The sequence below is a fragment of the Oxalicibacterium faecigallinarum genome (assembly GCF_014635705.1).
In the GTDB taxonomy this organism is placed as follows: domain Bacteria; phylum Pseudomonadota; class Gammaproteobacteria; order Burkholderiales; family Burkholderiaceae_D; genus Oxalicibacterium; species Oxalicibacterium faecigallinarum.
The window spans coordinates 55,494-112,244 of record NZ_BMDI01000002.1 but is presented as its reverse complement, the minus strand read 5'-3'; the positions used below and the strand labels follow the sequence as shown (position 1 = coordinate 112,244).

58 protein-coding genes, 1 tRNA gene and 1 pseudogene (1 of these 60 cut by a window edge) are annotated in these 56,751 nt (G+C 55.3%); 6 read left to right on the top strand and 54 right to left on the bottom strand.

Going from position 1 to position 56,751, the window contains the following annotated elements; genetic code table 11:
- A protein-coding gene (locus IEV29_RS10520; protein ID WP_188381261.1) for a cation:proton antiporter crosses the window boundary here: on the bottom strand, positions 1-517 show its beginning. 692 nt of this gene lie to the left of the window's left edge; 517 of the gene's 1,209 nt are visible here — the first part of the coding sequence; it begins with the start codon at positions 515-517; its stop codon lies off the left edge, out of view.
- Between the two features lie 206 nt (positions 518-723).
- Between IEV29_RS10520 and IEV29_RS10515 the strand changes: the two genes are divergently transcribed.
- Positions 724-897: a DUF3606 domain-containing protein gene (locus IEV29_RS10515; protein WP_188381260.1), complete on the top strand. Its 174-nt coding sequence runs from the start codon at positions 724-726 to the stop codon at positions 895-897.
- A gap of 99 nt (positions 898-996) precedes the next feature.
- Here IEV29_RS10515 and IEV29_RS10510 read toward each other — a convergent pair whose 3' ends face one another.
- The 12 genes from IEV29_RS10510 to petA form a co-directional block, all read right to left on the bottom strand.
- Positions 997-2,193 carry a porin gene (locus tag IEV29_RS10510; protein ID WP_229726349.1) on the bottom strand — a complete coding sequence of 399 codons (1,197 nt, stop codon included), beginning with the start codon at positions 2,191-2,193 and terminating at the stop codon, positions 997-999.
- A 134-nt stretch (positions 2,194-2,327) separates the two neighbouring features.
- A complete protein-coding gene (locus IEV29_RS10505) occupies positions 2,328-3,077 on the bottom strand; it encodes a YoaK family protein (RefSeq protein ID WP_188381259.1) in 750 nt (249 codons plus the stop codon).
- 2 nt (positions 3,078-3,079) lie between these two features.
- Positions 3,080-5,491, bottom strand: coding sequence for an acetamidase/formamidase family protein (locus tag IEV29_RS10500; protein ID WP_188381258.1), 2,412 nt, complete (start codon positions 5,489-5,491; stop codon positions 3,080-3,082).
- Between the two features lie 185 nt (positions 5,492-5,676).
- Entirely contained in the window at positions 5,677-5,871 is a 195-nt protein-coding gene (locus IEV29_RS10495; RefSeq protein WP_188381257.1) for a XapX domain-containing protein, read from the bottom strand.
- A 36-nt stretch (positions 5,872-5,907) separates the two neighbouring features.
- Complete coding sequence (locus IEV29_RS10490; protein WP_188381256.1) at positions 5,908-6,117, bottom strand: XapX domain-containing protein; 210 nt, start codon at positions 6,115-6,117, stop codon at positions 5,908-5,910.
- A gap of 132 nt (positions 6,118-6,249) precedes the next feature.
- Positions 6,250-7,680 carry an acetamidase/formamidase family protein gene (locus IEV29_RS10485; protein ID WP_188381255.1) on the bottom strand — a complete coding sequence of 477 codons (1,431 nt, stop codon included), beginning with the start codon at positions 7,678-7,680 and terminating at the stop codon, positions 6,250-6,252.
- Between the two features lie 192 nt (positions 7,681-7,872).
- Positions 7,873-7,948 (bottom strand) — tRNA-Thr (locus IEV29_RS10480).
- Positions 7,949-7,975: 27 nt separating this feature from the next.
- Positions 7,976-8,476 carry a ClpXP protease specificity-enhancing factor gene (locus tag IEV29_RS10475; protein ID WP_188381254.1) on the bottom strand — a complete coding sequence of 167 codons (501 nt, stop codon included), beginning with the start codon at positions 8,474-8,476 and terminating at the stop codon, positions 7,976-7,978.
- Between the two features lie 92 nt (positions 8,477-8,568).
- Positions 8,569-9,180 carry a glutathione S-transferase N-terminal domain-containing protein gene (locus tag IEV29_RS10470; RefSeq protein ID WP_188381253.1) on the bottom strand — a complete coding sequence of 204 codons (612 nt, stop codon included), beginning with the start codon at positions 9,178-9,180 and terminating at the stop codon, positions 8,569-8,571.
- Positions 9,181-9,264: 84 nt separating this feature from the next.
- Complete coding sequence (locus IEV29_RS10465) at positions 9,265-10,029, bottom strand: cytochrome c1 (RefSeq protein ID WP_188381252.1); 765 nt, start codon at positions 10,027-10,029, stop codon at positions 9,265-9,267.
- A 20-nt stretch (positions 10,030-10,049) separates the two neighbouring features.
- The gene (locus tag IEV29_RS10460; protein ID WP_188381811.1) at positions 10,050-11,456 is read right to left on the bottom strand and encodes a cytochrome b; all 1,407 of its coding nucleotides are present in this window, start codon (positions 11,454-11,456) and stop codon (positions 10,050-10,052) included.
- Positions 11,456-12,064 (bottom strand): ubiquinol-cytochrome c reductase iron-sulfur subunit, encoded by a 609-nt coding sequence (gene petA, locus IEV29_RS10455; RefSeq protein ID WP_188381251.1) that lies wholly within the window; start codon positions 12,062-12,064, stop codon positions 11,456-11,458. The genes IEV29_RS10460 and petA overlap by 1 nt, the downstream gene beginning before the upstream one ends.
- A 286-nt stretch (positions 12,065-12,350) precedes the next feature.
- Here petA and mscL point away from each other — a divergent pair, with 286 nt between their 5' ends.
- Positions 12,351-12,770 carry a large conductance mechanosensitive channel protein MscL gene (mscL, locus tag IEV29_RS10450; protein WP_308632723.1) on the top strand — a complete coding sequence of 140 codons (420 nt, stop codon included), beginning with the start codon at positions 12,351-12,353 and terminating at the stop codon, positions 12,768-12,770.
- Positions 12,771-12,806: 36 nt separating this feature from the next.
- Here the strand turns inward: mscL and IEV29_RS10445 are convergent, their stop codons facing one another.
- Both IEV29_RS10445 and IEV29_RS10440 read right to left on the bottom strand, forming a co-directional pair.
- Complete coding sequence (locus IEV29_RS10445) at positions 12,807-13,508, bottom strand: response regulator (protein ID WP_188381250.1); 702 nt, start codon at positions 13,506-13,508, stop codon at positions 12,807-12,809.
- Between the two features lie 139 nt (positions 13,509-13,647).
- Complete coding sequence (locus tag IEV29_RS10440) at positions 13,648-14,412, bottom strand: Nif3-like dinuclear metal center hexameric protein (protein WP_188381809.1); 765 nt, start codon at positions 14,410-14,412, stop codon at positions 13,648-13,650.
- Between the two features lie 28 nt (positions 14,413-14,440).
- On the opposite strand from IEV29_RS10440, the gene IEV29_RS10435 reads away from it, so the two are divergent.
- Together IEV29_RS10435 and IEV29_RS10430 are read left to right on the top strand one after the other, a co-directional pair.
- The gene (locus IEV29_RS10435; RefSeq protein ID WP_188381249.1) at positions 14,441-15,619 is read left to right on the top strand and encodes a Do family serine endopeptidase; all 1,179 of its coding nucleotides are present in this window, start codon (positions 14,441-14,443) and stop codon (positions 15,617-15,619) included.
- A gap of 14 nt (positions 15,620-15,633) precedes the next feature.
- Complete coding sequence (locus IEV29_RS10430; protein ID WP_188381248.1) at positions 15,634-16,299, top strand: DUF2461 domain-containing protein; 666 nt, start codon at positions 15,634-15,636, stop codon at positions 16,297-16,299.
- 6 nt (positions 16,300-16,305) lie between these two features.
- On the opposite strand, the gene tatC is transcribed toward IEV29_RS10430, so the two are convergent.
- From tatC to IEV29_RS10290, 28 genes are all read right to left on the bottom strand, one after another.
- Positions 16,306-17,055, bottom strand: a complete 750-nt coding sequence (tatC, locus tag IEV29_RS10425) for a twin-arginine translocase subunit TatC (protein WP_188381247.1) — start codon at positions 17,053-17,055, stop codon at positions 16,306-16,308.
- Between the two features lie 65 nt (positions 17,056-17,120).
- The gene (tatB, locus tag IEV29_RS10420; protein WP_188381246.1) at positions 17,121-17,624 is read right to left on the bottom strand and encodes a Sec-independent protein translocase protein TatB; all 504 of its coding nucleotides are present in this window, start codon (positions 17,622-17,624) and stop codon (positions 17,121-17,123) included.
- A gap of 52 nt (positions 17,625-17,676) precedes the next feature.
- Positions 17,677-17,901: a Sec-independent protein translocase subunit TatA gene (tatA, locus tag IEV29_RS10415; RefSeq protein WP_188381245.1), complete on the bottom strand. Its 225-nt coding sequence runs from the start codon at positions 17,899-17,901 to the stop codon at positions 17,677-17,679.
- A gap of 42 nt (positions 17,902-17,943) precedes the next feature.
- Positions 17,944-18,312 (bottom strand): histidine triad nucleotide-binding protein, encoded by a 369-nt coding sequence (locus IEV29_RS10410; RefSeq protein ID WP_188381244.1) that lies wholly within the window; start codon positions 18,310-18,312, stop codon positions 17,944-17,946.
- Positions 18,313-18,359: 47 nt separating this feature from the next.
- Positions 18,360-18,698: a phosphoribosyl-ATP diphosphatase gene (locus IEV29_RS10405; protein ID WP_188381243.1), complete on the bottom strand. Its 339-nt coding sequence runs from the start codon at positions 18,696-18,698 to the stop codon at positions 18,360-18,362.
- Positions 18,691-19,119 (bottom strand): phosphoribosyl-AMP cyclohydrolase, encoded by a 429-nt coding sequence (hisI, locus tag IEV29_RS10400; protein ID WP_188381242.1) that lies wholly within the window; start codon positions 19,117-19,119, stop codon positions 18,691-18,693. The genes IEV29_RS10405 and hisI overlap by 8 nt, the downstream gene beginning before the upstream one ends.
- A complete protein-coding gene (gene hisF / locus IEV29_RS10395) occupies positions 19,116-19,880 on the bottom strand; it encodes an imidazole glycerol phosphate synthase subunit HisF (protein WP_188381241.1) in 765 nt (254 codons plus the stop codon). The genes hisI and hisF overlap by 4 nt, the downstream gene beginning before the upstream one ends.
- Positions 19,877-20,662 carry a 1-(5-phosphoribosyl)-5-[(5-phosphoribosylamino)methylideneamino]imidazole-4-carboxamide isomerase gene (gene hisA / locus IEV29_RS10390; protein ID WP_188381240.1) on the bottom strand — a complete coding sequence of 262 codons (786 nt, stop codon included), beginning with the start codon at positions 20,660-20,662 and terminating at the stop codon, positions 19,877-19,879. Before hisA ends, hisF begins: the two co-directional genes overlap by 4 nt.
- Positions 20,663-20,717: 55 nt before the next feature.
- Positions 20,718-21,356 (bottom strand): imidazole glycerol phosphate synthase subunit HisH, encoded by a 639-nt coding sequence (gene hisH / locus IEV29_RS10385; RefSeq protein ID WP_188381239.1) that lies wholly within the window; start codon positions 21,354-21,356, stop codon positions 20,718-20,720.
- Positions 21,357-21,400: 44 nt separating this feature from the next.
- A complete protein-coding gene (hisB, locus tag IEV29_RS10380; RefSeq protein ID WP_188381238.1) occupies positions 21,401-21,997 on the bottom strand; it encodes an imidazoleglycerol-phosphate dehydratase HisB in 597 nt (198 codons plus the stop codon).
- A 255-nt stretch (positions 21,998-22,252) separates the two neighbouring features.
- Positions 22,253-23,047 (bottom strand): DNA-methyltransferase, encoded by a 795-nt coding sequence (locus IEV29_RS10375; RefSeq protein ID WP_188381237.1) that lies wholly within the window; start codon positions 23,045-23,047, stop codon positions 22,253-22,255.
- 19 nt (positions 23,048-23,066) lie between these two features.
- Positions 23,067-24,380, bottom strand: a complete 1,314-nt coding sequence (hisD, locus tag IEV29_RS10370; protein ID WP_188381236.1) for a histidinol dehydrogenase — start codon at positions 24,378-24,380, stop codon at positions 23,067-23,069.
- Positions 24,381-24,448: 68 nt separating this feature from the next.
- Positions 24,449-25,111 carry an ATP phosphoribosyltransferase gene (hisG, locus tag IEV29_RS10365; protein ID WP_188381235.1) on the bottom strand — a complete coding sequence of 221 codons (663 nt, stop codon included), beginning with the start codon at positions 25,109-25,111 and terminating at the stop codon, positions 24,449-24,451.
- Complete coding sequence (gene murA / locus IEV29_RS10360) at positions 25,108-26,361, bottom strand: UDP-N-acetylglucosamine 1-carboxyvinyltransferase (RefSeq protein ID WP_188381234.1); 1,254 nt, start codon at positions 26,359-26,361, stop codon at positions 25,108-25,110. Before murA ends, hisG begins: the two co-directional genes overlap by 4 nt.
- A gap of 54 nt (positions 26,362-26,415) precedes the next feature.
- Positions 26,416-26,652, bottom strand: coding sequence for a BolA family protein (locus IEV29_RS10355; protein ID WP_188381233.1), 237 nt, complete (start codon positions 26,650-26,652; stop codon positions 26,416-26,418).
- Between the two features lie 49 nt (positions 26,653-26,701).
- Positions 26,702-27,457: an ABC transporter permease gene (locus tag IEV29_RS10350; protein WP_188381232.1), complete on the bottom strand. Its 756-nt coding sequence runs from the start codon at positions 27,455-27,457 to the stop codon at positions 26,702-26,704.
- On the bottom strand, positions 27,454-28,365 hold the full coding sequence (locus IEV29_RS10345) for an ABC transporter ATP-binding protein (RefSeq protein ID WP_188381231.1): 912 nt from the start codon (positions 28,363-28,365) through the stop codon (positions 27,454-27,456). The genes IEV29_RS10350 and IEV29_RS10345 overlap by 4 nt, the downstream gene beginning before the upstream one ends.
- 150 nt (positions 28,366-28,515) lie before the next feature.
- Positions 28,516-28,803, bottom strand: coding sequence for an STAS domain-containing protein (locus IEV29_RS10340; protein WP_188381230.1), 288 nt, complete (start codon positions 28,801-28,803; stop codon positions 28,516-28,518).
- 4 nt (positions 28,804-28,807) lie between these two features.
- Complete coding sequence (locus IEV29_RS10335; RefSeq protein WP_188381229.1) at positions 28,808-29,482, bottom strand: MlaC/ttg2D family ABC transporter substrate-binding protein; 675 nt, start codon at positions 29,480-29,482, stop codon at positions 28,808-28,810.
- Positions 29,483-29,675: 193 nt separating this feature from the next.
- Positions 29,676-30,398 carry an MlaA family lipoprotein gene (locus IEV29_RS10330; protein WP_188381228.1) on the bottom strand — a complete coding sequence of 241 codons (723 nt, stop codon included), beginning with the start codon at positions 30,396-30,398 and terminating at the stop codon, positions 29,676-29,678.
- Complete coding sequence (mlaD, locus tag IEV29_RS10325) at positions 30,395-30,868, bottom strand: outer membrane lipid asymmetry maintenance protein MlaD (protein WP_188381227.1); 474 nt, start codon at positions 30,866-30,868, stop codon at positions 30,395-30,397. The genes IEV29_RS10330 and mlaD overlap by 4 nt, the downstream gene beginning before the upstream one ends.
- A 105-nt stretch (positions 30,869-30,973) precedes the next feature.
- The gene (mlaE, locus tag IEV29_RS10320) at positions 30,974-31,753 is read right to left on the bottom strand and encodes a lipid asymmetry maintenance ABC transporter permease subunit MlaE (protein ID WP_188381226.1); all 780 of its coding nucleotides are present in this window, start codon (positions 31,751-31,753) and stop codon (positions 30,974-30,976) included.
- Entirely contained in the window at positions 31,750-32,553 is an 804-nt protein-coding gene (locus IEV29_RS10315) for an ABC transporter ATP-binding protein (RefSeq protein ID WP_188381225.1), read from the bottom strand. The genes mlaE and IEV29_RS10315 overlap by 4 nt, the downstream gene beginning before the upstream one ends.
- A 147-nt stretch (positions 32,554-32,700) precedes the next feature.
- Positions 32,701-34,164 carry a glutamate synthase subunit beta gene (locus IEV29_RS10310; protein WP_188381224.1) on the bottom strand — a complete coding sequence of 488 codons (1,464 nt, stop codon included), beginning with the start codon at positions 34,162-34,164 and terminating at the stop codon, positions 32,701-32,703.
- A gap of 86 nt (positions 34,165-34,250) precedes the next feature.
- Positions 34,251-38,939 (bottom strand): glutamate synthase-related protein, encoded by a 4,689-nt coding sequence (locus IEV29_RS10305; RefSeq protein WP_188381223.1) that lies wholly within the window; start codon positions 38,937-38,939, stop codon positions 34,251-34,253.
- A 182-nt stretch (positions 38,940-39,121) separates the two neighbouring features.
- Entirely contained in the window at positions 39,122-39,826 is a 705-nt protein-coding gene (locus IEV29_RS10300) for a transposase (protein WP_188381222.1), read from the bottom strand.
- Between the two features lie 77 nt (positions 39,827-39,903).
- Complete coding sequence (locus IEV29_RS10295) at positions 39,904-41,397, bottom strand: HDOD domain-containing protein (RefSeq protein ID WP_188381221.1); 1,494 nt, start codon at positions 41,395-41,397, stop codon at positions 39,904-39,906.
- A gap of 21 nt (positions 41,398-41,418) precedes the next feature.
- Positions 41,419-43,107, bottom strand: coding sequence for a putative bifunctional diguanylate cyclase/phosphodiesterase (locus IEV29_RS10290; RefSeq protein WP_229726347.1), 1,689 nt, complete (start codon positions 43,105-43,107; stop codon positions 41,419-41,421).
- Between the two features lie 493 nt (positions 43,108-43,600).
- Between IEV29_RS10290 and IEV29_RS10285 the strand changes: the two genes are divergently transcribed.
- On the top strand, positions 43,601-44,857 hold the full coding sequence (locus IEV29_RS10285; protein ID WP_188381220.1) for a putative Na+/H+ antiporter: 1,257 nt from the start codon (positions 43,601-43,603) through the stop codon (positions 44,855-44,857).
- A gap of 4 nt (positions 44,858-44,861) precedes the next feature.
- Here the strand turns inward: IEV29_RS10285 and prpE are convergent, their stop codons facing one another.
- The 8 genes from prpE to IEV29_RS10245 form a co-directional block, all read right to left on the bottom strand.
- Complete coding sequence (gene prpE / locus IEV29_RS10280; RefSeq protein ID WP_188381219.1) at positions 44,862-46,721, bottom strand: propionate--CoA ligase; 1,860 nt, start codon at positions 46,719-46,721, stop codon at positions 44,862-44,864.
- Positions 46,722-46,775: 54 nt separating this feature from the next.
- Positions 46,776-48,050, bottom strand: coding sequence for an MSMEG_0569 family flavin-dependent oxidoreductase (locus IEV29_RS10275; RefSeq protein WP_188381218.1), 1,275 nt, complete (start codon positions 48,048-48,050; stop codon positions 46,776-46,778).
- Positions 48,051-48,066: 16 nt separating this feature from the next.
- Positions 48,067-48,354 (bottom strand): MSMEG_0570 family nitrogen starvation response protein, encoded by a 288-nt coding sequence (locus IEV29_RS10270; RefSeq protein ID WP_188381217.1) that lies wholly within the window; start codon positions 48,352-48,354, stop codon positions 48,067-48,069.
- 74 nt (positions 48,355-48,428) lie between these two features.
- On the bottom strand, positions 48,429-49,445 hold the full coding sequence (locus IEV29_RS10265; RefSeq protein ID WP_188381216.1) for a sll0787 family AIR synthase-like protein: 1,017 nt from the start codon (positions 49,443-49,445) through the stop codon (positions 48,429-48,431).
- Complete coding sequence (locus IEV29_RS10260) at positions 49,442-49,987, bottom strand: MSMEG_0567/Sll0786 family nitrogen starvation N-acetyltransferase (protein ID WP_188381807.1); 546 nt, start codon at positions 49,985-49,987, stop codon at positions 49,442-49,444. Before IEV29_RS10260 ends, IEV29_RS10265 begins: the two co-directional genes overlap by 4 nt.
- A 44-nt stretch (positions 49,988-50,031) precedes the next feature.
- Positions 50,032-51,111: an MSMEG_0568 family radical SAM protein gene (locus IEV29_RS10255; RefSeq protein WP_373868140.1), complete on the bottom strand. Its 1,080-nt coding sequence runs from the start codon at positions 51,109-51,111 to the stop codon at positions 50,032-50,034.
- A gap of 34 nt (positions 51,112-51,145) precedes the next feature.
- Positions 51,146-52,204, bottom strand: a complete 1,059-nt coding sequence (locus IEV29_RS10250; protein WP_188381214.1) for a Nit6803 family nitrilase — start codon at positions 52,202-52,204, stop codon at positions 51,146-51,148.
- A gap of 41 nt (positions 52,205-52,245) precedes the next feature.
- Positions 52,246-52,728, bottom strand: a complete 483-nt coding sequence (locus IEV29_RS10245; protein WP_188381213.1) for an MSMEG_0572/Sll0783 family nitrogen starvation response protein — start codon at positions 52,726-52,728, stop codon at positions 52,246-52,248.
- Positions 52,729-53,185: 457 nt separating this feature from the next.
- On the opposite strand from IEV29_RS10245, the gene IEV29_RS10240 reads away from it, so the two are divergent.
- On the top strand, positions 53,186-54,580 hold the full coding sequence (locus IEV29_RS10240) for an aminotransferase-like domain-containing protein (protein WP_188381212.1): 1,395 nt from the start codon (positions 53,186-53,188) through the stop codon (positions 54,578-54,580).
- 53 nt (positions 54,581-54,633) lie between these two features.
- Here the strand turns inward: IEV29_RS10240 and IEV29_RS10235 are convergent.
- From IEV29_RS10235 to IEV29_RS10225, 3 genes and pseudogenes are all read right to left on the bottom strand, one after another.
- Positions 54,634-54,823: pseudogene (locus tag IEV29_RS10235) on the bottom strand (4Fe-4S dicluster domain-containing protein); the annotation flags it as partial.
- Between the two features lie 225 nt (positions 54,824-55,048).
- Positions 55,049-55,528: a single-stranded DNA-binding protein gene (ssb, locus tag IEV29_RS10230; RefSeq protein ID WP_188381211.1), complete on the bottom strand. Its 480-nt coding sequence runs from the start codon at positions 55,526-55,528 to the stop codon at positions 55,049-55,051.
- 13 nt (positions 55,529-55,541) lie between these two features.
- On the bottom strand, positions 55,542-56,735 hold the full coding sequence (locus tag IEV29_RS10225) for an MFS transporter (protein WP_188381806.1): 1,194 nt from the start codon (positions 56,733-56,735) through the stop codon (positions 55,542-55,544).
- Positions 56,736-56,751 lie beyond the last annotated feature (16 nt).

Sequence of the window (56,751 nt, the reverse complement as noted above, 5' to 3'; positions counted from 1 at the left end):
GGCCGATCGGCTGGCGCAGGATTTCCATCTTTTCCATGAACAGGATCAGGATCGGCAAGGCTGTCACCGCGCATGCCATGCCAACGCCGAGGACAAATTGCCATTCCTCCGCACCTTGCGCGATCCAGCCCGGAAAGATCAGCATGCCGAGTGCTGCAACACAACCGAAGATCAACGGCGTACCGAGCGCCAGCCCAGCCGTGATACTGCTTTCACGTCGATGCTCCCAGGCTTTCTTGAGATCCAGCTCGATACCGGCAATCATCACAAACAGCATGACTGCCCACCATGCGATTGCATTGAGAGACTGGATGACCGCTGGCGTGAAAACGAATTCGTAATACGCCGGATACGCCGCACCCAGCACACCCGGGCCGAGCAGAATACCGGCGATGATCTGCACCACCACCAGTGGTGCGTAATAGTCCGTTTTGAAGAAACGCCAGATCAGGTAAGGCACGCTGAAAATAATCAGCATGGCAATCAGGAACAGCTCGGTCGTCGTAATGGCGTGCATCTGAATCGTCCGCGGAAGGGTTAGTGAAAACTTGCCGGTAAAACAACCGAGCGAGTGTGGCACAACTTGCCGGGAAAGCAAATGACGTCCAACCGCAAATTGGGCAATCCGCAAATGGATCGGAAATTTACCGGCAGTTTGTTGGGTTTCGCACAGAGAGACCGCGCCATGCAAGGTAAGGTAGGCAAAAATTCAAGGAGAACGCCATGTTGCACGACGACTTCCACTTCGAGCCTGCTGAAGCGACCAAAGTCAGCAACAATGACTGGGACAGCCAGTATCTGGCAACCAAGTTTGGCTGCTCGCCCGACCATTTGCTCCGTGCCATGCGCGCCACCGGCGCCTCAGCCGAAGAAGTAAAACAGTATCTGCGTAGCTGAGCACACAATGCACTGACCACAGAAATGAAAAAAGCCCGACATGATCGGGCTTTTTGTTTTTTCAAAGAAATATAAGGTTCCGGATAATGCAATCTTCCATCAAAACCGCTGCCGGATGCCAAGTGCCACGCTTGTTCCGGGCGATTGCTCTGTGATCCTGTCATGACTGAGGACCGCATACACATCCGTGCGTTTGGACAAAAAGTAATCGTAGCCAAGCGATGCCGTATGACGGGTAATGGCTGATCTGATATCCGGATCAGCCAGCACAGAACTGAAATCCCCTTCCGCCTTGACGTTTGTGGTGGCCCAGGAAAACAAGACCGATCCCCTTCCAGCAGGTGCACTGACGCCTAGCTGGAGCGTATTCGATCCCAGATCGAACTGCCTGTCATCCCTAGCCCGTGCAAGACTCGACTGAGAGCGACTGACTGATCCAAACAGCTTGATGAACTGCAGATCGTAGGCAGCGCCCAAGAACAACGTGTCGTTCTTCGAGGCGGAGAGCGTGTAACCAGTGCCGGTAACACGGCTGTACGGCGTGAAAGAAAACACTTCGGATGGTCCACTGCTAACCGCATCGGTCGGATTGTTCACCCGCACTGACTGGAAGTAAGCGCCAAACGAAAGCGGCCCGCTTTCGTACATTGTATTGATGCCGTAATTGTTTTTACCTGACGGGCCAGCCTGCTCGCCCAACTGTACAAACAAACTCGTCGTAAATCCGCCAAGTTCCGGCGTCACGTACATCACGGCATTACTCCAGCCTGTATCGCCCGACACAGTTGGCGACCAGGCCTGACTGCGATATCTACCCGCCGATGTTTGCGTATGCAGCTCAAGAGGAGAAAAGGCAAAAGAACCACCAAAAGGGCTGAAGCGCAGCGTCGGAATGAAGTTGGGAGCAAGATCACGTCCGAATGAAATACGGCCGAACGCGCCGGACAAACCTACATTCGCGCTCCGTGAAAACATTGCATCCATATCTCCGCGGCCCAGAATCCCCGTATCCGGCCGGAAGAATCCGCTTAAGGAGAAATGCGCCCGCAAGCCACCACCCAGGTCTTCCGTGCCATTGAATCCCCACCACGAGGTTTCCAGACCGCTGCTATCGACTGCGGATGTACGTCCTCCCTCCCCGCTTCTTTTCATTGATCCTGCATACACGTCAATCGTGCCACTGACCTCCACCGTCGTCTGGGCAAACACGTGCGTGGATAACAGCGATACGGCAAGTACAGCCGCACTCGCGATCTTGCGCCTTGCCAGCGATGGCGATGGCATCAGGTACGTCATTGTCTTCTCCTCTAGTCATTATTGTGCTCGGCCCAGCACTGATGGCTTGAGACGGCTTAGCGATACTAGAAGAGATGGGAGAGTCGATCTTGTCCAACAGCGTACGATTCGTTGTCAAAGATCGAAGCGTAATCTTATGATGCAGATGGCGGCATGTCTGTGGGCCGGATACGTTTCTTCCGTTCCAGTCTGGCCTCGTTGCAGGCGAGAATCAACACGACACTGACAGGCAACAGCATTGCCAGGAAGCCGAATCGAAAATAGGCAAACGCCGCAATGAATGCCCCCAAACCAAAGAAGATGATCGGCCAGAAAAACTTGGCACATTGCTGACGCAAAGACTTGTTCTGCCGATGCTGAAGAAGGTCGAGAAAGTCGATTACAAACTGCGTGACGTTTCCCGTCATCATGACCGTCGGCGCAAGATGAGGCAGAAGCAGACGCCCGCACGCGCCATGCACGCCCATTGCCATCGCACCGACAATCCCGGCGAGGACAGCCATGCTGGACATGTTGTCTTGAATCGGACTGGCGAGCAGACCAACCAGCATGAACGCAACGAGTAGTAGCAACTCCAGCACGTAGAGCAACAGCAATTCGTTGCCGCTCTTGCGGCGGCAGGCAGTCACGATGAGTTTTGCAACGGCAACACCTGCAACGAATGCCGGCAATGCCAGTATCTTCAAAATAGGAAAGGTGTGGTCCGGCGTCGCCAGTTCCGCTCCGACAAGCACAAGGTTGCCGGTAATGTGCGCCGTGAACAAGCCAAACAGCGCCATGAACCCAACGGTATCCACATACCCGGCAAGAAAGCCCAATGCCATGTTGAGCTTCAGAAGCGAGCCATTCTCGCGATCGACCTGGTTGCTGGTTGCAGACTGCATAGTCAGACGACCTCCGGAAACATCGACTTCCGCACAACGGCATGTACACCCCAGTTGCCATTGACAACCTGTGTCACGCCGAAATCAACGCCGACCGAGATCAACGAAATCGCCTCATCTTCCGTGAGCTTATGGGCCGTCATCAGATAGCGGCGCACTTTCCGAAACGCGTCGCGCATTGCCAGATCCAGCGACGTCTTTTTGTACACATCGCTTTGTGCGAGCGGCCCTAGTTGCACGAGATGATTGGCATAGCTCAAGCCCTGAATCACCCATTCGGTTTCCGTTTCCAGAAACGGATAATCAAGATCAGCGAAGAAACCACCTTCCAGATCCTTCTTCTTGTGCAAGACGAGCTGGAATTTTCCGGTCAGCGAACATTCAATCGCCGTGCCACACAATTCGGAATCGCCTTGCGAAGCGTGCGGATCACCTACGGAAAAAAGCGCCCCTTCAACGGCGACTGGCAGATACAGCCTGGCACCTTTGGTGGCGCGCCAGTTATCCAGATTGCCGCCAAAAAAACTGGGCGGCACGGAGTCGATCGGATCAGCATGCGCAGGCGCAACGGCCAGCACACCAAAGTGTGGGCGCACCGGAATGCGCACACTCTTCAAGACATCATAGTTCTTGACGATCTTGTCGTGATCAACCGGGACGCCGGGGTAATCAATGGTTTCATGCACGACGCCGAATGGATCGATCTGCGGTGTCCAGCGAAAGTTATAGACGGCCTTGGCGCAGTTGCCATGGTCGGCATCCAGAATCTCGTAGATCGTGACGACTTCTCTCGGCTTGGGTTCGGTCAGCAAGTCATGGTAATGAAAGCCCCACCATGACGCCGCATTACTGCCGAATGATTGCCCCAGATACTTCGGGTTCGCTGCCGGTCTTGGCATGACATCCAGAATCCGGATTTCAAGTACGTCACCCGGCTCGGCATCCTGCACATAGATCGGACCGGTACAGATATGGACACCGAAACCCTCACCCGCGCCGCGCCCGAATATCGATGCATCAAGCGGCCCCGCACCACGTCGATCAATCGCTTTCTTGTCCTTGTCCCAAAAGAAAATGCTTTCAGTACCGGCATCGCCCTCAATCATCCGCTCATAATCGTCATAAGCATGTTGAGTAACGGTCTCAATGGTCAGGGAGTCACCGGACTTCACCGACAGGATTGGTTTGATGAGACTACTGAAGTAGCCCCAGTGCACCGTTTTTGCAGAGGCGGGTACATAGTAATGGGTGCCGACATCTTCATCCTCTGAAGTCGCATTGACAGAGGCGGAACGCTTTGGCGTCAATGCCAACGCAGTCTCCAGCAAGGCAGCCTCAATCAGTACCTCGGCAAAACGCGCATTTCTCGGCAGGCTCTCATCCTGCACCGATGCATTCTTCGCATGCGTGGAAGAAGAGGGGCCTGGACGACCACGCAATTCATACTTCCTGCTTGCTGACCGCGGCTGGGTTCGGTACGCCTTGGGCGACACGCCATATTCCACATGAAAAGCACGGCTGAAATTTGCAGCATCATTGAATCCCCAGCGAAAGCAGAGCTCGGAAATGGTCAGATGCTTCAAACTGCTGTTGGCCAGATCAATACGGCATCGATCCAGGCGTCTTTTTTTCACGTACTCACCGAAGGTCGTGCCGGCTGATGCAAACAGTTTCTGCAAATAGCGCGCCGACAGCTGCTCAGATTTTGCGACCTCCACCGCAGACAGATCTGGATCAGACAGTCGCGCTTCAATGGTTCGGCAAATCCGTCGCAAGTGGCTGAGCTGCATCGAGGTGGATGTCTCGTCATCGACCTCTTCTTTATGCGCGAGACTGGCGACAAAGATGGCGTCCAGCGCACCTTCCATCTGCTCCAGATCGTCTGGCGTCAGGGAAGCAAGCTGCTGCGTGATCGCCTCGATGAACTCGAACGCGACGTTGCCAATACCGGATGCGGAAGCAATCCTGCAAATATCCGTTTTGCCGGTATGCATGAGCCGCGATATGAAGTTCGCCTTCTCCAGTCGAATGATGGCTGCACGAAATGTCGAGACAAGTTCAATTTTCCATTTACGGGATGCGTCCAGCAGGTGGATATCGCCAGCGGAAACTGGCGCTGTTTCTGCACCGACTTCAATCTGCCCGCTTCCTTCAAGAATGACAAAGGCCGTAACCGAATCGGTTCGTGTGAGTAACTGATCCCGTGCAGTAAAAATCTGGGGAGACGCGTTCAAGGTGGTGAACACGGAACCGGTCTGCGATACGCCAAACGCGATGTATCCCATCAACGATGTGTTGGATTTGGCCGATATCTTCGATTGAAGGCCGAGACTGGAGAGCGCATTCTGCCAAGCTGAATCGCGCAACTCTTGCGGAAACGCGTCTGTAGAAAAGGAGTGTAGTTCGTCAAGCATGCGTGGACCTTTCACCGTCAGTCGCCCTAGCATGCAATAGAGTAGCTGAAACTGACAGAACGTCCAGCTTTGCGACTCAATCTCCCGAGTTCGGCGCAATCAGCACTTCCAGCATGAAGAATGAAATGAAACGATGCAATCACCATGTTTATTTCAACGCCGCCGGAAGTGGATTGCCGCAGATACTAACTTACAAAGGCCAGTTGTCCGCGTAGCGCTGCGACGAATACAAAGCCGATGAATGTTCCCACAATGGCAAAAATTCCACCCAATACATTCGGCGCAGGAATGGGCGCACGAACGGCGGTGTAGATCAATCCTGTCACAAGTCCCACGCACGATGCCAGCAGTTCTGTCGTGCCGAATCCGATCTCAATCATTGCTGTCTCCTTTATCTTTCTGTATCAGGTGTTCTGTTATTTCTTTGGTCGTCCGAATACCACTGCTTTACGCGTGACCTGCACGATCAGGTAACCCACGTACGTAAAGATGATCGCGAAGATGCCACCCAAAACGTTCGGCGCCGGAATCGGCAGACTCAACCAGGAATACAGCGTTCCGGTAATCAGTCCGACGACAAGCGCCACAATCTCATTGCGGCCGACATACACATGTTCTTTTTCCATTTTCACTCCTCCTGCATTTGCTTTTTCAGTGAACGAAACGCCAGCTTCGCTTTGTATGTGTGCATCCAAACTCGGCTTTTGACCGAATGCAGATAAAAAGGCTGACCACTCGCATCGCCAGCCAGCACGGTTTTATTTCGGGAAAATGCTCTTCTTGATAATCGCGTGTACCCCCCAATTGCCATCGACGACCTGAGTAATACCAAAATCGACCGACACGGAAATCAACGAAATTGCCTCGTCTTCCGACAGATTGCGCGTATCCATAAAGAAACGACGCGTTTTATTGAAGGCATCGGTCATGGCGCTATCAAGCGAAGACTTTTTGAACATCTCGGCCGCGGCATCGTCGCTGTCGCCAAATTCCTTGAGATAGTTGGCGCTGCTGAAGCCATGAACGATCAGTTCGCTTTCTGTTTCCAGTAACGGATAATCCAGACCGAACAGCTTGGTACCCGGCAGATCGGCTTTCTTGTGGAGAATGAACTGGAAGACGCCCGTCAACGAACATTCGATTGCGGTGCCGCACAATTCCGCATCTCCTTGCGAAGCATGCGGATCGCCCACTGAGAACATGGCTCCCGGCACCACAACCGGGAAGAATGCCGTTGCCCCCTTGCCCATGCGCCAGTTATCGAAGTTGCCACCACTGTAACTTGGCACGATGGATGAGACGATCTCCGCCTCGACCGGTGCAACACCAATCATTCCGAAGTGAGGACGAACCGGAATCTCATAGCCTTTGAGAATGTCGTAATTCGGCGTGATTGAATGTTTATCGACCGGCACGCCTGGATAATCGATGATCGGATGAACCTTGCCCCACGGATCGGTTTGCGGTGTCCAGCGATAGTTATAAACAGCCTTGGCCCATGACTGCTCACCCTTTGCGTCCACTTCATAGATCGTGATGACTTCACGGCCTTTAGGCTCGGTGATCAGGTTGTTGAACTGAAAGCCCCAATTGCTGGCGACATTGGAACCGAATGTCTTGCCACGATAGTCCGGATTACCGGATGGACGCTGCATCGTATCGACGATGCGCACTTCAAGCACATCACCTGGCTCAGCACCGTTCACAAAAACCGGGCCGGTACAAACGTGTACGCCGAGACCGCCGCCTGCGCCCAACGGATGATCCATGGGACCCGCTCCACGACGATCAACTGCCTTGTGCTTGGCATCCCAATGGAAAATGCTTTCCACACCTGGATCACCTTTAACCATGCGTTCAATATCGTCGTTGGAGTGATGCGTTACCGTTTCAATCGTCGCGTAATCACCGGAATCCAGCTTGATGAGCGGCTCCATCGACTTGCTGAAGTAGCCCCAGTGAATGGTTTTGTCGTTCGCCGGAATGTAATAGTGACTGACATTCTCACCCTGTTTCTTTGAAGGCAAGGGACGGTGCGTCACCCCTCCCAGGCCCGCCTTGCCAGCAACCTTCTCCCCGCCGATACTGGTTCGCAAGCTATGACGCGCCTCGGCAAATTCGGCCTGAAGGTCTGCATCGTTGAGATGAGAAAAATGGCTGCACCCTGTGCCGCAAATATGATCTGACATATGTCTCCTAATTTTCTATGCGCCACATCGTCGTGGCATGCTTAGATCATAGGAGGACGCGAATTCTGATTCTTGTTTGGAGGCGAACGATTTATTGTCAATCGACGCACATACCCATGCTTTGGGGATGACAAGAAGGGAGAGGAGAAATGAAAAAGGCTTATCAGAAAACTGATAAGCCTTTGAATTTGCTGGTGCCGGCTGCAGGACTCGAACCCGCCACCCCATGATTACAAATCATGTGCTCTACCTGATGAGCTAAGCCGGCCAACCGTTTGAAGAGCGGTATTCTACGCTATTTCACTCGTGTGAGAGTAGGTCGCCCACCTTTTTTTGGTGGTTCCGGATTGTCATCACCGTTATTGCCGTCCCCCACGTCCTCCGTCGACGGCGTCGGCACCGAGGTCAACACAGGCGCAACGGGTGTTGCAGCCTGCTCATCGCTGACTTCTTCTGCGCCTTCGACATCGTCCTCGGCGCTGCGGTTACCGGGTTCGAAAGCCATGCCCTGCCCGTTCTCGCGTGCATAGATCGCCACGACATTATCGACGGGTACGGAGATATCGCGCGACACACCACCAAAACGGGCGCTGAAACGGATCAGATCGTTCTCCATCTTCAGACCACTGGTCGCGCTGAAGCTGATGTTGAGGACGATCTCACCATTCTTGACGTACTCCATCGGCACGCGCGTGCTCGCATCCACAACAGCCGCCATGTAAGGCGTGTAGCCATTGTCGGTACACCACTCATAAATGGCGCGCAGCAGATAAGGTTTGGTGGAAGTTTCTGACATGAAGCAAACGACGATGAGTCTGTCTGAGATGAATCGTGTAAACGGAGCGATGTGCTGCCTTTTTCAGACAGCACACCGGTTACGCGCGGGTCTTAACGACGCATGACCTTTTCGGACGGCGTCAGTGCTTCGATGTAAGCAGGGCGCGAGAAGATGCGCTCTGCATACTTCATCAATGGCGCAGCCGTTTTCGACAGTTCAATGCCGTAGTGGTCGAGGCGCCACAGCAATGGTGCAATCGCGACGTCCAGCATCGAGAATTCGTCTCCCAGCATGTACTTGTTCTTCAGGAACAATGGCGCCAGCGTGGTCAGACGATCGCGGATTTCGTTGCGGGCTTTTTCCTGCACCTTGTCACCGCTGCGACCTTTGTCGTTTTCCAGCGTATGCACATGGATGAACAGTTCTTTCTCGAAGTTGAACAACATCAGACGTGCACGTGCACGCATCAGCGGATCAGCCGGCATCAGTTGCGGATGCGGGAAGCGTTCGTCGATGTATTCGTTGATGATGTTGGATTCGTACAGCACCAGATCACGTTCGACCAGGATAGGTACCTGACCGTATGGATTCATGGTCGAGATGTCTTCTGGCTTGTTGAACAGGTCGACATCGCGTACTTCAAAGTCCATGCCTTTTTCAAACAGGACAAGACGGCAACGCTGAGAAAAAGGGCAGGTTGTACCCGAGTAGAGAACCATCATTTTTTTGCAGTTCCTTAGAAACAAAAAGGCGAGACGCGAACGCCTCACCCGATAACGAATGCCCGCAACATGCGGGCACAATAGCTACTTGACGTGCTTCCAGTAGGAAGCGTTCAAGCGCCAGGTGATCACGATGAAGACACCGAGGAACAGCAACACCCAGACGCCAAGGCGTTTGCGAGTATGTTGTGCCGGCTCGGCCATCCATGTCATGAACGAAACCAGATCGGCGACTGCTTTATCGTATTCCAGCGCGGACATCGTACCAGGCGTGACCTGCTCGAATCCGACGAACTTCTTCACGGTCTTGCTCGGATCGTGCGGATCTTTCTCGTCGGAATACTTGGCAGCCCGGATGCCTTGCAACTCCCATAACGCATGCGGCATGCCTACGTTGGGATAGGCCATATTGTTCCAGCCTGTTGTCCGAGTGTCATCCTTGTAATAAGTCCGGAGGTAAGTATACAACCAATCCGGCCCAGAACCCGCACTTGAGGCCTTTGCACGTGCAATTACCGACAAATCAGGGGGATTTGCACCAAACCAGGCCTTGGCATCCTTGGGCGACATGGCAATTGTCATCATGTCACCTACCTTGTCGGAGGTAAACATCAGGTTGTTTTTGACCTGTTCCGGGGTCAAACCCAGTTCCTGCAACTTGTTGTAGCGCATCAACGACGCTGCATGACAGTTCAGGCAATAGTTGACGAACAGCTTGGCGCCGTTCTGCAAGGCCGCCAGATCGCGGGTATGATCCGGCGCCCGATCCAGAGGAAAGTTGGATTCGGCCGCCGCCGCGAGGCCCGGCAGGAGAACCAGTGCTGCAATCAGTTTTTTCAGCAATGTCATGATTCTTTATCCTTTCCGGCTCAATGCGGATGGAAAACGACACGGTCCGGCACCTGCTTGAATGTTCCCATCTTGCTCCACCACGGCATCAACAGGAAAAAACCAAAGTAGATGAAGGTGCAAATCTGCGAGATCAGGGTACCGATTGTGGTCGGGGCCTGGACGCCAAGATAGCCAAGGATCAGAAATGCAATACCAAATACGATGTAGATGTATTTGTGCCAGCCCGGACGATAGCGAATCGATTTGACCGGCGAATGATCGAGCCATGGGAGGCCAAACATGATCATGACCGAAACGCCCATGAACACCACACCCCAGAACTTCGGATCAAAGACAAACATGGCAACGATCACCAGCAACCCAACGACTGCCGCAGCAATCTTGAACTTGGTCGCCAGTCGCGTCTTGATGATGATCAGCGCCACATAGGCAGCCACCCCGATTGCCAGCCAGATCATGAACTCTGACGTCGTTGCGCGCAGGATCGAATAGAACGGCGTGAAATACCAGACCGGCGCAATATGCGGCGGCGTCTTCAGCGGATCAGCCGGAATGAAGTTGTTGTACTCGAGGAAGTACCCCCCCATCTCCGGTGCGAAAAACACCACCGCAGAAAACACCGCGAGGAAGATCGTCACCACGAACAGATCGTGTACCGAGTAGTACGGATGAAAAGGAATACCATCCAGCGGCACACCATTTTCATCGAGTTTCTCCTTGATTTCCACGCCATCCGGATTGCTCGATCCGACTTCATGCAGCGCCACGATGTGTGCGACCACCAGACCGATCAGCACAAGCGGAATCGCGATCACGTGGAAAGCAAAGAAGCGATTCAGCGTCGCATCCGACACCACGTAATCACCACGAATCCACAACGACAAGTCAGGACCGATAAAAGGAATCGCGCCGAACAGGTTAACGATCACTTGTGCGCCCCAGTACGACATCTGCCCCCATGGCAGCAGATAACCGAAGAAGGCTTCTGCCATCAGACACAGGAAGATACCGACACCGAACAGCCAGACCAGCTCACGTGGCTTGCGATACGAGCCATACAACAGCCCGCGCAGCATATGGATATAGACCACGACGAAGAAAGCCGAAGCGCCGGTTGAGTGCATGTAACGCACCAGCCAGCCCCAAGGCACATCGCGCATGATGTATTCGACGGAAGCAAACGCCAGATTGGCATCCGGCTTGTAATGCATGACGAGGAAAATGCCCGTCACGATCTGAATCACGAGCACCAGCAACGCCAGCGAACCAAAGACGTAGAGGAAATTGAAATTCTTGGGCGCGTAGTATTCGGACAAATGCGCTTTCCATGTTGACGTCAGTGGAAAGCGTGCATCGATCCAGCCCAATGCCTTGTCGGCAATCGGCGCGTCAGCGGGAAGCTTTTTCTCTTGAAATGCCATGATCAAGCCTCCCCTTTCTCATCCTTGCCGATGATCAGCTTGGAATCGCTCAGATACATATGGCGCGGCACTTCCAGATTATCTGGCGCAGGCTTGTTTTTATAAACGCGTCCAGCCAGATCGAAGGTCGAGCCATGGCACGGGCAAAGAAAACCGCCATGCCAGTCATCCGGCAAGGACGGCTGCGCGCCAGTGGCAAAGCGCGTAACAGGCGAACAGCCAAGGTGGGTACAAATGCCGACGGCAACCAGAATATCGGGCTTGATGGAGCGGTATTCGTTACGTGCGTATTCCGGTGTCAGTTCATCCGGATTACGTTCTGAATTGGGGTCAGCGACCTGAGCGTCGGTCTGCTTGAGGGAATTGACCATCTCTTCGGATCGCTTGAGGATCCAGACCGGTTTGCCACGCCATTCGACGGTGCGCATTTCACCAGGAGCCAAACCAGCCAGGTCGACCTCCACGGGGGCGCCTGCTGCTTTTGCGCGCTCCGATGGCTGGAAGGTGGACACAAACATGCCCGTCGTAGCCAGTCCAGCCACACCGCCTGCTGCGCATGTTGCGACAAGCAAGCCGCGTCGACCGGGGTCAACCTGCTTTTCGTTACTCATATCAACTCCAAGTAGTAGTCAAGATGCGATCGTACGAAGCTTTCTGTGAACCCTGATGCGAATGCAAAACCAACAAAATTTCCGTATTAAATGTGAATCTGCCGTCCCTTGTCAATTTGCGAAGCCATCTTCTGCACGCACGCGGCCAAAATCACGTGACGTTCGGTTAGAAAAATAACATTACCAACCGATTTAGGGAATTACGAATTGACTCACTGCCACCTACGCACATAAAGTAGTCGACAATGTATTTTTATAAACATCAGCAAACAGGAAAGGACTTGCCATGGGCATGATGCAGGAATTCAAGGCTTTCGCCATCAAAGGCAATGTTGTTGATCTGGCGGTGGCTGTGATCATTGGTGGCGCCTTCGGAAAAATTGTCGATTCGATGGTCAAGGACATCATCATGCCAATCGTCGGCAAGATCTTTGGCGGCCTCGACTTCAGTAATTATTATCTCCCGCTGAACGGGCAACCTACGGGACTACCTTTAGCCGAAGCTCAAGCTGCTGGCGCAGTATTCGCGTATGGCAACTTCCTGACGATCCTGCTGAACTTCCTGATTCTGGCGTTTATTATTTTCCAGATGGTGCGCTTGCTGAACAAGGCCAAAAAGGCGGAGCCTCCTCCAGAAGAAAAACCAGCCGTCACGCCGGAGGATATCATCCTGCTGCGCGAGATTCGCGACTCATTGAAAAAGTAAGAGTAAGCAAGGCAACCGAAAGGTTGCCTTTTTTGTTTAACGGGACTTCAGACGATCCAGTTGCAGCAAGCCGCGACGGTTGGCTTCATAAACAGCTTCGCCGCGCGAATGCACGGAAAGCTTGTCGTAAATATTCTTGATATGCGTCTGGACGGTGCCGACCGACAAGGACAACTGTCGCGCAACCTCACCATAGGTATCACCACGTGCGATCAAGTCGAGAATCATGCTCTCGCGCTTGGTCAATGCCACCGTCGGTTTCGCACTTTCGTCGGCACCCGCTTCTGGCACCTTGGCAGTACGCATCTTGGCCAGGACCTTGCGCGCGATCGACGGACTGATAGGCGAACCGCCCTCCTGCAACTCGCGAATGGCCGCGACGATATCCAGTTGCCCGGCATCCTTCAACACATAGCCGGATGCGCCCGCCTCGATGCTGGCGATCACATTATCTTCATCGCTGGAGGTCGTAATCACCATGATGTGCGCAGCAGGACGCAACTTGGTGCAATGACGGATGACATCGATACCGGAACCATCCGGCAATCCCAAATCGACAACGAGAATATCGATGGGCTCTTTTTCCAACCATGCCAACGCCGTCTGTCGGGAGTCGAGCGCTGCCAGTAACTGGAGCGAAGGCTCCTTCTCAATCGACAAGGACAGCATGCGTCGTGTAACGGCATCATCCTCGACCAATAGAACCAGTGCAGACTCCTGGGTTACCGCGTGCAGCATCGTTGTACCTCCATTCCGGTCTTCTTGCCACATAATTCACACAGGCAATACTTACTTGGTTGTAAGTTATACCATAGGCTTGTAACAATGTAACAGCACTTGATGGCAATTGCGTCAATTTCCTTGCACGATATCCACATCACACCGGGTTATCGATATCGATAAAATGGTGCTCGATGCCGAAAAGTGCAGCGACATGTTCACCCAGTGCCTTCACGCCGTAACGCTCGGTAGCATGATGCCCGCAGGCAAGATACGCGACGCCACTCTCGCGCGCCAGATGGACTGTGGGTTCGGAAATCTCGCCACTCAAATACACATTGGCACCAGCGGCAATTGCCTCACCCAGGAAGTTCTGCGCCGCGCCGGAACACCAGGCGACTTTACCGACGGGCTGTGCCGCGTGCCCGATCATCAGCGGCGTACGCCCGAGACAGCGCGCCACATGCTGCGCCAGATCGCCCACCGTCGCCAGCGATGCGTCGTCTGTTGTCCCCAGCCAGCCGATCTGATCTTCGCCAAAGCGTCCTTCCACCTTGAGTCCAAACAGCTTTGCCAACTGTGCATTATTGCCAAACTCCGGATGTGAATCCAAAGGCAGATGATAGGCAAACAGATTGATGTCATGCGCCAGCAGCGCCTTCAGGCGCCCATGCTTTTGGCCAACGACACGCGCATCTTCGCCACGCCAGAAATAGCCGTGATGGACCAGAATCGCATCGGCCTTGTGTGCGATGGCGGCATCAATCAGAGCCATGCTGGCTGTCACGCCACTCACCAAGGTCTTGATCTCGGCACGGCCTTCCACCTGCAGACCGTTTGGGCAATAATCCCGAAAACGAGTAATATCAAGTGTGCTTGCCAGATATGCGGCAAGCGCAGTTCTATCTAATGTCTTGTCCATCGTCTTCTGACTCATTGTTTCTACCTTTATGCGACGTCTTTGGCTGTTATTTGCGCAAACCGTAACGATCGGTTTGGCGATACTTTTTATTGTAACGACCCTCAAGCCCGAATGGGCTGGCGGCCTGTTCGGCTCCGCACACAAAATCCGTAGTGCCAGTTCCGTCCCGATGCTGGAAGCACCCGCCAGTGCAACGCCAGCACAAGGCTCCTATCGCGATGCTGCACGCCTTGCAATGCCCTCCGTGGTCAACATCTTCACCAGCAAGAATGCGGCACCAATGCAGCATCCGTTCATGGATGACCCATTCTTCCGGAAATTTTTTGGTGACCGACTGGATGAAGACCAAGACAAACAGGTCAGCCTCGGCTCCGGCGTCATTGTCAGCTCGGAAGGTTATGTACTGACAAACAACCATGTCGTGGAGTCTGCGGACGAAATCGAAGTGGCCCTGACAGACGGACGCAAGGCACAAGCCAAGGTTGTCGGCTCCGATCCGGAAACCGATTTGGCCGTCATCAAGATCGATTTGAAAGACTTGCCAGCCATCACCCTCGGGCATGTCGAAGAAGCGCGTGTCGGTGATGTCGTGCTCGCAATCGGTAATCCATTCGGTGTCGGCCAGACAGTCACCATGGGCATTATCTCTGCACTGGGTCGCAACCACCTCGGCATTCTGGACGCCTTTGAAAACTTCATTCAGACCGATGCAGCGATCAATCCCGGAAATTCCGGGGGCGCATTGATCGACGTACACGGCAATCTGCTCGGCATCAATACTGCGATCTATTCACGCAGCGGAGGCTCGCTCGGTATTGGCTTCGCCATTCCCGTCACCACCGTGAAGTCGGTGATGGATGCGATCATCAAGGATGGGCAAGTCGTACGCGGCTATATCGGTGTCGAACCGCAAGACATCACGCCAGAGCTCGCCGAGAGTTTTGGCTTGAAGAAAACCACCGGCGCCATCATCGCCGGCGTATTGCGAGGCGGCCCCGCGGACAAAGCAGGTATCCGCCCCGGCGACATTCTGGTTTCCATCGATGGCAAAGCCATTGCCGATATGGCCGACATGCTGACGCATATTGCGCAACTGAAACCGAACACCAAAACGCAAGCGATCGTGTTGCGCAACAATCAGGAAACCACGCTGAGCATTGTCATCGGACAGCGTCCCCGTGCGCAGTCGCGTACGCTTGGCGAATAAGGCGGGAAACACGCATGCACGTTCGCGATCTCAGCGCATTCCTGTCAGAGCTGTCCGAAAACAACAATCGCGCCTGGTTTGTTATGAACAAACCGCGTTACGACATTCTGCGCGCAGAATTCCTGCAACTGGTGATGCGCCTGATTAGCGAAGTCAGCAAGTTTGATCCACTAATCGCGAACGTGAATCCCAAGAAGGCGCTGTTTCGCATCAATCGGGACATGCGCTTCTCGCGCGAGAAGATTCCCTACAAAACGCATTTTTCGGCAGCGCTGAATGCCAGCGGACTGAAAAAGCCCAGCCAAGGTGGTGGCCCGACCTATTATTTTCATATCGACGCATCAGGAAAATTATTGATCGCTGGCGGCGAATGGATGCCACCGCCGGATCGTCTGCGTGCCATCCGCGAGCACGTCCTTAACGATCGCGCGGGATTTGCCAAAGTATTGAAGGACAAAAAACTGGTGAAAACGTTTGGCGGCCTGCAGGAAGAAGGCAAACTGACGCGTCCTCCCAAAGGTTTTGGCGATCAGGGGCCACATGCGGAATACATCAAGCTGAAAAGCTTTATTGTCTGGATCGAAATCGATGTGATCAAGGATCCGGATGCGCTGGAGGCGACAATTCTGTCTGCCTTCAAAGATAGCTGGCCATTGATTTCCTGGCTGCGTCAGACCTGAGCCTGCTTACATCGGCTCAATTTCCTCAGACGGGGCGCGCGTCGCCTTTTCAAACACCGGCGCCAGCAACAAACCCACCTCGTATAGCAAGCATAACGGTATTGCCAGCAGCAACTGACTCATCACATCTGGTGGCGTAACGATCGCCGCAATCACGAACGCACCGACAATCACGTAAGGACGGATCTGCCGCAGTTTCTGCACCGATACCAGCCCCATGCGCACCAGTACAATCACCACAACCGGCACTTCGAACGTAAGGCCGAAGGCGATGAACATCGTCATCACGAATCCGAAGTAACTATCGATATCCGGCGCAACCGATATCGAATGCGGCGCGAAATTATTGATGAAGTGAAAAATGACGCCAAACACAAAGTAATAGCAGAACGCGACCCCTGCCATGAACAGCAGGGAAGAAGAAATGACCAGCGGTGCAATCAGTTTCTTTTCATGCGCATACAAGCCTGGCGCAATGAACGCCCACATCTGATACAGCACCCATGGCAACGCGATGATGAAGGCCAGCAGCATTGTGACCTTGACCGGAATCAGAAACGGTGTGATCACACCGGTTGCAATCATCTTGCTACCCTGCGGCAGCGCCTGCATCATCGGCCACGCGAGAAAATCGTAGATCGTGCCAGCCCATGGCATCAGACACAGAAAGACCACGATTACCACGATTGCCGCCTTCATCAAGCGACTACGCAGTTCTACCAGATGGGAAATGAAAGATTCTTCGTTACCACTCATGTCGGCTCATCATCCACGCGCAGGCGCGAAACCGGGGAAAGAAAAAGCGAATCGCGCATCCGCACTCAATGAAAAAAAGAACGCGACTGCGACGACGCAGACGAGCGGTATTTAGCAACACGCGCGGCGCCCGAAATGACATGCGAGCGATGTCCGGTCTGTCGTTTGTACCAGGAGGGCAGTCCCGAGGTGCGCGCGAGTTTCTTCTTGCGGAAATTACGGGATTTTTCCGATACCTGATCGAATGTCGGCGGTTCCATCAAGGGATTGTCATCACTTGCGGGCATCTCATTCCAGACGGAATGCATCTCTTTCTCGGCATGCGAAAAGTTGCGTGAAATCGTATTCTCGACATCGCTGGCTGCTGCCTGCACATCCTTGTGCATCTTGCGCAGTTCGTCGAGCTCCATTTCGCGACTTACCTCTGCCTTCACATCATTGATATAACGCTGCGCACGGCCCAGCATCGTGCCAGCCATGCGCGCGACCTTGGGCAGCCGCTCCGGGCCAATAAAGACCAGCGCAGCGACACCAATGATCGCAAGTTTGGAGAAGGCGATGTCAATCATGTGCGTATCGAATCAACAGAATGCCATCGATTAAAGCATCGACGGCACTGGATCAGTGCTTCGATTTCTCTCTGGCTTCGACGTCGACCGTGGATTTATCGGCCACTTGCGCAGACTCTTTGCGCGCGGCCTCCTCTTCTTCGCCTTTCATGCCGTCTTTAAAACCTTTGACAGCCTTGCCGACGTCAGAGCCCATATTGGCCAATTTCTTGGTACCGAAAACCAGTGCCACAATCAACAAAACAACCAGCCAGTGCCAAATGCTAAACGAACCCATTCAATTCTCCTTGATGGCGCTGCCGCCTCGTTTTTGATCAGATCAAGCCAGCGAACGACCCCACGGACGTGGACCGCCGATGACATGCATATGCAGATGGTACACCTCTTGTCCGCCATCGGGACCGATATTGAACAAGGTCTTGAAACCGCCTTTGCCATCACCTTCAACGTTGTAACCGCATCCGAGTTGCGCGGCAAGTTTTGGTGCCAGCAAGGACATTTTGCCAAGCAGGGCCTGATCTTCTGTTGTGCAATCAGCAAGCGTTGCAATATGCTTTTTCGGCACGATCAGAAAATGGACAGGCGCAGCAGGATTGATATCGTGAAATGCCAGCAGATCGTCATCTTCATGAATCAACTTTGCCGGAATCTGTTTTGCAGCGATCTTGCAGAAAATGCAGTTATCCAAATCACGTCTCCTTGTTATCACACCATGTCATGCGCGACATGACATGCTCAATCCTTGCGGGAAGCTTTTTCTTCGATGCCTGACACGCCTTCTCGGCGCGCCAGCTCATTGATGACGTCCTGCGGTTTCAGATCGAATTGCGCCAGCAGTACCATCGAGTGAAACCAGAGATCGGCGCATTCGTACAGTACCTTGGATTTATCACCACTGACGCGCGCATCCTTGGCGGCCATCACGGTTTCGGTCGCTTCCTCACCGATTTTCTTCAGAATGGCGTCGTCACCTTTGCTGAACAAGCGCGCGACATAGGATTTTTCCGGGTCGCCGCCCGCAGCCGGTTTGCGCGATTCAATGACCTCGGCCAGACGGCTCAGCATCTCACTCATGTCCGCCCTTATCCTTATCCTTATAAATGGCATCCGGGTCTTTCAACACCGACTCGACGGTCTGCCAGTCGCCGCCAGCCGCATCACCTTCAAACTTCTGAAAGAAGCAGGAGTGACGTCCTGTGTGACATGCAATCTTGCCGACCTGCTCAACCTTGAGCAGTACGACATCTTCATCGCAATCGAGGCGAACCTCATGCACTTTTTGCGTGTGGCCGGATTCCTCACCCTTGTGCCACAGCTTCTTGCGCGAACGACTCCAGTAGATTGCTTCGCCCGTTTCCACAGTCTTGGCCAGCGCGTCGCGATTCATCCACGCGAACATCAACACATCATTGCTGCCGACTTCCTGCGCAATGACCGGAACAAGACCGTGCTCGTCCCACTTTACCTTGTTTAACCACTTTGCATTGGTACTCATACCAACCTCATCGGGATGCCTTGTTCGGACATGAAGCGCTTGGCTTCCTGCACCGTATGCTGACCATAGTGAAAAATGCTGGCTGCCAACACTGCATCAGCACGACCAACCTTGATGCCATCCGACAAATCCTGCAAGCCGCCCACACCACCGGATGCAATCACCGGAATGCTGATGGCATCGGAAACGGAACGTGTCAAATCCAGATCGAAACCGGACCTGGTGCCATCACGATCCATGCTGGTCAGCAGGATTTCGCCGGCGCCCAGACCTTCCATCTTTCTTGCCCACTCGATCGCATCGAGTCCGGTTGCCTTGCGACCGCCATGGGTAAAGACTTCCCAACGACCATCGCTGGCTTTCTTGGCATCGATGGCAACAACAATGCATTGCGAGCCGTATTTTTTTGCCGCGTCGAAAACCAGCTGCGGATTGCTGATGGCTGAGCTGTTGATGCCAACCTTGTCGGCACCCGCATTGAGCAAACGACGCACGTCTTCCACTGCACGCACGCCACCACCAACCGTCAGCGGGATGAATACCTGCGAAGCCACCGCTTCGATGATATCGAGAATCAGATCGCGGCCATCGGACGTCGCCGTGATGTCGAGAAACGTGATTTCATCCGCGCCCTGATCATCATAGCGTTTGGCGATCTCCACCGGATCACCAGCATCACGCAGTTCGAGAAAATTGACGCCCTTGACGACGCGACCAGCAGTCACGTCGAGGCAAGGGATAATCCGTTTTGCCAGTGTCATTCGTCAGTTTCCGGTTCGACACCGCTCAGCTCGTCTGCGCGATCCTGTGCGGAGCGCAAATCCAGCGTGCCCTCATAGATCGAACGACCACAAATCACGCCTTCAATACCTTCGTCCTGTACGTCGCAAAGTGCTTCGACGTCCTTGATGTTATGCACGCCGCCGGAGGCGATGATCGGAATGCTCACGCTTTGTGCCAGCTTGACCGTGGCATCGATATTGACACCACCCATCATGCCGTCACGTCCGATGTCGGTATAGACGATGGCTTCACAGCCATAGTCTTCAAATTTTTTCGCCAGATCGATGACCTCGTGACCGGACAGTTTGCTCCAGCCATCGGTTGCAACCTTGCCATCCTTGGCGTCAAGACCGACGATGATCTGGCCCGGAAACGCGCTGCATGCATCGTGCAGAAAACCCGGATTCTTGACGGCTGCGGTGCCGATGATGATGTAGCTCAAGCCATCATCGAGATAGCGTTCGATCGTATCCAGATCACGGATGCCACCACCCAGCTGCACAGGAATTTCATCCAGGCCGTTCTCTTCTGCAAATTCACGCACCGTCAGCAAGATCGATTTGACTGCGGACTCGTTCTTCGGCTTGCCGGCAAATGCGCCATTCAGATCAACCAGATGCAGACGACGTGCGCCCTGCATCAACCAATGGCGCGCCATCTCGGCAGGGTCTTCGGAGAATACGGTCGCCTGTTCCATATCGCCTTGTTTCAGGCGAACGCAATGACCGTCTTTGAGATCGATGGCAGGGATGAGCAGCATGGGATGGTTTTGTTAAGAGTGATGAATGAAAACAAGAAACGATCAGAAAATGCGATCAGGGATTCCAGTGAACAAAATTCTTGTATAACTGCAAACCGGCCGATGCACTTTTTTCCGGGTGAAACTGGGTAGCAAAGATATTGTCTCGCGCAATCGCGCTGCAAAACTCGGCGCCATAAGGCGTCTCACCAGCAACGTGTGCACGCTCTGCAGGCTGCGCGTAATAACTGTGCACAAAGTAAAAGTAACTGTCGTCGGCAATGCCGTTCCAGAGTGGGTGAGACAGGGACTGACGAACACGGTTCCAGCCCATCTGCGGCACCTTGAAGCGCGAGCCGTCTTCCTGCACCTGATCGTCGAGACGAAAGCGCACTACCTTACCGGGGAACAACCCCAGGCCATCGGTATCGCCCTCTTCGCTCCAGTCAAACATCATTTGCTCACCGACGCAGACGCCAAACAAAGGCTTGCTGGCAGCAGCCTTCAATACCTCTTCCTTGACGCCCGATTCCTGCAGGGAACGCATGCAGTCAGGAATCGCACCTTGGCCTGGCAATACCAACCGGTCAGCCGACCGAATATCGGCCACGTCGCCCGAAATGCGGACATCGGCCTCCGGCGCAACCTGACGCAAGGCTTGCGCAACAGAGCGCAAGTTACCCATGCCGTAATCCACCACCACGATCTTGTTCATACCGGTATTTCAGAATTCCATGTTTGAAACGAAGCTGGCAAGCGCTACAGACTGCCTTTGGTCGATGGAATGGTGCCAGCACTGCGTGAATCCAGTTCAAGCGCCATGCGCAATGCACGGCCAAACGCCTTGAAGACGGTTTCGCATTGATGATGCGCATTCACGCCGCGCAGGTTATCGATGTGCAGCGTGCACAAGGCATGATTAACGAAGCCGTGAAAAAATTCGCTGGTCAGATCGACGTCAAACGTACCGATCATGGAGCGCGTAAAAGGAACGTTGAACTCTAGGCCTGGGCGTCCGGAAAAATCGATGACTACGCGGGACAAGGCTTCGTCCAGCGGCACATAGGAATGACCGTAACGACGAATACCCTTCTTGTCGCCAACTGCTTTGGCGAACGCCTGACCCAATGTGATGCCGACGTCCTCCACCGTGTGATGCGCATCGATGTGCAAATCACCCTTGGCATCAATTTCCAGATCGATCAGGCCGTGACGCGCGATCTGATCCAGCATGTGATCAAGAAACGGCACACCGGTATTCAGTTTTTGCTGGCCGGTACCGTCCAGATTGATGGCAACGCGAATCTGCGTTTCGTTGGTGTTACGCGTAACTTCAGCGGTACGTGACGTGGACATGAGAGGTAAAAACGTTGAAAACGATGGTCGTTGATGGAGTGGTCAGGCAACACATTGCCTCTGGTGATGCACGAATGATGTTTCTGACAACCAATGATGCTGTTTTGAATTTACTGCACTACTGGCATTCTACCCAAATTTTGGGCAAGCACTTTGCGTTCCAGCATCAGAAGGTCATCACAAACAAGATTTTTAGGCTGTTTTGCACAAAAGTAGGCAGAAGCGGAACAAATTGACCGCCTTGTCGCGACAAATTCACTCACATGGCGCAACAGTCGAGTGCGTAGCCTGCCCCTTGTCCAAGGTGGCCAGTCGCTCCTGAATCAGCGCGCAATACTCGGCATTCAGCTCAAACCCGGTGTATTGTCGGCCACAACGTAAAGCAGCGACTGCCGTCGTGCCGCTCCCAAGAAATGGATCAAGCACCACCCCCCCCGGTGGACACGATGCCTTGATCATGCGCTCCACGACTTCCAGCGGTTTCTGCGTCGGATGATCCTCGCGCTCGCGATGTTCACGATGCAGGCGCGACACGCTCCAGACATCCTTGGGGTTGTAGCCCATTTCCAGCCATTTGGCGCCGACAAAGATGGAACGCGAACGCGCCTTCTTGGTTTGCGCATCGTAGGGTACGCGCACGGCATCCAGATCGAAGTAATAGTCCTTCGCCTTGACGAACAGACCGATGGTGTCATGCACAGAGGAAAATCGTCGCACGCTGCCGCCCATCGATGGCACACGTCGATCCCAGATGATTTCGTTGATCATGGTCATGCGTTTTTTGAGCATGACAAAGATTTCCGGCGAATAGCGCCAGGTCAGGAAGATATAGAGACTGCCGGTAGATTTGAGCTTGGGCAGCGCCAGATCAATCCACTGCTCCATCCATGCCAGATATGCGTCGGCATCGAGCTTATCCGAGTCATTGCCGTAATCCTTGCCCAACCCATAAGGTGGATCAGCAATGATCAGATCGATGGACGCCTCGGGAATGCGCGACAAGCCAAGCAGCGCATCTTCGCAAAAGATGCGATTGCACCAGTCTGTCATGTGCGCATCCCTGGCATCATCACTTCAAACGATATTCGGCAGAACGCGCATGCGCCTGCAAGCCTTCGCCGTAGGCCAGCTCGGCCGCAACCTTGCCCAGCGTCTGCGCACCGCCTTCGCTGACTTGCAGAATGCTCGAACGCTTCTGGAAGTCGTAGACACCCAGCGGCGACGAGAAACGTGCCGTACGCGAAGTCGGCAGCACATGGTTGGGTCCTGCACAGTAATCGCCAAGCGATTCGGAAGAAAAACGACCAAGGAACATCGCACCGGCGTGACGAATCTTGTCAGCCAATTGCTGTGGATTCTCGGCAGAAATTTCCAGATGCTCCGCCGCGATGAAGTTGGCAATCTCGCACGCTTCATCCATGTCGCGCACCTTGATCAGTGCGCCCCGATTGGTCAGCGAGGTCGTGATGACATCCTTGCGCGGCATGTCAGCCAGTTGGCGATTCACACTCTCGGCCACTTTGTCGAGATACGCTTCATCCGGGCAGATCAGGATCGACTGCGCCAGTTCATCGTGCTCTGCCTGCGAGAACAGATCCATCGCAATCCAGTCCGGATTGGTCGTGCCATCGCAGATCACCAGAATTTCCGAAGGGCCGGCGATCATGTCGATACCAACTGTGCCAAACACGCGACGCTTGGCCGCAGCAACATACGCATTACCCGGACCGACAATCTTGTCCACTTGCGGAATCGTCGCCGTACCATAAGCCAGCGCGCCAACCGCCTGTGCACCACCAATCGTGAATACACGATCTACACCGGACATCGCTGCGGCGGCCAGCACCAGTTCATTTTTTACACCGTTCGGCGTCGGCACGACCATGATGACTTCCGGCACACCGGCAACCTTGGCCGGAATGGCATTCATCAGCACCGACGAAGGGTACGCTGCCTTGCCGCCTGGAACGTACAAGCCCACGCGATCCAGTGGCGTGACTTTCTGACCGAGGATGGTGCCATCTGCTTCCGTGTAGGTAAAACCGTTGGAGCCGATTTCGTTCTTCTGACGTTCGTGATAAATACGTACGCGATCTGCGGCCACCTGCAAGGCAGCACGTCGTTCCGGCGTCAGTTGATCGAGCGCGGCTTGCAGTTCGGCTTGCGAAATTTCAAGCGCTGCCATGCTGTCTGCTTCAACATGATCGAAGCGCTTGGTGTATTCGAGCACGGCCTTGTCGCCCTCGCGCTTGATATGCTCGAGAATCTGCATTGCACTGCGATCAATGGCTTCGTCTTCCGACGCCTCAAATGCCAGCACCTCGCTCAACTGCTTCGGGAAGTCAGGGTGACTGGAATCAAACTTGCGAATCTGTATGGACATCTCTATTTCCGCTCAGATCAAAAATAACGATAAATCAAACAATAGCAGCGAATCGACAAAACGCTGTCTCAAGCATTACGCTTCGATGCCGCTTCAAATGCTTCCAGAATCGGCTGCAAGCGCTCACGCTTAAGCTTCAGCGCGGCCTGATTGACAACCAGACGTGACGAAATCTGCATGATCTCTTCCACCTCGACCAGATTGTTGGCGCGCAACGTGCTGCCGGTGCTGACCAGATCGACGATGGCATCGGCCAAGCCGACCAGCGGCCCCAACTCCATCGAGCCGTACAACTTGATCAGATCAACGTGCACACCCTTGGCGGCGAAGTGTTCGCGCGCGGTCTGTACATATTTAGTCACGACACGCAGACGCGCGCCTTGGCGCACTGCCGTGTCGTAATCGAAACCAGCGCGCACGGCAACCGACATGCGGCATTTGGCGATATTCAGATCGATCGGCTGATACAAGCCTTCACCACCATGCTCAAGCAAGACATCCTTGCCGGCAACACCGAAATCCGCCGCGCCATACTGTACGTAGGTCGGTACATCCGATGCACGTACGATGATGACTTGCACGTTCGGGTCATTGGTCGGCAGGATCAGCTTGCGCGAGGTTTCCGGATTTTCGCTGACCTTGATGCCAGCCGCTTCAAGCAATGGCAGGGTCTCTTCGAAAATACGGCCCTTGGAGAGCGCCAGTGTCAGTTGTTGCGAGTGTTGGGTCATGATTTGACTCGTTGAATATTGGCGCCCACGACGGACAATTTGACTTCCATGCGGTCGTAACCGCGGTCCAGATGATAGATGCGGTCGATGCAGGTTTCGCCTTCGGCGGCCAGCGCCGCAATGACCAGCGATGCTGATGCACGCAGATCGGTTGCCATGACCGGTGCACCAACCAGTTTATCGACGCCATTGATGATGGCCGTGTGACCTTCGATCGTGATGGCCGCGCCAAGACGATTCATCTCCTGCACGTGCATGAAGCGATTTTCAAAGATCGTCTCGACCACGCGGCTGCTGCCTTCAGCAATACAGTTCATCGCCATGAACTGCGCCTGCATGTCAGTCGGAAAACCAGGATATTCGGTCGTACGGAAACTGACTGCTTTGGGACGCGATGCCATCTGCACACGAATCCAGTCATCACCCGTCGTCAGAATTGTGCCCGCTTCGCGCAATTTATCGAGCGCCACATCCAGCGTATCGGTACGCGCATTGCGCAAGGTCACATCACCGCCAGCGGCGGCAACAGCACAGAGGAACGTTGCAGTCTCGATGCGGTCCGGAATCACCGCATGCGTTGCGCCGTGGAGCTTGTCGACACCCTGAATCACCAGGCGATCGGTACCGATGCCTTCGATCTTTGCGCCCATCGCAACCAGCAGATTGGCCAGATCGGTCACTTCCGGTTCACGCGCAGCGTTTTCCAGAATCGTCTCGCCTTCTGCCAGCACGGCAGCCATCAGCAGATTCTCGGTGCCGGTGACCGTGATCATGTCGGTAACGATGCGTGTGCCTTTAAGTTTTTTGGCACGTGCGTGGATATACCCGGCCTCGATCGAAATCTCGGCGCCCATCGCCTGCAAACCCTTGATGTGCTGATCAACCGGACGTGAGCCGATGGCACAACCGCCCGGCAAGGACACCTTGGCCTCGCCAAAGCGCGCCAATAACGGGCCCAGTACAAGAATCGAAGCGCGCATGGTTTTGACCAGTTGATACGGCGCTTCCAGCTTGTCAATCGCATCGCCATTGAGCACGACGGTTTCGCCGTCCTGGCGAATCTTCAGGCCCATCTGCTCCAGCAGTTTGAGCATGGTTGCCACGTCCTGCAGGCGCGGCACATTGTGCAGCTCAACTGCATCATCCGTCAGCAAGCCCGCACAAAGAATCGGCAATGCCGCGTTCTTCGCACCAGCAATGGTGATCTCACCCGAAAGGCGATGACCGCCCTGTATCAAAAGCTTATCCATGTACGGCGTAGTCCATGCAGGAGTTGATTGGTAACGACTCGATTTACTACCGAGTTATTTCTGGAATTCTTCCGGCGTCAGCGTCTTCATCGACAGCGCGTGAATTTCTGCCTTCATGCGGTCACCAAGTGCCGCATAAACCAGTTGATGGCGCTGAATCAAACGTTTGCCGGCGAAAGCATCCGAGACGATTACCGCTTCGAAGTGCGAACCATCGCCACTGACTTCCAGATGGGAACAATTCAGACCTGCGGCGATATAGCTTTTTACCAGTTCGGGTGTGGGCAACATGGTTCTGCCTTTTCAAAAAAGAATGGGTAATGATAAATGCACAGTGTCATCAATGCCGCAGTTTGTATCCGCTACGCAGCAACGACACTCCAAACGTAACCAGCAACGTCAGAAAACAGGTGACAACAGCACAACTGATCAGGGGATTGACGTCGGACTGTCCGAAGAAGCCATAACGAAATCCATCGATCATGTAGAAAAACGGGTTCAGATGCGACACGTTTTGCCAGAACGTCGGCAAGGAGTGCACCGAGTAAAACACGCCGGACAGGAACGTCGCCGGCATGATCAGGAAATTCTGGAACGCCGCGAGCTGATCAAATTTCTCCGCCCAGATACCGGCTATCACACCCATCGTGCCGAGCATGGCCGCACCCAGTACCGCAAAAATCGCAATCCACCACGGCGCGACAAAACTCATGTCGGCAAACCACGCCGTGACCAGAAACACGCCCGATCCGACGATCAGTCCACGCGCAACGGCCGCCAGCACATAGGCGCTGAACAACTCCCAGTGCGACAGCGGCGTCAGCAAAACGAATACCAGATTGCCGGTGATCTTGGACTGAATCAGTGACGAAGATGAATTGGCAAACGCGTTCTGCAGTACGCTCATCATCACCAGGCCGGGCACCAGAAATGCCGTGTACTGCACACCGGGATAGACCTGTACATGATCTTCCAGCACGTGACCAAAAATCAGAAGGTAGAGCACAGCAGTCAGGATGGGTGCCGCTACTGTTTGTGTTGCCACCTTCCAGAAACGCAGCATTTCCTTGTAAAACAAGGTTTGGAAGCCGGTCATTTTTCACCCTCCATGATCTGAATAAAGACGTCTTCCAGATCAGCCTGCTGCAAATGCAGGTCTTCCACCACCGCGCCTGACTGCCTTAAGGCCGCCAACACCGGCTCGACTTCCGAATGGTCGTTGATGCGCAAAGTGTACTTGCGACCAGTCAGCAATTCTTCAGGATGCGAGACCAGTGGCTTCAGCGCATCAGGCAACGTACCGGACGCGAGTTGCACAATCAGTTGCGAACCGGATATTCGCCTAATCAAGCTGGCCGTCGTGTCCAGAGCGACAACTTGCCCCGCCTTCAGCATGGCGACGCGATTGCATAGCGCCTGCGCTTCTTCGAGATAGTGTGTGGTCAGTACCACCGTGTGCCCATCACGATTGAGACGGGAAATAAACTTCCATAGCGTCTGGCGCAATTCGACGTCAACACCTGCAGTCGGCTCATCCAGCACGATGACCGGCGGCTTGTGAACCAGTGCCTGCGCCACCAGCACGCGACGTTTCATGCCACCAGACAGCGCACGCATGTTTGCATCCGCCTTGCTGGTCAGATCGAGGTGATGCATGACTTCATCGATCCACGCATCGTTATTCTTCAAACCGTAGTAACCGGACTGCATACGCAGAGTTTCTCTTACCGTGAAAAACGGATCAAACACCAGTTCTTGCGGCACAACGCCGAGTAGTTTGCGCGCCTGCCGGTAGGCCGTCACAGTGTCATGCCCGTGCACGGTGACGTTACCGGCATCCGCCCGGTTCAGTCCGGCGATGATCGAGATCAGCGTGGTTTTGCCCGCGCCGTTCGGGCCGAGCAAGCCGAAAAATTCGCCTTCTTCGATGGATAGCGAAACGCCCCGCAAGGCCTTCAGTGCCTTGTAGCTTTTTTCGACGTTATTGACTTGAATTGCAGCCATATTGGCCAACGACACTTTATGCAGAGGAAATGCCGAATGAACAATGCGAATGCGCATTGAATAAATGGCGAAACCCTTGATTATATTAGATTCCGGGACCAAAGCCCGGACAAGACAAGGTGACGCGTGAAAAGCGTCAAACTGGCAGGATCAATGGTGAGGCAGATCAGCGCGGGAAGCGGACAATCCGAGGACGCTTTCCACATCGTAAAGCGACATCAGGCTGCGCAAACTGTCCGGAATGTTATGCAGAGTCAATGATGTGCCACGGGCTTTGCTCGCTCGTTGCCACGCCAGAACGGTCGCTACGGCAGAGGAGTCCACTACTTCGACAGCAACGAAATCAATGGCAGATTCCCCGCCCCCAATGGCAGCCAACCCTGCGTTCAACGCAGCGTTGGCATGATCATAAGTGAGCGAGGAAGGCGCCTGAAACATGGGATTACTTGGCAATTTCGCCAGCTTTGGTTGGCGATGTCACTGCCTTGCCGCCTGACTTGGCGACATTGGCAGCCAGTTTGGCATTGCGGTCCTTGATCGAAGCGATCAGGCCGTCCACGCCGGACTTGTTGATTTCTGCGGCAAAGCTGCCTTTGTAGCTCTCAATCAGCCACGCACCCAGTACGTTGACGTCATAGATTTTCCAGCCGCTGTCCGACTTGATCAGACGATAGCTCAGTTGCACCGGCTCGCCACGCGGCTGCACCACACGCGTATTTACCACCACATCCTTGTCATCCGCGGCTGCACGGAATGGCAGGTATTCGAATTTCTGATCCGTTACTTGGGAAATGGCGCCTGTATAGGTGTAAGTCAGCAACTTCTTGAACTCATCGGTCAATTGCGTCTTTTGCTCAGGTGTTGCCTGACGCCAGGCACGACCGACAGCCAGCGCAGTCGTGCGCTGAAAATCGACATGCGGCAGGATTTTTTCATCGACAACCTGCTGAATACGCGTCTGGCTGCCCGATTGAATCTGCTTATCGGTTTTTGCCGTGGCAAGAATTTCTTCACTCAAACGCTTGATCAAGGCATCCGGCGCCTCTGCAGCAGAGGCAAAACCGGCAAACGAAAGTGCCATAAAAGCGAAAGTCAATTTTTTCAGAAGCTGATTCATGATTCTCCAATCTGGCTGAACAGGACAACATTTCGCACACGGCAAGATTGCGCATGCATGATCATCCTGGCTCACATGTGAGCGATGGTCTTGTTTTCAAGCGATTCGACCATCGGAAAATGAGGTGGTTCAGCCGCCTGGCGGCCGAACTGTAACTGAATGTACCTGCCGGAAAATGGCAGGCAGAACGCGATCAAGGCTGAATATCGTCTTCGTCGTAGTTTGTTGGTGGCGGCGCGCCGTCATACACCAGGCTTTGACGACGTTGCAGATAACCGTCACGGAAGAAGGTGTAACGATCCAGCGCGGCATCTTCCATCAGATTGCTTGCATTGAGCAACGTGGCACGGTAATCGACAACGCGCACGACGGCACCCGTATTACGTACACTGACCGGCGTGACATAGGTCCATGGATCACCATAAATGTCGGCAGGCAATGCAGCCGTGTCACGCAAAGTCGAACCGCCAAAGAAAGGCAGAACGATGTATGGGCCTGGCTTTACGCCCCATTTACCCAGGGTTTGACCAAAATCCTCGTTGTGCTTGGTGATACCTGCTTCCGATGCAATATCCAGCAGACCGCCAAAGCCCAGCGTCGTATTGACGGCCACACGCATGAAGTCGTTCAAGCCGTTTTCTGCCTTGCCTTGCAGGAAGTTGTTGACCATGATCCAGACGTCACCAATGTTGCTGAAGAAATTGTTGACACCCGTCTGGACAAAGGATGGCAAATGATCGCGGTAAGCCGTGGCGACCGGTTTCAATGCAACGCGATCAACCGTGTCGTTGAATTCGAACATCGCACGGTTATAACCTTCGAACGGATCACCCGCCGTGGTGTTACCGTTGGTGCTGGCGCAACCGCTGAGCAGAATGGCTGTGGCAAACAGAAATGCCTTGGCTGTCTTTTTCATTTGCTATCTTCTTTCCCTTCGGCTGCTTTACTGAAAAGGAACTGACTGATCAGGTTCTCCAGCACCATCGCCGACTGTGTCATGGTAATTCGATCTCCCGACGCTAAATTGTCGGGGTCACCCCCGGCCTCAAGGCCGATGTATTGTTCGCCCAACAATCCCGACGTCAGGATTTTGGCCGATGAATCTTTTGGAAACTGGTAACGGTTTTCGATATTGAGAACGACAGTCGCCTGAAAGGTCTGATCGTCAAAACTGATATCACCGACACGCCCCACGACAACGCCCGCACTCTTGACCGGCGCACGCGGCTTCAGGCCGCCGATATTGTCGAAACGCGTCACAACCGTATAGGTCGGCTGAAACGACAACGAACTGGTGTTGCCAGCCTTCATGGCCAGAAACAACAATGCCGCCGCACCCAGCAGGACGAACAGTCCAACCCATAAGTCTAATGATTTCCGTTGCATAAGCTCATACCTCAAATAGGGGAAAATGCATTCAACACGATCAATCGTGGCGCATTCACAACACACTGCGACAATCGGTCAGACACGCCGACTGCCCTCATTCATTTAGCTGAACATCAATGCTGTCAGCAGGAAATCCAGCCCCAGCACGGCAAGCGATGCCATGACTACCGTACGGGTAGTGGCGCGCGCTACGCCTTCCGGAGTCGGCTGCGCCTGATATCCCTGATACAGCGCCACAAAGGTCACGGCAAACCCGAAGACAACACTTTTGATCACACCGTTGACGATGTCATTCCAGAGATCAACGCCGCCTTGCATCTGCGACCAGAACGCCCCCTCATCCACGCCAATCATCTGCACGCCAACGAGATAACCGCCGATGATGCCGACTGCGCTAAAGATTGCGGCAAGGATCGGCATCGCAATCACGCCCGCCCAGAAACGCGGTGCCAATACACGTTTGAGCGGATCGACTGCCATCATTTCCATGGCCGATAGCTGCTCGCCCGCTTTCATCAAGCCGATTTCGGCGGTTAGCGACGTCCCTGCCCGACCGGCAAACAACAATGCCGTCACAACCGGCCCCAGCTCGCGCGTCAGCGACAATGCCACGAGCAAGCCGAGTGCCTGCTCGGAGCCGTATTTATTCAGTGTGTAATAGCCCTGCAAACCCAGCACGAAACCGACAAACAGGCCGGACACACTGATCAGCACCAGCGAATAGTTACCGATGAAGTGCACCTGACTCGTCACCAGTCGCGGACGACGGAAGGCCGCACCAAATGCCATGATCAAGGCAAAAAAGGTGCGCGTCGCGAACCCGACGCCGGTGACCGTTTCACGCGCTGTGCGACCAATGCAAGTAAGCATGTTGACGATCATGCCCCACCTCCGAGTCCCAGATCCTCCGCCAGCGAACGTCCCGGATAGTGAAACGGTACCGGCCCATCCGGTTCGGCATTGACGAATTGCTTCACATACGGATCAGACGACGCCATCATTTCGACCGGCGTACCTTGCGCGACAATCGCGCCCTTGGACAGGAAGTAAACGTAATCAGCAATCAGGAAGGATTCATGCACATCGTGCGACACCAGAATCGTGGTGGAACCCAACGCATCGTTGAGGCGACGAATCAGATTTGCCGTCATGCCCATCGAAATCGGATCAAGACCGGCAAACGGCTCGTCATACATGATCAGTTGCGGATCCAGTGCAATCGCACGGGCAAGCGCGACGCGACGCGCCATACCGCCTGAAATCTCCGACGGCTTGAGCTGCGCGGCGTTGCGCAGGCCGACCGCATTCAGTTTCATCAGCACCAGATCGCGGATCAACTCTTCCGGCAGATCCGTATGCTCGCGCAAGGGAAAGGCAACATTTTCAAAGACCGACATGTCGGTGAACAGTGCACCATGCTGAAACAGCATGCCCATCTTGCGACGCAACCTGTACAAGCCACGCAAGTCTTGTGTGTCAACCCGCTGGCCATCCACGTCGATCGTGCCCGATTGGGGCGCAAGCTGTCCACCTATCAGGCGCAACACCGTAGTCTTGCCTGAGCCGGAGCCGCCCATCACGGCAACCACTTTGCCACGCGGGAATGTCATGTTCAGCGCCGACAGAATCGGGCGCTCACCATAACCAAAATGAAGATCGCGGATATCTACGAGATTAGGCACAAACAACCAATCAATTTGCAATGGCGATATTGTAGTGCAGATTACAAAATCTCTCTCACCAGCATGCACACGCTTGCCATTCAGCATTCTTCCAAATAAAAAGCCGCCGCATTCTGCAATGCGACGGCTTCTTGATGTGCGAAACGATCAGCGTGGCAGGACCGACTCACCCATCAGGAATGCATCCACTTCGCGTGCGCATTGACGGCCTTCGCGGATCGCCCATACAACCAGCGACTGACCGCGACGCATGTCACCTGCGGCAAACACTTTATCAACCGACGTGCGATAGCAGCCCTCGCCATCCGTCGTGGCCTTGGCATTGCCGCGCTGATCCTTGTCCACACCAAAGGCATCCAGCACGCTTTGGACTGGCGAAACGAAGCCCATTGCCAGGAAGACCAGATCCGCTTTCATTTCGAATTCGGAGTTCGGCACTTCGACCATCTTGCCGTCTTTCCACTCAACGCGTGCAGCAATCAGCTTTTCAACCTTGCCGTTCTTGCCTTCCAGACGCTTGGTCGCAACGGCCCAATCACGTTCGCAACCTTCTTCGTGCGACGAGGAGGTGCGCAGCTTGGTTGGCCAGTATGGCCAGACCAGTGGCTTGTTCTCTTCTTCGGGTGGCTGCGGCAGCAGTTCGAACTGCGCAACCGATGCAGCACCTTGACGGTTGGACGTACCAACACAGTCAGAACCGGTATCGCCACCACCGATCACGACAACATGCTTGCCGGCTGCAACGATCTGATCCTTGACCTTGTCACCTGCATTGACCTTGTTCTGTACTGGCAGGAACTCCATCGCGAAATGCACGCCCTTCAACTCGCGACCAGGCACTGGCAAGTCACGCGGCTGCTCCGCACCACCGGCGATGATCACGGCATCGAAATCCTTTTTCAGCTGGTCAGGATGAATCGTTTCCTTGGCCCAGTTGATGATGTTCGACGGGAAATCCTTGCCAATGAACACGCCGGTACGGAAGGTCACGCCTTCGGCTTCCATCTGCTTGACGCGCAAATCGATGTGCGACTTTTCCATCTTGAAGTCAGGAATGCCATAACGCAGCAAACCGCCGACGCGATCGTTCTTTTCGAACACGGTGACATCGTGCCCCACACGTGCCAGTTGCTGTGCGGCAGCCATGCCTGCAGGACCTGCGCCAACGACAGCGACTTTCTTGCCGGTCTTGAGTGCTGGTGGCTGCGGGACAACCCAGCCGCTTTCCCAGCCTTTATCAATGATGAAGTGCTCGATCGATTTGATGCCGACCGGCTCTTCATTGATGCCCAGCGTGCACGCTGCTTCGCAAGGTGCAGGGCAAATACGACCGGTGAACTCAGGGAAGTTATTGGTCGAATGCAGCGTGTCGAGCGCCTGCTTGTAGTTGCCGGTATAAACCAGATCATTCCAGTCCGGAATGATGTTGTTGACCGGGCAGCCGTTATTGCAGAACGGAATGCCGCAATCCATGCAACGCGCACCCTGCACTTTTGCATCGGCATCGCTCAGATGAACGGTAAATTCCTTGTAATGCTTGGTACGTTTTTGCGGCTCTTCGCTTGCTTCTTTCAAGCGTTGAAATTCCATAAAGCCGGTAATCTTTCCCATGTTTCTCTCGCCTTCTAAACCATTTGTTTCACCCGACTGACCAGCAACCGGGCAAGAACCATCTCAATTGGTGTTTGCGTTTTCGCTTATACCGCTGCGGCAGTCACCACCGTTTGCTCAGCCTTGGCTGCATGCATCTCAGCCAGTGCGCGCTTGTATTCCGACGGGAACACTTTGACAAACTTGGTACGCGCCACACTCCAGTCATCCAGCAATGCGCGCGCACGCGTGCTGCCGGTGTACTTGAAGTGACGCTCGATCAGACCCTTGAGGATTGCTTCATCGGTCTGGCCTTCACCACCGCGCGTGGTTGCATGCCAGGAACCACGATCGTTCTTGCTCTCCTGCTCGGCTGCCGATACCACCTTTTCCAGCGTGACCATGGCCATGTTGCACTTGGCCGGGAATTCACCTTCCGGATCGTAGACATAAGCCAGACCACCAGACATGCCTGCTGCGAAGTTACGACCGGTATCACCCAGAACGACAACCGTACCGCCGGTCATGTATTCGCAACCGTGATCACCCGTACCTTCGACGACAGCGATTGCGCCCGAGTTACGGACAGCGAAACGCTCACCCACGACACCGGTCAGGAATGCTTCACCAGAAACAGCACCGTACAGAACGGTGTTGCCGCTGATGATGTTTTCGACGGCGCGGCCACGGAACTCCGTATTCGGACGCACGATGATGCGACCACCCGACAGACCTTTGCCAACGTAATCGTTACCTTCGCCCACCAGATCCAGCGTGATGCCATGTGCAAGGAAGGCGCCTGCCGACTGGCCTGCGGTACCTTGCAACTGGATATGAATCGTGTCGTCAGGCAAACCTTCGTGACCGTATTTCTTCGCAACTTCACCCGACAGCATTGCACCAACCGTACGGTTGACATTCTTGATGGTCGAGATGAAGGAAACTTTTTCACCGTTGTCGATCGCTGCCTTGGCTTGTGCGATCAGCTTGTTGTCGAGTGCTTTTTCCAGACCGTGCTCTTGACCTTCGGTATGGAAGCGCGCTTCGCCATTGCGTGTCTCGGGCTGATAGAACATGCGGCTGAAATCCAGGCCCTTGGCTTTCCAGTGCGAGATCGCTTTCGACTTGTCGAGCAGATCCGAACGACCGATCAGATCATCGAACTTGGCAATGCCGAGTTGCGCCATGATCTGACGTGCTTCTTCTGCGATATGGAAGAAGTAATTGACCACGTGCTCTGGCTTGCCGGCAAACTTGGCACGCAGCACAGGATCTTGCGTTGCCACGCCGACAGGACAGGTGTTGAGATGGCACTTGCGCATCATGATGCACCCCTCGACGACCAGCGGTGCGGTCGAGAAGCCCATTTCATCTGCACCCAGCAGACCGGCGATCACAACGTCGCGACCGGTTTTCATCTGACCATCAGCCTGCACGCGAATACGCGTGCGCAGACCGTTGAGGATCAGCGTTTGCTGCGTTTCTGCCAGACCGAGTTCCCACGGCGAACCAGCGAACTTGACCGACGACAGCGGCGATGCGCCCGTACCGCCATCGTGACCGGCGATCACGACGTGATCGGCCTTCGCTTTGGCAACACCGGTTGCAACCGTACCGACGCCGACTTCCGATACCAGCTTGACCGAAATGTCAGCCGTCGGATTGACGTTCTTCAGATCGTGGATCAACTGCGCCAGATCTTCAATCGAATAGATGTCGTGGTGCGGCGGCGGCGAGATCAGACCCACGCCCGGCACCGAGAAACGCAGTTTGGCGATGTACTCGGACACCTTGTGACCCGGCAGCTGACCGCCTTCACCTGGTTTCGCACCCTGTGCCATCTTGATCTGGATCTGCTCTGCCGACGTCAGATATTCAGTCGTCACGCCGAAACGACCGGACGCAACCTGCTTGATTTTCGAACGCAGCGAGTCGCCTGCGAGCAATGGCATATCGACTTCAACAACGTCCTTGCCAATCACGGCAGACAAGGTGGTCGCTTCCTTGATCGGGATGCCACGCAGCTCGTTACGATAGCGACGGCTATCCTCGCCACCCTCACCTGTATTCGACTTGCCGCCGATACGATTCATGGCGATCGCCAAGGTCGCATGTGCTTCGGTCGAAATCGAACCGAGCGACATCGCTCCCGTAGCAAAGCGCTTGACGATCTCCTTGGCTGGCTCCACTTCATCCAGCGGAATTGCCTTGGCAGGATCGCATTTGAATTCGAACAAGCCACGCAAAGTCATATGACGCTTGGATTGATCATTGATGATTTGCGCGTATTCCTTGTACGTGTTGAAGTTGTTGGCGCGTGCCGAGTGCTGCAATTTTGCAATCGCATCTGGCGTCCACATGTGTTCTTCACCACGGATACGGAATGCGTATTCGCCACCGGCGTCAAGTGCATTGGCCAGTACCGGATCGCTGCCGAATGCCAGACGATGCAGACGCAGTGCTTCTTCTGCAACTTCAAACACACCGATACCTTCGACATTCGATGCCGTGCCTTTGAAGTATTTGTCGACCAGACCTTTATTCAGACCGATTGCTTCAAAAATCTGCGCGCCGCAATACGACATGTAGGTCGAGATGCCCATCTTGGACATGACCTTCATCAGACCTTTACCGACCGCTTTCTGGAAGTTGGCGATGGCCTTGTATGGCGCCAGATCGCCCGGCAGGTCTTTTGCCATTTCGCTCAGCGTATCCATCGCGAGATATGGATGGATCGCTTCCGCGCCGTAACCGGCGAGCAGGGCAAAGTGATGCGTCTCGCGCGCTGAACCGGTTTCAACCACCAGGCCGGTCGAGGTACGCAGACCTTTGCTGACCAGGTGCAGGTGGATGGCCGACGTTGCCAGCAATGCAGGAATCGCCACGCTATCTGCACCGACTTTACGGTCAGAGACGATCAGGATGTTGTGGCCGGAATTAACGGCATCGACGGCTTGTGCGCACAGCGAGGCCAGACGTGCTTCGATACCATCTTTACCCCATGCAACCGGGTAGCAGATGTTCAGTTCATGCGACTTGAATTTGCCGCCTGTATGCTTGCTGATGTTGCGCAGCTTGGCCATATCGGCATAGTCGAGCACTGGCTGCGCGACTTCCAGACGCATTGGCGGGTTGATGTTGTTGGTGTCCAGCAGGTTCGGTTTCGGACCAATGAAGGAAACCAGCGACATGACCATCGCTTCGCGAATCGGATCGATTGGCGGGTTGGTCACCTGTGCAAACAGCTGACGGAAGTAGTTGTACAGCGTCTTGTCCTTGTTGGACATGACGGCCAGCGGCGAATCGTTCCCCATCGAGCCAGTCGCTTCTTCTGCGTTGACGGCCATCGGCGACATCAGGAATTTCAGGTCTTCCTGCGTGTAGCCAAATGCCTGCTGCAGATCCAGCAACTTGGTCGTGTTTTTCGCTTCTTCCTCTTCCTTGCTCAGCTCGTCGAGCTTGATGCGGACCGATTCGATCCACTGCTTGTATGGCTTGGCGTTGGCGTAGGTGTCTTTCAGTTCCTTGTCATCGATGATGCGACCGGCATCCAGATCGATCAGGAACATCTTGCCTGGTTGTAGGCGCCACTTCTTGATGATCTTCGACTCAGGAATTGGCAGCACACCAGATTCCGACGCCATCACGACCAGATCGTCATCAGTGACGATATAGCGAGCCGGACGCAGACCGTTACGATCCAGCGTACCGCCGATATGGCGACCATCCGTGAATGCCATGGCGGCCGGGCCATCCCATGGCTCCATCATCGCTGCGTGGTATTCGTAGAAGGCGCGACGATTGTCGTCCATCAATGTATGGTTTTCCCAAGCCTCCGGCACCATCATCATCATCGCTTGCGCGATCGGGTAACCCGCCATCACCAGCAGTTCGAGCGCGTTGTCGAAGCAGGCAGTGTCGGATTGGCCTTCGTAGATCAGCGGGAACAGTTTTTTAAGATCGTCGCCGAGAACAGCCGATTTCATCACGCCTTCACGCGCGCGCATCCAGTTGAAGTTGCCTTTGACCGTATTGATCTCGCCGTTGTGGGCCAGCAGGCGATACGGGTGAGCCAGCGGCCACTCAGGGAAAGTATTGGTCGAGAAGCGTTGGTGGACCAGCGCCAGCGCGGACACGCAGCGCGGATCTTGCAGGTCTTTATAGTATTCGCCGACCTGATCCGCCAACAGCAGGCCTTTATAGACCACCGTGCGCGCCGACATCGACGGCATGAAGAACTCTTTGCCGTGCAACAGGTTCAAGCCTTGAATTGCATGGCCCGCCGATTTACGGATCACGAACAGCTTGCGCTCCAGCGCGTCGGTCACGATGATGTCCTGACCACGACCGATGAAAATTTGACGGATGACCGGCTCTTTTTCACGTACGGTCGGCGACATGGGCATGTCTTTGTCGACCAGAACGTCACGCCAGCCGAGAACGACCTGGCCTTCGGCAGCGACAGCACGTTCCAGCTCCTGTTCGCAGGCGATACGCGATGCGTTTTCTTTTGGCAGGAAGACCATGCCCACGCCATACTCGCCAGCCGGCGGCAACGTCACGCCCTGCTTGGCCATTTCTTCGCGGTAATACTGATCCGGGATCTGGATCAGAATACCCGCACCGTCACCCATGAGCTTGTCTGCACCGACCGCACCACGGTGATCGATGTTTTTCAGGATCTGCAGACCCTGCTCAATGATGGAATGGCTTTTTTGACCTTTGATGTGGGCGACAAAACCAACGCCGCATGCATCATGTTCATTAGCCGGGTCGTATAAACCTTGCGCGTGCATAGACTTCTCCACTACTAACTTTTTGACGAGCCTGAAGGATAGTGCAGCGTAATGGCAAATACAACCCGAATAAAAGGGGTCAGAGTCAAATTAAAAACTCGTTGAATTTGCGCTTTATTTTATGGGGACAGAGTCAAGCCCATTGCTGGCGTATAAATTCTCGCCATTGATAGCCATTCTCATTAAAGGGACTTTACCAATGCCTCGCGTGCAGGCCTGCCGCGGCGGGATGGCTGTACGCGTCGGCGCACCTGTCGCTCCAGCCCCGCCTTGAACTGATCCGACCCGAGCGCCCAGCCTTTCAACGTCGCCTCGCTCAGCATGCGCACTTCGTGCTCGTCCAGACCTTCTTCGATCAACCGACGGTACGCGGCTTCACGCTCAAATGGCGTGTTGCCAAGCGACCAATACAATACATGGTCCGAAATCATCGGATCCGACTTGATACCGACATGATGCTGGTAACTTGACCATGCATAGTCTCCCGCATGCGCCACCAGCTTTGCCCGTACCGGATTGAGATCGATATAGCGACTGCACAGCATCAGATAATGCTCCGCATCCAGTACTGCGGTCCGGTAACGCCCCTGCCACAAGGTGCCGCTTCGATGATATTTCTGATTAAAGTAAGGCACGTAGTGGCGGCCAATCCACTGCATCATTCGTGCCAGACCATCCTTGTCGGCCGGTGTTGCCAGCAAATGCAAATGGTTAGGCATCAGCACATAGGCGTGGATCGCCACGTTAAATTGACGACTCGCCTCACGCAGACAATCCAGAAAGAACATGTAATCCGCCGTTTCATGGAAAACCAATTGCTGATCCACACCACGCTGAATCAGGTGATGCGGTTGGTTGGGGACAACAAGTCTGGGAAGCCGCGCCATAAACGGGAAGAAAAAAGCCGGAGTCGCTTCATGATAGCGACTCCGGCCGGGCTTGTGTTGCGAGTGAGGGAACCAGACTAGTGCATGGCGCGCGCCCAGACCGGATCCATATGGCAGCGATGCTCGATTGCCTTGACCAGAATCGCGCGCAAATCATCCAGCAATGCCACTTCGTTGGGCGCTATTTTGGACAGCGGCAAGGATGCATCCCAATCGCCATAGATAAAGCCTACCGGATGGAAGTTAAGCATCAGCGGCAGAATGACAAAACTGCGCGCACTGCTCATTTCCTCACGCCACCAGCGTGGCAGCTTGCTGACAAAGCCGGGGGCCAGTGCATCCTCGACAAAAATCATCTTGTTGTTGGCCAGCGCTGCATGAAAGACATCCGGCTGATAGGCGTCATTGAATGACAGTCGCGGCAGCAGCTCTTCCATGCATTCGCCAAAACACATGCGCGCAATATATTTGCTCTCTTCGTGATTGCGCAAAAAGGCAACCGCGCGACTTAAACCCAGGCCCTGAAAAACCGTTTCCAGCGCAACCGTCATCAGCTGACCAGTGCTGGTCGAAATCAGATCGCCACGCAAATCACTCACGCCGCGCTTGAGAATATTGATCGAATCCGCAGGCTTGCCGAGCGGCAGCGCCAATTGCGTGTCACTCTCTTCCTGCTTGGGCGCTCCCTCAGCGACAACCTCCGTGGCGACATGTGCCGATTCGACTGCAGCCAGCAGTACGGAAGCGTCCAGTCCCAGCATGTGTGCGTAATTGCTGGTCAGCTCGCTGACGGACGCGGTCCTGTCCTCGCACAGCACGGTGGCACAACGCGTGGACATCGTCGATACGGCTGCCAGCCAGTCCGCATGCTCAAGCGGATCGCTATCCGGATCGGCCACACGCGGCGGCATTTCCTTCAGGCTTTCCACCAGTTCGTTAGGCAAACCCCAGCGACGCGCAACCAGACGCCCGATTTCATCCAGCGGCAAACCCAATACGGCAACGACTGCTTCACTTTCGAGCCGCTCGTTTTCGGTCACATCCTGCTGAATCTGCTGCCAGTGTTCGGGCAGATAGAAGGACACCATCAGCCGTCCGAGGGAATGCAGGAGTGAACAGACAACCGCCTCTTCCGTATCGCGCCGCGTCGAGGAGGAAGCAACCTGACGGGCAATCTTGCCGGCCAGCACGGCCTTTTCCATTTCATTGCGTGTCGTGGAAGTGCCCAGCGAGGCAACCGACAATCCATCGATCAGCTTGAGACCAAGCGCCAAATGGCCGATGGTCTCTGTGCCAAGCACGATGACCGCCTTGGACACTGTATTGATACTTTGACCAAAAGCCGAGTACATCGCGCTATTGGCAAGTCGCAACACACGCTGCGTCAGTGCAGGGTCGGACAGCACGGTGCGCGTCATGCTGAATTCGCGATCGTCCTCTCCCTGCATGGCGCCGACGATGGCACTGACGACTTTGGCAAAACCCGGCAGATCGCCGCGCTGTCGCACGCGCGTCAGCAACAATTCAATCGTCTTATCCGGATTGAGAGTGAGGTCTTCTTGCTTCGTCATGAATCTGTTTCTATCGCCTGATTAATTTTGTAACGCTGCGGCGTCTGCTTGCAATAGAGAGATAACGGCCTCTGGCAACATCGGGAAACCAGTATGAAAGCCCTGAATCAGGGAACAGCCCTGGAGCGCCAGGAATTTCAGCTGCACTTCATTCTCGACACCTTCCGCCACAGTCAACAAACTCAAATGGCTGGCAAGGCTGAGCACCACATTACAAATCGCCGCATCCTTCACCGATTCAGGCAAATCCTTGATGAAGGTACGGTCGATTTTGAGTGCTGCAATCGGAAAACGTTTCAAGTAGGCCAGCGATGAATATCCGGTACCGAAATCGTCAATGGCAATCCGCACACCGCGACCGGTGATTTTAGTCAAAAGCTGCTCGGCGTGCTCAGGATCGGACATCAGAATGCCCTCGGTAATTTCCAGCAGCAGCTGCGAGCCATCCAGCCCGGACAGCTTGATCGCGTCGTCCACCATATCGATGAACTGGTCGCTGCGGAACTGACGCGGACTGACGTTGACCGACACATACAACTGCCGGCCAGCCGCCTCCTGAAAACGCTTGAGCTGGACACACGCCACTTTCAGCGCCCATGCGCCAAGCAGATTGATCAGACCATTGTCCTCCGCCATCGGGATGAACTGATTCGGCGGCACCAGACCGATTTCCGGACGCATCCAGCGCATCAGTGCCTCGAACCCGACGATCTGGCGGGTGCGTGCGTCGACAATCGGCTGGTAATGCAACAGAAACTCGCCGTTACGCACGGCTTCGAACATCGCCGCTTCCATGGACACATCATGTTCGAACTGGTCGAACACGATCTGGTTATAGATAACGCAACGTGCCTTGCCGGTTTCCTTGGCGCGATACAACGCCGTATCGGCGTGCGCCAGCAATTTGACGTCCGAATCGCCATGCACCGGGTAAACCGCGGCGCCGATCGAAGTGCTGACATACAAGGTGTGGCCTTCGATATCAAACGGCAACTGCATGCTGGAAATCATGCGACGTGCAATCGCATTGATCTCAACCTCTTCCGTCACACCCGGCAGCACCACGACAAATTCGTCGCCACCGACACGCGCCAGCGTATCCACATCGCGCAACAAGACACGCAAGCGATCTGCCGCGATACGCAACAAGGCATCGCCAATCGCGTGCCCGAGTGCGTCATTGACTTTCTTGAAACCGTCGAGATCCAGTTCGACGACCGTAAATCCGGTCTGACTGCGACGCGACTGCGCAATCGCCATCCGCAGGCGATCGGTTAACAGCGAACGATTGGGCAAACCGGTGAGCTCGTCATGCGTTGCCATATGACGCAGGCGCTCTTCCGTTGCGTGCTGGGCCGACACGTCGCGGCCACTCACCAGCACCTCGGGTTCGCCGCCATTGACGGCCAGCAGCTCGAGCTCAAACCACATGGCACCGACGCGCGTCGTCATGCGCACACTTACACGGGTGATCTGCTGTGCCTGCACCGCCTGCATGAACGCCGCCTCGATGGCGTGCCGATCCGACAAGCGCACCAGTTCAAACATGCTCAGGCCGACCAGCGGCGCGCCGGGCGCGAGCATGGTGGCGGCCCGTTTGCTGGCCTGCAGAATTTCGCCTTGCAGATTTAACCGGAACGACAGTTCACCAGCCAGTTCCATCAGGCTGAGCAACCGGTGATCCGGAGGAAGGTCGCGCTTAGAAAACATGCTTGAACGGCTCAAAAAAAATACGAATGACTTTCAAGCCATTGTTAATGTCAACTTATCGGTGCATCACGCGGGAACCGCACGTCGGATGGCGTAAGCAGAATTGATAAATTAACACACTCAAATTGTAAAATCTCTTCAAATGCAGTTTTGAATCTTAATGCAGAGCAAGGATAAAAAGTAGAAAAGTTTGTACGAAATTTTTACCTTGCCATCCCGCCACCCGGACCACAGCATGCACCGCAAACTTCATGACAAGATGCACACATTTTTCCGCATTTTGCCGCGTATAGTCAGGCGAAGCTAAGTACTATACACAGGCAATGGCGATGCAATAATGCAACAGCCATTCTATAAAAAATCGCACTTGCCTTATTGACGCCAAGCGTGTGCGCACCTTCAACCTTGGACATCCGCACCAGTTTGGGGTGGCCACACGCATTCCAAGCCAAGCGACACAAACAAAAACAATCAGGGACAAAACCAGCCTGCCATGCATCCAGCCGCCGACATCAACCTCATCGCCGCCATCATTTTTGGCGTTGCCCTGATCCATACCTTTGCTGCCAAGTCATTTGAACGGCTCGCGCACAAAAGCAAACGCCACGCCGGTCTGTTTCACCTGCTGGGTGAAATCGAAGTGGTCTTCGGTCTGTGGGCATTTGTACTGATCGGCGCAATGGCGGTCGTCGTTGGCGGGCAAGAGGCGCTCGAGTATGCGGAAACCCGGCACTACACCGAACCCCTATTCGTTTTCGTCATCATGGTCATTGCGGCATCCAGGCCGGTACTGGAAACGGTCAAGGGTCTGGTTAACGTGCTGGCCAAAGCCTTGCCGATCCGTACGGCGGTCGCACGCGTCTGGCTCTGTCTGTCACTGGTACCGCTGATCGGATCACTGATCACCGAACCGGCGGCCATGACGCTGGCGGCACTGATGCTCGCACCCATGGTTTTTCGGGACAACATGCCTGAATGGAAAAAATATGCCGCTCTCGGCGTATTGTTCGTCAATATTTCCATCGGCGGCACCTTGACCTCCTTTGCCGCCCCGCCGGTCCTGATGGTCGCCAGTACCTGGCAATGGGACAGCAGCTTCATGCTGCTCACTTTTGGCTGGAAAGCGGCGCTTGCCGTCTTCATCAATGCCACGGTTGTGACCTTTCTGATGCGCACCCATCTGACCGATGGCGCGGCCGGCACTGGTGAGCAGAAGCCGATGTCCGTCACCGTTGCCGCCTGTCACCTGCTGGCACTGGCAGGCGTCGTCATCTTCGCGCACCATCCTGTGGTTTTCATTGCCATTTTCCTGCTGTTTCTGGGCTTTACCAAAGCCTATGCTCCGTATCAGCACCCGCTGATTCTCAAAGAAGCTTTGTTGGTCGGCTTTTTCCTTGCCGGCCTGGTCGTGCTGGGTGGCATGCAACAATGGTGGCTACAGCCGATCGTTTCCAGCCTGGGTGATACCGCCCTGTTCTTCGCCGCGCTTGGATTAACAGCCGTTACCGACAACGCTGCTCTGACCTATCTAGGTTCATTGGTTGAAGGCATGAGTGATCAGGCCAAGTACATGCTGATGGCGGGCGCTGTCGCCGGCGGCGGGCTGACCGTCATCGCCAATGCGCCCAATCCAGCTGGCGTCGCTTTGCTGCGTTCCGGCTTCCGTTATGGCGCAGTCAGCATCCTCGGTTTGCTGGCTGGCGCCATTCTTCCCACCATCGTTGCAGCAGGCATGTTTCTACTGTTCTGATACCTCACGCTGCCAGTTGGTTGATCTGACCCGCCAGATTTTCTTGCGCGACATCGCTTACCACGGTCTGTATGGTTCGTCGCAACACCTTGCCCGACTGCGTGCGCGGGAGAGCATCAACAAAAACGACGCTCCGCGGCCGTGCCAGTGAACCGAGTTTCTGGCCGATCACACGCACCAGTTCGGCTTCAAGTGCATCCTGCCCGCCATCCATTTTTGCCTGCTGCGTCCGTACCACAAACGCCAGCGGCACCTGTCCGCGCAAGGCATTCGGCACGCCGATCACCGCTGCCTCGGCAACGGATGGATGCGCCAGCATCACCTCCTCAATCTCTCTTGTACCAAGACGCCGACCGGCAACCAGAATGATGTCGTCACTCCGTCCAAGTACGCGGATATAGCCTTCGTCGTCGACCGTTGCATAATCAAAAGTCGAATAACGCCAGCGCCCTTCCCGGCACGTCCAGTAACTGCGCATGAAATCCGCGCTGTTTTCCCATAAAGTATGCAGACAACCCGGCGGCAACGGGCCATCGGCCACCAGCACGCCGCGTTCACCTGGCAAACAGGGATCGCCACTCTGATGATCCACCACCTTGAGATTGAATCCAAAAACCGGCAATCCGGGCGAGCCGACTTTCCGCACCAGTTCGCTCGCTGCCTGCGGTAGGGCGAGCATCGGCGACCCCGACTCGGTCTGCCAGTAATGATCGATCACTGGCTTGCCAAGTGCCTTTTCGACCCATCGCGCCGTCGGCTCATCCAAGGGCTCGCCCGCCAGGAAGAGTGCACGCAACGACGACAGATCGGCCTGTTGCGCGAACCCTCCGCCCTGCCGTTTCAGCAGTCGCATGGCGGTTGGCGCCGTCAGCATCAGGTTGACCCCGTATGTTTCAACCAGCCGCCACCAGTAGCCGTGATCGGGACGGGTCGGCGCACCTTCGGCCATGATGGTCGTCATGCCCATGATCAAAGGCCCGTAAACACCATAACTATGTCCAACCACCCAGCCGATGTCGGACGTCGTAAACATGGTGTCGCCCGCTTTTGCCCCGAAGATCAATGCCATCGACGTCGCCAGCGCCACAGCGTGTCCACCGACATCACGCTGCACGCCCTTGGGGCGCCCCGTGGTACCGGAGGTATACAGAATGTAAGAGGGCTCGCTGGACTCCAGCCATGTGCAGGCCACCTTCGCCTCACTGAAACGATGCGCCAGTTCATGAAAATCGCAATCACGGCCGGCAACCCTGTCGAAAGCTTGCAATCCCCGATCGATCATCAATACACGCGCCGGCTGATGGCTTGCCATCGACAGCGCTTCGTCCAGCAAGGGTTTGTAGGCAATCTTGCGTCCACCCTGAAAGCCGGCATCAGCGCTGATGACCAGAACAGGTCGCGCATCGTCAATGCGGGTTGCCAGGCTGCCGGCTGCAAATCCACCGAATACGACCGAATGAATTGCCCCCAGCCGCGCACAGGCCAGCATCGCAAACGCCGCTTCTGCAATCATCGGCAGATAGATCAACACGCGTTCGCCCCGTTTGACACCCAGCGATTGCAGCACGGCTGCCATGCGATTGACTTCGCGATGTAGTTCCAGATAGCTGTAGCGACGTGTCTCGCCCGTTTCGCTCGACACATTGACAAGCGCAGTCTGCGTGCCACGCTCCGTCAGATGACGATCGATTGCGTTATAGCAAAGATTGGTGGTGCCGCCGACGAACCAGCGGGTGAAAGGCGCATGGGAATGATCGAGCACGCGTGCGTATGGCGTACGCCACTCGATCCGACGAGCCTGCTCATCCCAGAATTCTTCCGGATGTTGCAGCGACTGTTTCAGCAAGGTGCGATGCGATTCCATGACATTCTCCTTCCATCCAGATGACTCGATATGCAATCGGGACCGGCAGACCCATCAGGCAATCTGGCGCACCGGTTCCGCCATCAATGCCTCGATATGCTCAAGCAAATGACGGGCATCACGCGCCACACCGGAGAACCGTCCGGAGCCCCAGGTGTATTGCCACGGCAAACCCAGGAAGTACAGGCCGGGCACGGCCGTCACACCGCGCTCATGCCCCGGATAACCGCGATCATCGAAGATATCCGCCTTGATCCAGCTGAAGTCCGTACGGAAGCCGATACACCAGATCACGACACGAATACGCGACAGGTCGAGGCTGACCGGCGCATCGATCGCCGGCTCCCACAGGGGGACGTAACGTGCCTCGGAAGGTGCATCAATTCCGTTTTCCGCGATGAAGCGATCAATGCTGTCCTTGATCTTTTCCGACGTGGCATCGGCACTATCCAGATTGATCTTCAGATCATCGCCAAAGAGCGCCACGCCATCCTCAATGTCATTGAAGCGGCCGTACAACTGCATGCCTTCCAGCGCAAATTTGCGCAGGTCAATATCGCGTCCGCCATCACGGCCCGTGACATAGTGATTGGTCTTTTCACGGACCCCGGTGCCGAGCGGATGCTTGTCCACCGGCAGGTCGTAGTACTTCATCTTATCCAGCCACTCGACCACATCCTTGCCGCGATAACGTCGTGCCACACGCGGTGCGTCACCCACGCACAGATGCACCTTGCGACCGACCAGATGCAAGTCTTCGGCGATCTGACAACCCGACTGACCAGTACCGACCACCAGTACTTCGCCGTCCGGCAAGGATTGCGGATTGATGTAATCGGCAGAATGAATTTGCGTGACATGCGCTGGCAAACGACAAGCCGCATGCGGCATGATCGGCAAATGGTAGCCGCCCACCGCGCTGACAATCTGGTCCGCACTCAATGTGCCTTGTGACGTTTCAACGATAAAGCGGCCATCGGCATCGCGATCGACCTTGATGACCGCCACGCCTTCCACTGCCGGCGGATGAAAGCTGTCGATGTAACCATCCATGAATTCGACAATCTCGTCTTTCTTCATGAAGCCGTATGGATCGTTTCCGGTGTAGCTGTAGCCAGGCAAGGTGCATTGCCAGTTCGGCGTAACGAGGCAAAAGGTATCCCAGCGTTCGCTGCGCCAGGCATGGCCCAGGCGGTTCTTTTCAATGATCAGATGACTGATGCCGCGCTCCTTGAGCAGATAACTCATCGACAGGCCTGCCTGTCCGCCGCCGATGATGAGGACCGAATAATGTCCGCTGAGCGCAGGCGTATGTATGGTGTGTTTCATGGGATTCTCCCGACTATCAAGCTGTGATGGTTTCGACGGTGACGTGCGCATCGGCAACGTCAAGAAAGCGACTGGCAGTACGTTCAATGACTTCCAGCTGATCCATGGCTGCGCTGCACATATAGCCGTAACGCGCGTTGACGCGTTCGCTTGCCTTGGTGAGCGCGGCACGACTGATGGCGACAAACTCAGTCAGTGGGTAGCGTTTTCCCTCCTCGAAAAACTCGGTGATGGTTGAGGATGGCGAATAGCACCGGCTCGTCGTGTTGTCCGGCCAGCGGACGTGAAAATGCATGGCGGGCATGTTGTTCTCCGTTGATGAAGCAAAGCTGTGCAACTTGTCTGCACGGCTGGAATGAAAAGGAAAAATCGGGAAAGTCATGATGTGACATCCAGAGCGGGGCCACATCCGATCAATGGCTCCTTGCGGAAATCCCAGACGGTGGCGTGCGCATCGCCTTGTTTCAGACGCACTGTGTGCGAGTCATCGATACGGCCGATGGAAGCACAGGCGATGTCACGCGCCGCAAATCGCGCCTGCACGGTCGCCAGCTTGTCATCCGCCACACTGAGCAAGAAGCCAAAACTGGGGAAAGCCTGTAACCAGCGTTCCAGCACCACGCCGGACGGACGCGGAATCGCATCCAGATCGATGGTGGCACCCACACCGGAGCACTCCAGCAGCATCAAGGCCGTTCCGACGACGCCGGCCATGCTGATGTCCTTGGCAGCGCATGCCAGGCCGTCTTCCGCAATCGTCGGCAAGACGGCAAGATCGCCACGGAGCCGCTCGGCTGGCGAACCGGTGCTGGCATCCCAGTACGCGTGCGGCTCATGAAAACGACCACGCAAGTCGATGGCAGCCACCAGATGCTCGCCCGGTCGTGCATCGAAACTCGTCAACAGTTTGCTGGCACGCCCCACGATGGCAACCGATAGCTGTTCACGATCATTACGGCGGTTGCTGTGCCCACCGACGACCGGCACGTTATAGATACGTGATGCCTCGGCCATGCCTTGCAGTACCGGCTGTGCCGCCTCGCCATCGCGACTCCACAAGGCATCCACCACCGCCAGCGGACGGCCACCCATTGCGTAGATGTCACTGACGTTGACCATGACGCCGCAGTAACCTGCAAACCACGGTTCCTTCTCTACAAACTCGTTGACGAAACCTTCGATGGCGAACAGCAGATAGCCGTCACCATCGGGGATCGCTGCACAGTCGTCTCCGACTGCAATCGGCTGCCCATTCGAGGCAAGCGCGGGATGTGCACCCAAGGTCTGCATCACCGTGTCGATATCACGCTTGTGCGCGACACCACGCGATACACGTATCTGTTCGCACAAGGCCCTCAGGCTGGCGGCATCGTCGATGACAACACGCGCATTCATGCGGCCTCCGCCTCGCGACGTCCGGGCAGCACAAATCCGACGTCGCCATCATGAATCGGTGGGTAATGGGCCAGATCGGCCTGCATCAGATGATGCAGGCGACCATGAATATCCATCTGCTCCAGCGAGTGCCAGTGCAAACGCTCGAACAAGGGCACGTTCTGCGCCTGTACGTGCGCAAGAAAGGTATGACAACCGTGCGCATGCGCCGTCGACACGGCGAGTTTGATCAGACCGCTACCCACCGAACCGAGGCGTCGTGCATGCCACGCCACGGCCAGACGCGAGCCGTACCACAAGCCGGTTTCCGGCTGATGGATACGCACGGTGCCGACCACCTCTCGACTGCCGTCTGCTGCGTCGATGACTGCGGCAATGGGCAATGCCGTTGCGTCAATGGCATCGGTATCGTCATGTTCGAAGATGCCTTGCTCGGCGCAAAAGACCGCACGCCGCAGCATGCGAATCGCCTCCACTTCTTCCCGACGGGTCGCCAGCTTGATACGTACATCCACGCGACGATGCGAACGCACAATCGGCATGACACTGCCCGCCGCCCCAGCGGAAGCCTCAGGCCATTGCGCGCTCATGATGGCTTCCTTTCAAAGGTCGACAATGACGAGCAGGCACCGCAGCGACCACAACCTGCCTTGATCTCTTCCGAACGCAAGCCGGCATCCGACAGCATCGCGCCCAAGGGTTGCAGCAAGTCGCGCATGAATGCCGATGTGGGAGAAGGATGATCTTCGAGCGGTGTGCCGGCAATTGGCACAAACGGCACAACAAATGGATAGACACCGACTGCGATCAGTTTTTCGCATGTCTGCAAAATTGCCTCCGGTGTATCACCCAGTCCGGCGAGGATGTAGGTACTGACCTGCCCGCGACCAAACACGTCCACCGCTTTTTCAAACGCATCGAAGTAACGCTCAACCGGAACATCCGCCTTGCCCGGCATGATGCGCGCGCGCACTGCAGGCGTGACCGCTTCCAGATGCATGCCGAGTGCATCGATGCCGGCGTCCTTCATGCGGCGAAACCACATATCGTCATTCGGGGGCTCGCACTGCCCCTGAATGGGCAAATCCACCGCGCTCTTCACCGCAAAGGCGCTTTCACACAGTATTGCCGCACCGCGATCGGTGGCGTTCGGTGTGCCGGTTGTCATCACCATGTGCTTGATGCCGTCAAGCAGCACGGCAGCACGCGCCACCTCTGCGAGCTGTTCCGGCGTCTTGCGCAACACAGTGCGCTTGGCAGCCAGCGACTGGCCGATGGCGCAGAACTGGCAGGACTTGCGACGACTTTCATAGCGGATGCAGCTTTGCAGGATCGTCGTCGCCAGGACATCCGCTCCATGCAGGGTGGCGATATGCGAGTACGGCACGCCTTCCATGGTTTGCATCTTGTAAAAGCGCGGCTGGCGCGGGAAGGAAATCACACCGACCGGAAAGCCGTTACGCGTGACCGTACTGTTGCCATCCGGCCCCAATGGGGTTGCCACATAAGGAGATGACCACGAACTGGCGGTATGCACGGGAATCATCACCGTATGTCCATTGACCGTCACAGCCTTGTGATCGGATGGTCCGGCACCACCACGCCGGCTGGCGGCACCCTCACCGGGATCCGTGAGTCGCAAGCCCACCGATTGCAGCTCGGTAATCAGTTGCTGGTCCGGCTTCAGTTCAAACTTCAATTCAGGCTTCAATAGCGTTTGCATGGACAGACCTCACACTGGCAGAAGATTCGTTGGCGGAAGATGGGAACGTGGCGACAGTCGTCCTGGGTACGCCGGCCGGCACAACAGGCGCTGACTGTGGAAACACGGTGCTCATTGGCGATGCCGGCCGGTCGTCGATCATCAGACTCAGCAGTTCGGGACGCGCATAGTGACCGACCGAATCCATCATGCGTTTGCGCTTGGTCACCAGCGCCATATCCAGATCGGCAATCAGAATGCCCTCTCCACTGCGCAGCGGTTCTGCCAGCAGATTGCCTTCCGGCGAGACGATCGCCGTGCAACAGCCACCACGTAACGCTTTCTGGATTTTTGGATCAGGCGTGATCGACAGGATCTGTTCATCGGTCAGCCAGCCGGTCGCATTGACGACAAAACAGCCAGACTCCAGCGCGTGATGACGAATCGTGACTTCCATCTGATCCGCAAAAATCTGCCCCACCATCGAGCCGGGAAACTGCGCGCAGTGAATCTCTTCATGCTGTGCCATCAGGGCATACCGTGCGAGCGGGTTGTAATGTTCCCAGCAGGCGAGCGCGCCAAGGCGGCCGACGGTGGTATCCACAACCTTGAGACCACTGCCGTCGCCCTGTCCCCAGATCATGCGCTCGTGATAGGTTGGCGTGATCTTGCGGCGCTTGAGCACCAGCTCACCATTGGCATCGAACACCAGTTGCGTGTTGTAAAGCGAACCGTGATCGCGTTCATTGACGCCCAACACGACCACCACACCGTGACTGCGTGCTGCAGCCGATACGGCGTCGGTGACTGGCCCAGGCACGACGACTGCACGTTCGTATAGCAGCAGATGTTCCGGGCCCGCCGCAAAGGGCGGCCTGACAAACGAGAAGTAAGGGTAGTAAGGGACGAATGTCTCCGGAAAAACCACCAGCTCCGCCCCCTGCCTTGCGGCATTGGCAATGGCTTCGCACACCTTGGCCAAGGTGCCGTCGGCACTTTCCATATCCGGTGCGATCTGTACCGCCGCCGCACGTACTTTCCTGTTTGCTGTTGTCATGATCTGCCCTTTGCTTATCTGGATTGCTTGCGTGTTCAGACTTAAACCGTCCAGGTGTCAATGACGACTGCGTTGTCACGCAGATGCAGCAACTTCAGATCAAGCACATCCAGCGGGCTGATCGCACGAATCCCCGGAATCAGCGATGGCTCGCCATGACCGTACAAGGCTTGCAGCGCAAAGCGGCAGGCGTAGACTTTGCCGCCTTCATTCATGAATTTGGTGATCTGATTATTGAAGTTCTGATGACCAGGAAACGCTTCATCACCCAGCGTCGGAAAACCGCGCTGCACACCCAGCGTGACGCCCGGACCATAGAGCAGCACCGAGGTTTCATACCCCTTGCGTTGCAGGCGCGTGGCTTGCAGCAGGTTCACAAAACCGATCGAACCTTCAAAGGCAACGGTATGGAAAGTGACCAGTGCCTTTTCGCCCGGCTTGGCTTTCACGTCTTCAAATACCTTCTCTTCGTAATCGACAAAAAAGTCGCCTTTGGCGTGTGCTGCATGAGAAACGGCTGGCATGGTGATGACTCCTAAATGGATTGATGGGTTGCGACGGCGCGCTTGAAATGCATCGCGCTCCGCGGCCGGACGCACTGTCCTGACGCCGGCAATGAATGCATCACATGTGCCAGTCAATCACCAGCAACCATCAAATTGACTGCATGAAAATCCATGCAATCAGGAGGTCCGACGCCAATCAGAATTCGTATCAGAGGAGAGAAAAGGAAAAGGAAGATGGCATGCCAGAACAACGAAATCTGCACTCCATACAATTGCTGCAGTCAATTGCTTTTCCGGAAGGAAACGAATGCTTTCTGTCACGCCCGAAACCATGCTTTAAAAGCGTGCGAAAGAGGATCGGAATTGATGTGAATTGGTGCAGTCAATGCACGCACAGCATGCATTCATATAGCAAATTGAATGGAACGAAACGTGCATACATTTTTCCAGACCCATCCTCTGGAGAAACCCTGCCATGCCTAAAACTGCCGGAATCTGGACACCAAAAATCAAGAAGAACAGTGGTCCTCTCTATATAGCGATTGCCAATGCCATTGCCGAAGACATCGCCATCGGCCAGCTCGCCGCCGAACAACGTCTGCCGCCGCAACGCAAGCTCGCCGAAGCGCTTGGGATCGATTTCACGACCGTTGCACGTGCCTACACCGAAGCGCATCGGCGCGGGCTGATTGACTCCGTGGTTGGGCGCGGCACCTTTGTCTGCGGCAAACGCCGCCCGCGCATTCCACGCGTATTTGAAGGCCGGCCAACCGTCGACATGTCGATGAACATGGCACCGGAACCCGACGCACCCGATTTGCTCGCATTGATGCAGAACGGCTATGCCGAGGTCGGTAACAGCATGCGTGATCTGTTGCGCTATCAGAACTTCGGCGGTTCACATGAAGATCGCGAAGCCGGTGCCTTGTGGCTACGTCGTCGTGGCATGGTAGTCGACCATGATCGTCTGCTGGTGGTACCGGGCGCACAATGCGGGCTGCTGGCAATCCTGACCACCATCGCGCCGGCAGGTTCGGTGATCTGTTGCGAGGAACTCACCTATCCCGGCCTGCGCGCACTGGCCGGTTTGCTCGGCATCAAACTGGTCGGCCTGCCCATGGATGCGGAAGGGATCGATGCCGTCGCCTTTGCCGGCGCGTGCGCGCAGTATGGCCCCAAAGCCCTGTACTGCAATCCAACCCTGTTGAACCCGACGACGGGGACGATCTCGGCAGCACGACGTCAGGCGCTGGTCGATGTGGCACGTCACTATGATGTGCCGATCATTGAAGATGACGCCTATGGTTTTCTGCCACGCAGTGGCCCGCCAGCCATGGCCAGCCTGGCACCCGACATCACGTTTTACGTTGCCGGCCTCGCCAAGTGCGTCGGTGCCGGCCTGCGGATTGCCTACATGGTGGCACCGGACGCACACCTTGCGTCACGACTCGCCTCCTCTTTGCGCGCCACCACCGTCATGGCATCTCCCGTTACCTCGACCCTGGCGACACGCTGGGTACGCGACGGCACGGCCGATCTGATGCTCAATGCCATCCGCAAGGAATCAGCCGCACGCCAGAAACTGGCCGCACGCATTCTGCCGCCCGGCAGTTATCAGAGCAAGCCGGACGCCTTCCATCTGTGGATTAACTTGCCACCGGCATGGGAACAGAAAGCCTTTGCTGCCCACCTTGCCGAATCCGGTGTCGGCGTCGTCCCCAGTGATGCGTTCTGTGTATCGGGACCACCACCTGCTGCCGTGCGCGTATGCATCGGTGGCCTCGCAAATCGGGATGATATTCAACACGGACTGGAAATGATTGCGCAGGCATTGCGCAGTACACCGAAGGTAGCACCAGCCGTGGTTTGAAAAAAACAAAGGCCGCTCTGTGACTTTGAGCGGCTTTTTTCAATGCGCGTTATTTACATATTCGGATAGTTGGGCCCGTCGCCACCTTCTGGCGTAACCCATACTATGTTCTGTGTCGGATCCTTGATATCACAGGTCTTGCAATGCACACAATTTTGCGCATTGATCTGCAGCCTCTTCGTTGGCATCCGTCTTCACGAACTCATACACAGCCGCCGGACAGTAACGCGCCTCCGGCCCCGCAGCTTCTGATGTGGCTCATACGTACCGTCAATGATTTTGGCGCGCAGCGCTTCCTTGATTTGAGCGTACAAAGGCACGGTGGAGGACTGTGGCAGCGGCATGATGTTCTTTGAATGTGGCATCGCTATAGGCGACTCATTATAGAGTGAGGCTGATACGGTGCATACAGCAGAAGCAAAAACGGAGCCATCGGCTCCGTTTTTGTGATCAGCAAACTCCAAATTATCAGAACGGAATATCGTCATCCATGTCGCTGAAGTTCGATGCCGCTGCTGGACGTGCTGCCGGGCGACTTGCAGGTGCCGCGCTCTGGCGTGGTGCCGGCGTACTGCCGCCGTAGTCATCATCCATACCGACACTGCCACCACCGGAACGGCCACCCAGCATTTGCATGCTGTCGGCAATGATCTCGGTTGTGAAGCGCTCAACACCGTCCTTGTCGGTCCACTTGCGGGTCTGCAGGCGCCCCTCGACATACACCGACGAACCTTTTTTCAGGTACTGACCGGCGATTTCCGCCAGTTTGCGGTAGAAGGTGATGCGGTGCCATTCGGTGAGTTCTTTTTTCTCGCCGGTATTCTTGTCTTTCCAGCTTTCGGATGTGGCGACGGCAATATTGGTTACCGCATCACCATTTGGCATATAGCGCGTTTCAGGATCGCGGCCGAGGTTGCCGACAATGATGACTTTGTTGACTGATGCCATTAATTTCTCCGATTTAAACGGCGGCGGGCTGCACTGTGCCGCGCCGCGGCAGGTTTTTCATGTTGGCAGCAATTATAAGCCAGCCAGCGCTCAGCACCGCACCCATGATAAATACCGATGCCGGTCCGGCAAATTGCACCAGCACACCGCCAACAGCACCACCACAGAACAAACCCAGCGACTGCAAGGTGTTATACACACCTAACGCTGCCCCCTTACCCGCTGGCGGCGCCAAGCGGGACACCAGCGAAGGCTGACTGGCTTCAAGAATATTGAAAGCGACGAAAAACAGCAGCAGCAAGCCGACCGGCAAAATCCAGTGTGTCGTCTGCTGCGACAACAAGAACCACATCCCCAACTGCACGACAAACAATAATACGATGGCCGCAAGGAACATCTGTTTGGACTTACCCAGCCGCTCACTGGCCAGCAAAGGTGGCAACATCAATACAAATGACCCCAGCAAGACCGGCAGGTAGAGTTTCCAATGCGCCGTCAAAGGCAAATCCAGGAAGCGGATCAAGGCCGATGGCATGACCACAAACATCGCCATCTGTATCAGGTGCAAGACAAAGACACCGTAGTTCAAACGCAGTAAATCCACATTGCCTATCACTTCACGGATCGTCACACGTCCAGGCGGCAAAGCTGGCGCAGCAGGTACGACATGGCGTACCACCACAATTGCCAGCAAGGCCAACACGCCTGTAACAAAGAAAATGCCGCCCATGCCAATGGCTTGATACAAAACGGGCGACAGCGCCAGTGATGCGGCAAAGGACAAGCCGATGGATGCACCCACCATCGCCATCGCCTTGGTACGCTGTGCCTCGCGCGTGCTGTCGGCAATCAATGCCGTCACTGCAGCGGAAATCGCACCGGCGCCCTGCACCGCGCGACCGATAATCACCCAAAGCATGTTGTCTGCCATGGCGGCAATGAACGAACCAAGCGCAAACAGCAGTAGACCGATCACGATGATGCGTTTGCGGCCGTATCGGTCCGAGGCAATCCCGAAAGGAATTTGTCCCAGCGATTGCGTCAAACCATAGATGCCCAGTGCCAGGCCGACAAGAATGGCGCTGTCGCCGCCCGGCATGCTTTTCGCATGAACGGAAAATACCGGCAAAATCAGAAACAGGCCCAGCATGCGCAGCGCGAAAATCCCCGCCAGCGAGACGCTTGCGCGCCGTTCGCTGGAGGTCATGCCGGTAGAAGTTGGA

What these genes read in the sequence shown, in the direction of transcription:
- IEV29_RS10515 (WP_188381260.1), top strand. Translation starts at nt 724, where the DNA reads ATGTTGCACGACGACTTCCACTTCGAGCCTGCTGAAGCGACCAAAGTC.
- IEV29_RS10510 (WP_229726349.1), bottom strand. Translation starts at nt 2,193, where the DNA reads ATGACGTACCTGATGCCATCGCCATCGCTGGCAAGGCGCAAGATCGCG.
- IEV29_RS10505 (WP_188381259.1), bottom strand. Translation starts at nt 3,077, where the DNA reads ATGCAGTCTGCAACCAGCAACCAGGTCGATCGCGAGAATGGCTCGCTT.
- IEV29_RS10500 (WP_188381258.1), bottom strand. Translation starts at nt 5,491, where the DNA reads ATGCTTGACGAACTACACTCCTTTTCTACAGACGCGTTTCCGCAAGAG.
- IEV29_RS10495 (WP_188381257.1), bottom strand. Translation starts at nt 5,871, where the DNA reads ATGATTGAGATCGGATTCGGCACGACAGAACTGCTGGCATCGTGCGTG.
- IEV29_RS10490 (WP_188381256.1), bottom strand. Translation starts at nt 6,117, where the DNA reads ATGGAAAAAGAACATGTGTATGTCGGCCGCAATGAGATTGTGGCGCTT.
- IEV29_RS10485 (WP_188381255.1), bottom strand. Translation starts at nt 7,680, where the DNA reads ATGTCAGATCATATTTGCGGCACAGGGTGCAGCCATTTTTCTCATCTC.
- IEV29_RS10475 (WP_188381254.1), bottom strand. Translation starts at nt 8,476, where the DNA reads ATGTCAGAAACTTCCACCAAACCTTATCTGCTGCGCGCCATTTATGAG.
- IEV29_RS10470 (WP_188381253.1), bottom strand. Translation starts at nt 9,180, where the DNA reads ATGATGGTTCTCTACTCGGGTACAACCTGCCCTTTTTCTCAGCGTTGC.
- IEV29_RS10465 (WP_188381252.1), bottom strand. Translation starts at nt 10,029, where the DNA reads ATGACATTGCTGAAAAAACTGATTGCAGCACTGGTTCTCCTGCCGGGC.
- petA (WP_188381251.1), bottom strand. Translation starts at nt 12,064, where the DNA reads ATGAGTAACGAAAAGCAGGTTGACCCCGGTCGACGCGGCTTGCTTGTC.
- mscL (WP_308632723.1), top strand. Translation starts at nt 12,351, where the DNA reads ATGGGCATGATGCAGGAATTCAAGGCTTTCGCCATCAAAGGCAATGTT.
- IEV29_RS10445 (WP_188381250.1), bottom strand. Translation starts at nt 13,508, where the DNA reads ATGCTGCACGCGGTAACCCAGGAGTCTGCACTGGTTCTATTGGTCGAG.
- IEV29_RS10440 (WP_188381809.1), bottom strand. Translation starts at nt 14,412, where the DNA reads ATGGACAAGACATTAGATAGAACTGCGCTTGCCGCATATCTGGCAAGC.
- IEV29_RS10435 (WP_188381249.1), top strand. Translation starts at nt 14,441, where the DNA reads ATGCGACGTCTTTGGCTGTTATTTGCGCAAACCGTAACGATCGGTTTG.
- IEV29_RS10430 (WP_188381248.1), top strand. Translation starts at nt 15,634, where the DNA reads ATGCACGTTCGCGATCTCAGCGCATTCCTGTCAGAGCTGTCCGAAAAC.
- tatC (WP_188381247.1), bottom strand. Translation starts at nt 17,055, where the DNA reads ATGAGTGGTAACGAAGAATCTTTCATTTCCCATCTGGTAGAACTGCGT.
- tatB (WP_188381246.1), bottom strand. Translation starts at nt 17,624, where the DNA reads ATGATTGACATCGCCTTCTCCAAACTTGCGATCATTGGTGTCGCTGCG.
- tatA (WP_188381245.1), bottom strand. Translation starts at nt 17,901, where the DNA reads ATGGGTTCGTTTAGCATTTGGCACTGGCTGGTTGTTTTGTTGATTGTG.
- IEV29_RS10405 (WP_188381243.1), bottom strand. Translation starts at nt 18,698, where the DNA reads ATGAGTGAGATGCTGAGCCGTCTGGCCGAGGTCATTGAATCGCGCAAA.
- hisI (WP_188381242.1), bottom strand. Translation starts at nt 19,119, where the DNA reads ATGAGTACCAATGCAAAGTGGTTAAACAAGGTAAAGTGGGACGAGCAC.
- hisF (WP_188381241.1), bottom strand. Translation starts at nt 19,880, where the DNA reads ATGACACTGGCAAAACGGATTATCCCTTGCCTCGACGTGACTGCTGGT.
- hisA (WP_188381240.1), bottom strand. Translation starts at nt 20,662, where the DNA reads ATGCTGCTCATCCCTGCCATCGATCTCAAAGACGGTCATTGCGTTCGC.
- hisH (WP_188381239.1), bottom strand. Translation starts at nt 21,356, where the DNA reads ATGAACAAGATCGTGGTGGTGGATTACGGCATGGGTAACTTGCGCTCT.
- hisB (WP_188381238.1), bottom strand. Translation starts at nt 21,997, where the DNA reads ATGTCCACGTCACGTACCGCTGAAGTTACGCGTAACACCAACGAAACG.
- IEV29_RS10375 (WP_188381237.1), bottom strand. Translation starts at nt 23,047, where the DNA reads ATGACAGACTGGTGCAATCGCATCTTTTGCGAAGATGCGCTGCTTGGC.
- hisD (WP_188381236.1), bottom strand. Translation starts at nt 24,380, where the DNA reads ATGTCCATACAGATTCGCAAGTTTGATTCCAGTCACCCTGACTTCCCG.
- hisG (WP_188381235.1), bottom strand. Translation starts at nt 25,111, where the DNA reads ATGACCCAACACTCGCAACAACTGACACTGGCGCTCTCCAAGGGCCGT.
- murA (WP_188381234.1), bottom strand. Translation starts at nt 26,361, where the DNA reads ATGGATAAGCTTTTGATACAGGGCGGTCATCGCCTTTCGGGTGAGATC.
- IEV29_RS10355 (WP_188381233.1), bottom strand. Translation starts at nt 26,652, where the DNA reads ATGTTGCCCACACCCGAACTGGTAAAAAGCTATATCGCCGCAGGTCTG.
- IEV29_RS10350 (WP_188381232.1), bottom strand. Translation starts at nt 27,457, where the DNA reads ATGACCGGCTTCCAAACCTTGTTTTACAAGGAAATGCTGCGTTTCTGG.
- IEV29_RS10345 (WP_188381231.1), bottom strand. Translation starts at nt 28,365, where the DNA reads ATGGCTGCAATTCAAGTCAATAACGTCGAAAAAAGCTACAAGGCACTG.
- IEV29_RS10340 (WP_188381230.1), bottom strand. Translation starts at nt 28,803, where the DNA reads ATGTTTCAGGCGCCTTCCTCGCTCACTTATGATCATGCCAACGCTGCG.
- IEV29_RS10335 (WP_188381229.1), bottom strand. Translation starts at nt 29,482, where the DNA reads ATGAATCAGCTTCTGAAAAAATTGACTTTCGCTTTTATGGCACTTTCG.
- IEV29_RS10330 (WP_188381228.1), bottom strand. Translation starts at nt 30,398, where the DNA reads ATGAAAAAGACAGCCAAGGCATTTCTGTTTGCCACAGCCATTCTGCTC.
- mlaD (WP_188381227.1), bottom strand. Translation starts at nt 30,868, where the DNA reads ATGCAACGGAAATCATTAGACTTATGGGTTGGACTGTTCGTCCTGCTG.
- mlaE (WP_188381226.1), bottom strand. Translation starts at nt 31,753, where the DNA reads ATGATCGTCAACATGCTTACTTGCATTGGTCGCACAGCGCGTGAAACG.
- IEV29_RS10310 (WP_188381224.1), bottom strand. Translation starts at nt 34,164, where the DNA reads ATGGGAAAGATTACCGGCTTTATGGAATTTCAACGCTTGAAAGAAGCA.
- IEV29_RS10305 (WP_188381223.1), bottom strand. Translation starts at nt 38,939, where the DNA reads ATGCACGCGCAAGGTTTATACGACCCGGCTAATGAACATGATGCATGC.
- IEV29_RS10300 (WP_188381222.1), bottom strand. Translation starts at nt 39,826, where the DNA reads ATGGCGCGGCTTCCCAGACTTGTTGTCCCCAACCAACCGCATCACCTG.
- IEV29_RS10295 (WP_188381221.1), bottom strand. Translation starts at nt 41,397, where the DNA reads ATGACGAAGCAAGAAGACCTCACTCTCAATCCGGATAAGACGATTGAA.
- IEV29_RS10290 (WP_229726347.1), bottom strand. Translation starts at nt 43,107, where the DNA reads ATGTTTTCTAAGCGCGACCTTCCTCCGGATCACCGGTTGCTCAGCCTG.
- IEV29_RS10285 (WP_188381220.1), top strand. Translation starts at nt 43,601, where the DNA reads ATGCATCCAGCCGCCGACATCAACCTCATCGCCGCCATCATTTTTGGC.
- prpE (WP_188381219.1), bottom strand. Translation starts at nt 46,721, where the DNA reads ATGGAATCGCATCGCACCTTGCTGAAACAGTCGCTGCAACATCCGGAA.
- IEV29_RS10275 (WP_188381218.1), bottom strand. Translation starts at nt 48,050, where the DNA reads ATGAAACACACCATACATACGCCTGCGCTCAGCGGACATTATTCGGTC.
- IEV29_RS10270 (WP_188381217.1), bottom strand. Translation starts at nt 48,354, where the DNA reads ATGCCCGCCATGCATTTTCACGTCCGCTGGCCGGACAACACGACGAGC.
- IEV29_RS10265 (WP_188381216.1), bottom strand. Translation starts at nt 49,445, where the DNA reads ATGAATGCGCGTGTTGTCATCGACGATGCCGCCAGCCTGAGGGCCTTG.
- IEV29_RS10260 (WP_188381807.1), bottom strand. Translation starts at nt 49,987, where the DNA reads ATGCCGATTGTGCGTTCGCATCGTCGCGTGGATGTACGTATCAAGCTG.
- IEV29_RS10250 (WP_188381214.1), bottom strand. Translation starts at nt 52,204, where the DNA reads ATGACAACAGCAAACAGGAAAGTACGTGCGGCGGCGGTACAGATCGCA.
- IEV29_RS10245 (WP_188381213.1), bottom strand. Translation starts at nt 52,728, where the DNA reads ATGCCAGCCGTTTCTCATGCAGCACACGCCAAAGGCGACTTTTTTGTC.
- IEV29_RS10240 (WP_188381212.1), top strand. Translation starts at nt 53,186, where the DNA reads ATGCCTAAAACTGCCGGAATCTGGACACCAAAAATCAAGAAGAACAGT.
- ssb (WP_188381211.1), bottom strand. Translation starts at nt 55,528, where the DNA reads ATGGCATCAGTCAACAAAGTCATCATTGTCGGCAACCTCGGCCGCGAT.
- IEV29_RS10225 (WP_188381806.1), bottom strand. Translation starts at nt 56,735, where the DNA reads ATGACCTCCAGCGAACGGCGCGCAAGCGTCTCGCTGGCGGGGATTTTC.